Raw genomic sequence first — 57,087 nt, 5'->3', positions numbered from 1 at the left:
ACCTCGACTGCCTTATCGACGCCTACCTGCGGCTGCCGTCGAAAGCTAAAGCCCGCGCAGTGCAGGACACCATCCGGGGTATGCGCATCCGCAATCTGCAGCAGTTCACCGCCAATCGCTACTACGATGACCGGGCCTGGCTGCAGCTCGCACTGTGCCGCGCTGACCGTGAGCTTGGCCGAGGCAGCCCCCGTCGGCGGGCCACCGCACTGTTGAGCTCACTCAGTGACGGTATTGACCCGGATATGGGCGTGCTGCCCTGGCGCGTCGGAGACCTGTTCTTCAACGTCCCAGCGAACGGCCCGGCGGCGATCGCTTTTGCCCGGCATGGTCGTATCGACGAAGCCCGCAGCCTGGTGGACTGGGTTTTCGACAATCTCATTAATGAAAATGGCCTGGTGATGGACGGGGTGCGCCTCGTCGTTGGCGACCAGGACATTCAGCGCAATGTCTATACCTACAACCAGGGCGTCATGATCGGCGCGTGCCTGGAGATCGCGAAAGGACTGCGCGAACGCGGGGACCGGGACCGCGCTACCCGCTACCTCACGCGGGTGTACAACCTGGTGCACGCTGTGGTGATGCACCAGGCCACCGCGAATAACGTCATCAAGGGCGGCGGTGGCGGCGACGGCGGGCTATTCAACGGCATCCTGATCCGCTATCTTGCGCAGGCCGCGATAGAACTTCCCGACGATGACCGCATGTCGCGGGCAACCCGACGGATCTGCCGCCGCATAGTGCTCTCAACCGCCGAGTCGGCATGGCAGCGCCGGTTGGAAGTCGATGGGCTGCCGCTATTCCCAGCAGACTGGACCGATGACGCGACCTTCCCGCAAAGCGGCGGGCTGGTGTCGGCCAATGTTGGTGGCACCACGCGCGGATCGTCGGTACGCGAACGCGATCTGTCAGTGCAACTATCAGGCTGGATGTTGATGGAGGCAGCCGCGGCTGTCGCTGCTCATCAGGTCGAAGACGACACTGTTTAACCGCTGTTGCCGGGCCTGGGTCGAACCCGGCACCGGGCCGTCGGATGGGGGTAGCGGGAAGCGGCGTCGGCATGCTTAACGCACATGGCTGCCAATACTGGAAAACGCAGGCATAATCGACACCAGAAGGGGCGCCACCGCGCCCGCGCCACATGATTACGGAGGTTTGTCCATGCCCATCGCCACTCCCGAGGTCTATAACGAGATGCTGGACAAGGCCAAGAAGGGCGGCTTCGCCTACCCGGCCATTAACTGCACCTCGTCGGAAACCATCAACGCTGCGCTGAAGGGCTTCGCTGAGGCCGAGTCCGACGGCATCATCCAGTTCTCCACGGGCGGCTCCACCTTCGGTTCCGGCCTGGGGGTGAAGAATATGGTCGCAGGTGCCTCCGCACTGGCCGCATTCGCACATGAGGCCGCCAAGCACTACGGCATCAACGTTGCGCTGCACACCGACCACTGCCAGAAGGAAGTTCTCGACGAGTACGTCCGCCCCCTGATTGCTATCTCCCAGGAGCGCGTCGACCGCGGCGAGCTGCCGCTGTTCCAGTCCCACATGTGGGACGGCTCGGCCATCCAGATCGACGAGAACCTTGAGATCGCCCAGGAACTGCTGGCTAAGGCTAAGGCCGCCAACATCATCCTCGAGGTCGAAATCGGCGTCGTCGGTGGCGAAGAAGACGGGGTTGAGGCCAAGGCCGGGGCGAACCTGTACACCACCGCTGAGGACTTCGAGAAGACCGTCGACGCCCTCGGTGTGGGCGAAAACGGCCGTTACCTGCTGGCCGCTACCTTCGGCAATGTCCACGGTGTCTACAAGCCCGGCAACGTGAAGCTGCGCCCGGAGGTCCTCGATATGGGCCAGAAGACCGCCACGGAAAAGCTGGGCCTCAGCGACGGCTCCCAGCCCTTCGACTTCGTCTTCCACGGTGGTTCCGGCTCCGAGAAGGAGAAGATCGAGGAGGCCCTGCGCTACGGCGTCATCAAGATGAACGTTGACACCGACACCCAGTACGCCTTCACCCGCCCGATCGTGTCCCACATGTTCGAGAACTACAACGGCGTGCTGAAGGTCGACGGCGAGGTCGGCAACAAGAAGGTCTACGACCCCCGCTCCTACCTGAAGAAGGCCGAGCAGGGCATGTCCGAGCGCGTTGTCGAAGCCTGCCGTGACCTGCACTCCATCGGCACCAGCGTCTCCAAGTAGTAACGACCACAGCGCTGCATAGCGCACCAGGTCAGAACACAGCGACCCCATCTGCCTTCCCGGCAGGTGGGGTCGCTGCATAATGGGGCCATGGAAATGAAGGACATGTTGGCTCCGAAGCCGGTGCACCTACCCGCGCTTGAGGTCTCCGGCACCACTCCCGCCGAGCGCATCCGCTCCAACCCGCTGCACTCGGAATCCTGGGCGGACCTTTCCGAGGCCGCACTCGATGCCGGCCGGCCGATTGAGGCTTATGCCTACGCCCGCACCGGCTACCACCGTGGCCTAGACCAGTTACGTGCGAATGGCTGGAAGGGCTTCGGCCCGGTGCCGTGGTCGCATGGGCCCAACCGTGGTGTTCTGCGCTCTATCGCCCTGCTGGGGCGCGCCGCCCGCGAAATCGGCGAGACCGCCGAATACGACCGGTGCCTGGCACTGCTGCAGGACTGTGACCAGTCCGCCGTAGGCGAAACCGGAATTTAGTAGCTGCCTCGCCCATGCCTGAACATCACCGCCCCGCCACGGACTACGCCAGCAGCCTGACGCACCCCGCGTCCCGGGCCTCTGCGGCGCTGCGTCGCCGCGCCCGGCCCCGCACCCGGTTTCTGCATGGCATCCAGGAAGTCCGGTCCCGGTGGCTGCTTATTGTGCAGGCCTCGCTCGCCGCCGGCCTGGCCTATTTCGTCGCCAAGGACGTCCTGGGCCATCTCAACCCATTCTTCGCGCCTATGGCGGCGTTCATCAGCATGAACGTCATGATGTACGGGCCGCGAATCCGGTTCTCCGTGGAGCTGGTCATCGGCGCCACGCTTGGTGTGGGCATCGGCGATTTCATCATTGGTTGGCTCGGCCCCGGCACCTGGCAGCTCACCGTCGGTGTGCTGGTGGCGATGACCGTGGGAGTGTTCGTCAACCGTGGCCCACTGGTGGTTAACCAGGCAGCCAGTTCTGCTGTGCTGATTGCCACAATTATCCCGCCTGGGTCGGCGACGTCCTATCAACGAATGATTGACGCCCTGGTCGGCGGCCTGGTCGGTATTGCGGTGATGTCGATCATCCCCCGAAACCCGGTTGCAGAATCGAAACGCTCCATCGCTCGGGTCATCGACCTGATGGGCGCAATTTTGTACGACGTTGCGCGTGGCCTGGAAAATGACGACGCGGACCGCATTCGCACCGCACTGCAGGTCGCGCGTGCCTCCCAGGGCACGATTACGCACATGTCGCAGGTGGTGGCCGACGGCAATGAGCTGGCGAAAGTCTCACCGGTGTGGTGGGGCAGACGAGCGGCGCTGCGGAGCCTGCGACGTGTGGTCAATCCGGTCGATAACGGAATCCGCAATACTCGTGTGCTGGCGCGCCGGGCGATCACTGTCACCGAGGACCGTGTGCACGTGCGCCCGGAGATTATCGAGATGCTTGCCGGCGCCGCTGAGTGCGCCTATATGGTGCGCCATATCGTCGACGATGTGGCGGAGTTACCCGCCGCGCCCGCCTATGGCGCGCCGGAGCCGGTCGACTCCCTCCAGATGCTCGACAGCGTTACCCCGGAGGAAACGATCCGACGGCTGAAGATGCTTGCCGCCACGATGGGGATGGAAAATATCTCCGGAGCGACTCTCTCAGAGATCATGATCTTCGGTCAGTGCCGGTCGATCGTGGTCGACTTATTGCAGGTGTGTGGAATGTCGCGGCTGTCGGCTGTGGCAATGCTGCCGCCGACGGTGGAACAGCCCGCTATGCCCCCAGAGGTCTGGGGGAGTCCTATCAATCGCAAGAAAAAGCCCTAACGGTTGCTGCGGCGGGTTTTACTCAGTGGGCGAGTACGAGAAAAGCTGGTCTACCCAACGATGGTTGACGAAAACATAGCTGCGGCCCGTTTTGAGTCGGGTGATAAGGCCGATATCTGCGATTTCGTTGAGCCACTTCGACGCCGTCTGTCGTGTAGCGATCTGGGCATCGACCACGTTCTCGATTCGCAAGTAAGGCTGAGTTGATAAGAGTTTAGCGATTTCCGCAGCTTTAATTCGTCGGTTGCTCTGCTGGATATCGGCTTCTAGGGTCCGCTGAGCTTCCTCACTGGCTTCGACGAGCGCAATCGTGCGCTCGGCTGTGTCAGTGACAGCATTAAGAATGAAGATGATCCACTCCTCCCACTGTTGCGACTCAGTAACTGCGGCTAGTCGGCGGTAGTACTCATCCTTGTGGCGCAGAATGTACCCGGATAGATACAGGATTGGCTCTTTAAGAAGCCCAGCTTGTTTAAGGATGAGCATGTTCAAGATGCGGCCCGTACGCCCGTTTCCATCGAAAAACGGGTGGATGGCCTCGAACTGATAATGCGCCAGCGCCATCGCAACTAAGGGATCGCATTCTTGCTGCGTGTTGACCCAGGTTTCCCACTTCTGGAGGTGGTCCTGAATAACTTCAAGGCCTTCTGGTGGGGTGTAAACCTTTTCTTGGCTCGCGGGTTTGCCGATGTACGTGCCCGGGTGGTTACGAATGAGCGCAGTTCTACCTAAGATCGTTGTGCACACGCTCTGTGCGGTGCGGGCAGTGATTGGGCGACGGCTCATCTCATCCCAGCCAACCTTTAACGCCGTGCGGTAACGGAGCGCCTCTTTCACCTGAGGAGACTGGTATTCCTCAATGCTGTGCGCTGCTCGGAAGAGTTCGTCGTTGGTGGTAACAATATTTTCGATTTCACTAGACGACTTCGCTTCGAGCAGGGGGATGAGGTTGGTCAAAACCGTCGCATCAGGAAGTCTGCCGCAGGCGCCGTCGAGAAAAGCGAGTGCGCGGGTAGCAGCAATGGTTGCTTTGAATACACCTGCGGTTTCGTAGCAGCCTGCCGGCGGGAGGGGAGGTAGAGATTGGTACGGGGAATTAGGTCCGGGCCACATGGTGAAACTTTAACAAGCCACAGGGGACATGTTAAAAAACGTGTCACTTTTTAACATGTCAGCCGGGACGTGTTAACGACTTAACATGTCCGAACGCACCGGCGCCGCCTCCCCGGAGAAGGGGGAGACGGCGCCGTTATGCAGGAGAAACGTCAGGCAGCAGGCCTACTTTTCTGCTTCGATGTCCTTCAGGATGCGGTTGTGGGCGTCCCAGATGGCCTGCGGCAGGTTGTCGAAGTGAGACAGGTGTTCACGGCGGGATTCCATCTCGGCCAGCCACTGGTCATGGTCGATATCGAGGATGGTGTTGAGGTCATCCATATCGCCGGTGAAGCCGTCGAGGTTGAGTTCATCGACCTTCGGGATGGCGCCGACCGGGGTTTGCGTACCGGTGACCTTGCCGTCCTTGAAGTCGAGCATCCACAGCAGGGCGCGCAGGTTATCGCGGTAGCCGGGCCACAGGTAGCGCTTGTCCTCGCCACGCTGGAACCAGTTGACGTGCGCGAAGACCGGCATAGCCTCCTCGCCGCCCTTTTCCTTGACCTCGTCGAGGATCTTCAGCCAGTGCTCGGCGTAGCGGCCCTCGGGGTAGGACATGAACGGGCGCATGGACATCGGGTCGTAGCGCAGCTGGCCGGCAACACCTTCTGCCGCGGCAGTTGCCTCAGCGCCCAGAGTCAGGCCGTCGTAGACGCCCTCAGCGGAGTCGCGGAAGGCACGAATCAGCGGCTCACGGTCGCGGACGCGGCCACCGAAGATGATGGCGTCGATGGGCACACCGGCAGGGGCCTCGTAGTCGTCGGCCACGTTGGGGACATTGGCCAGGGTGGTGGTGAAGCGTGAGTTCGGGTGGGCCCACTCATCGCCCTTTTCCTCGGACTTCTGACGCTCAGCCGGGCGGTCAGCGATCTTCTCGCCCTTCCAGTCCAGCCAGCCGTCAACATCCTCGGGGAAGTCCGGGGTCAGGCCTTCCCACCACACGTCGTGGGTCTTCTCGTTGTACGCAACGTTGGTGAACAGGGTGCCGGTGCCGGTATCGATGGAATCAATAGCGGTCGGGTTGGTGTTCTTGTTGGTGTTCGGGGCGACGCCGAAGGCGCCGTACTCCGGGTTCATGCCGTAGAGCTTGCCGTCTTCGCCAACCCGCAGCCACACGATGTCATCGCCGTAGAAGAAGACCTCGTAGTCGTCGCCGAGACCATTCGGCGGCAGCATCATGGCGAGGTTGGTCTTACCGGAAGCCGAGGGGAAACCACCGCAGACGTAGCGGCGCTCACCGGTCTTCTTGTTCTTGATGCCGATCAGCATGAACTGCTCAGCAAGGAACTCGCCGGAAGCCCAGCCGTCGTAGGCCGCCTGGCGCAGGCCGTGGGCAATCTTGCCCAGCAGCGCATTGCCGCCGTAGGAGGAGCCGTAGTGCAAGATGGCGCGGTCATCAGCGACGGTGGCGAAGAGGCGCTCGTCGTTCGGGGTGCCCTGGCCCAGGTTCGGCAGGTCGCCGGTGACGTGCACGGCATGCACGAAGTGCGCCGGGTCGTCGAGGTCAGACAGGTACTCAATGCCAACGCGGGCCATGCGGATCATGTGCAGGCACACGGTGCGGTTATCGGTGAGCTCCACACCGGCGGCCCACTTGGCGAAGGGGGAGTCCTTCGGGGACATCAGGTAGGGCACCACGTACATGGTCTTGCCCTGGTAGGCGCCGGCCATGCGTTCACGCTGGGTCTTGGTGACCTCGTCGGCATCGCGCCAGTTGTTGTACACGCCCTTATCGGCCGGGTCATGAGTGGCGACGACGGTGCGTTCCTCAGTGCGGGCGGTGTCCTTGAAGTAGCTGCGCGAGTAGTAGCGGCCTTCACCGGCAGGCAGGATTTCTCCATCAGCCAGGCAGGCGTCGATGATGCGCTGGTCATCTGCGGCGCTGATCACTTCGATAGCCGACGGCTGCAGCACCTCGGCCCAGTCGGTGACAAACTCCACGATATGCGGATTGTCGACGCCGGCAGCAGACAAAGTGCTGGCGACGTCATTACTGGTGACAGGGTTTTCTGACATTCAAGGCCTCCGATGTTCGGTGCAACGTAATACACAAATAGGCTAGCAGAACTTCATGTTCCGCCGCCCTGTTAGCACCGCAATAAGGTGACCGAGAACAAGCGCCTACCGAACCAACTGCAGATCCCGCAGATGGCGATACAACGTGACCTTGTCACGAGGCTTGCGCGTCTCAATGCCATCCCGGACATAACGGAAGCCCGGCCCTCCGGCCTGCACCGCCCGACCCGTCATGGGGGCATGCATCGCCCGACGCCGGCCATGCACGTCGGTAAGCCCCAGATTCGGATCTGAACCGCGCCCACGCAGCCGCGCCCACCAACCAGAATCGGAAGGAACATCATCCGGGGGTGGGACCTCCGCCGCCACCAGCCCCGGCGCACTAGGAGTAGGCCGCACCTGCACCCCATGTGACGTGCCCGAGAACAACATGTGCTCATCAACCCACACCTCACCGCTAAAACCACCACGCGAGGACGTGCCAGCAATGCCGGGCTCAGTTAATAAAGCGAAGCCGACGATGGCGGCGCCAGTGTCATCGCGAATCAGCGGCACCGGGCGCACCGGCAAGCTCACCGCGGCAGCCATATCGAGCCCCTCACCCAGATCCCAATTACGAGTGGCAGGAGTCGCCTGACCAGGGCAATACGCAAGCTCCACCCAACCAAGATTCTTGCGCATCAGGTGGGTCGCCACCGCGGCGAGACCAGCGTCGGCACCGCACACAATAAGACGCAATGGCTCCTCGGGTTGCTGCGGCGCCAACTGGGGCGCACCGAGCGGGTCGACCTTATTGGACTTGCCGATATCAGCCGGAGTAGGCGCTGTATCGCGAGGCAAGACCTCCGCAGCGACATCTGCAATAAAGCCCAGTTCACCACGCCCGGGCCGCGCTGAAACCTCGTGCAGATGCGCTCCCCGAGGAATCTCGGCGACCTTGGCATCCCCACACCGCACCACATGTATCCGCATGGGTCTAAACTTTAACGCGGCATCCCGGCAGAAAAGCCATGTCGGGGCATACCGCAACACCCAGGAGGGCGGACCGTATGGCCGCAATTATCATTGTCGGTGCCCAGTGGGGCGACGAAGGAAAAGGCAAAGCCACCGATATTCTCGGCGGCCGCGTGGATTACGTCGTCAAGCCAAACGGCGGTAATAACGCCGGTCACACTGTGGTCGTCGGCGGCGAAAAGTATGAACTGAAGCTACTGCCAGCAGGCGTGCTATCCGAAAACGCCACCCCGGTGCTGGGCAATGGCGTGGTGATTAACCTCGAGGCCCTGTTCCAGGAGATCGACGGCCTTGAAGCCCGTGGCGCTGATGCTTCCCGCCTGCGCGTCTCAGCTAATGCCCACCTTGTTGCGCCGTACCACCAGACCCTGGACCGTGTCGCCGAACGCTTCCTCGGCAAGCGCGCCATCGGCACTACCGGCCGCGGTATTGGCCCCACCTACGCCGATAAAGTCTCCCGCGTCGGTATTCGTGCCCAGGACCTGCTCGATGAGTCCATCCTGCGGCAGAAGATTGAAGGCGCGCTGAACCAGAAGAACCAGATTCTGGTGAAGCTATATAACCGTCGAGCCATCGACCCGGAACAGGTCTTCGATTACTTCATGAGCTTCCGGGATCGCCTGGAACCGATGATTATCGACTCCGCCACGGTGCTTAATCAAGCGCTTGACGACGGCAAACACGTCCTCATGGAGGGCGGCCAGGCCACGATGCTCGATGTGGACCACGGCACCTACCCTTTCGTCACCTCGTCGAACCCGACCACCGGCGGCGCCTGCGTGGGCTCGGGTATCGGCCCCACCCGGATTACCTCCTCGCTGGGCATTGTGAAGGCCTACACCACCCGCGTCGGTGCTGGCCCGTTCCCGACTGAGTTGCACGATAAGTGGGGCGAGTACCTGCAGACCACCGGCGGTGAGGTCGGTGTGAATACCGGACGTAAGCGTCGTTGTGGCTGGTATGACTCGGTGCTGGCCCGCTACGCCAGCCGGGTGAACGGTTTTACTGACCTGTTCATCACCAAGCTGGATGTGCTCACCGGTATCGGTGAGATTCCGATCTGTGTCGCCTATGACGTCGATGGTGTGCGCCATGATGAGATGCCGCTGACGCAGTCCGAGTTCCACCACGCGGTGCCGATTTACGAAACCATGCCGGCCTGGGAAGAGGACATCACCGGGTGCCGCACCTTCGATGAGCTGCCCGAAAAGGCGCAGGATTACCTCAATCGTCTTGAGGAGCTGTCTGCGTGCCGCATTTCGTATGTGGGTGTGGGCCCGGGGCGTGACCAGACGATCGTCATTAACGACGTGTGCGCCTAATACTGTGACGTCGGGTGCGTGCGTGACGGGCAGTGTTGTGCGATAACCCCAGTAATCCATTACTTGCGTAACTGTAAAAATAGGGTGGATACTGGGGTCTCCGCTATCCGCACTACTCAAAGGTTCGCCGATGCTCGACGCCCTCGCGCACCCGATATACCGACGCCTCTACCTGGCCCAGGTAGTCGCGCTACTCGGCTCCGGCCTGGCCACAGTCGCCCTGGGGCTTATGGCCTATAACCTGGCCGGCGACCGCGCCGCCCAGGTCCTAGGCACTGCATTAGCGGTCAAGATGGTCGCCTACGTCACCATCGCACCAGTCATGGAAGCGCTTGTGCACCGCATTCCACGCAAAAAGGTGCTGATCGCCGCCGACCTCACCCGCATGGTGATCGCGGCCTGTCTGCCGCTTGTCACCGAAACGTGGCAGATCTACCCGCTCATATTCTTGCTGCAGGCCTCATCTGCAACATTCACACCACTATTCCAATCCGTCGTCCCCGATGTGCTTACCGACGAGGACGCCTACACCGGCGCATTATCGCTATCCCGGCTGGCCCACGACGTCGAATCCATCGCCTCACCAATGGTCGCGGCACTTCTGCTGCTATTCATCCCAGCAACCGCCCTTTTCGACGGCACCGCAATGGGTTTTGCCGGCTCGGCCCTCCTGGTGTTTTCATGCGCAATCCCACAGCGCAATCCCACCAACCAGGAAACCGACACCGACCAGCTGAGCTTCCCCCGCCGAGTGCGTGCCGGCACGACCATGATGCTCACCCACCCCAAGCTGCGGCCAATCCTGGCGCTGAATATGGCCCCGGCCGCCGGCGGCGCATTCGTCATTGTGCAGACCGTGGTCATTGCCCAGTCACGGCTGGGACTGGGGGAGGAAGCGGTCGCCTGGCTGCTCGCCGCTGCCGGTCTTGGCTCTATCGCTGCTGCTTTCGCACTGCCGCCATTGCTGCGGAAGGTGCCAGATATGCCCGTGATGTTATGTGGTGCAGCCTGCGTCACCGTGGCAGTAGCCGCTATCGTGCCGACGCTTCTGGTGTCCTCCGTGGCTATTGCGGTCACCATGATCGCGGTGTTGTGGGCCCTTGTCGGATTGGGCTGGGCGGCTGCGGAAACCCCGGTGGGCCGCATTTTGCGCAGGCATGTGCCCAGTGCTGACCTGCCTGCGGTCTTCGCCGCCCAGTTCTCGTTATCGCACGCATGCTGGTTAGTCACGTACCCGCTTGTTGGTTGGTTGGGTACGTATTCGATGAGCCTCGCCGCTGTTGTCATGGCAGTTCTGGCGGGCGTCGGCGGTATTGTTGCGGCTATTTTGTGGCGCAGTGCGCTACCGGCTGGCGGGCAATAAGGTCGGCTTTTCGCAACATTAGTTTTTAAGTGTGTAGTGAGGTATTCGGGTTGGTGTGTTGGGCCTTGTTATGGGCGGGGGTAAGTCGAAGGGTTAAGGGAAACTCCTGTTAAACGGCCGCGGCGGATAAGAAGTCTTGGAAATATCACACTAAACGTCGTTTAATGGCAATAATGACCAATATGAACCAACCGGCCGATATCACGAGTGCTAGCCCTACGGACTTGCCCACTCCGCCTCCTGAATCGGACCTTGACTACGCGGTGGGTGTATTGCGCCTGCTCGCTGACCGCACTCGGCTATCTATCCTTGCGATGCTTACTGACCGGGAAATGTCCGTCGGGAGTATCGCATCTGTGCTTGACCGCCCGGTAGCTACTGTTTCTCAGCACCTAGCGAAGCTGCGTGCCGGCAATCTTGTTGTTACCCGCCGCCAGGGCACCACCATTTACTATTCGCAGCCAGATGCGCATATCGCAGCGCTGGTCACGAATATTTTGCACAATGCGGAACACGCCCTCTACGACCATCCGCCGCATCACCGATGAAGCGCATTCTCGCTGATGTAGATACCGGCATTGATGACGCATTGGCGTTGGTCTACCTAGCCGCATTGCACCACGCCGGGGATATTGAACTCGCTGGGGTGACTACGAGTGCCGGCAACACCACCGCCGCCCAGGCCGCAACTAATTCGCGTTATCTGTTGGATCTGTGCGGGCAAAGCGCCATCCCTGTTGCCGTCGGAAAGCCGGGGCCTGCGGATATAGCGCTCACCACGACCCCGGAGACACATGGTCCACAGGGCCTCGGGTACGCCCGGGTGCCAACTGCCGCCGCTGACCCAGACCCAGACCCAGCCGCTGCTGATTTGTGGCGCACAGTGCTTGCCGACGGGCATTGCGATCTGCTGGTCACCGGCCCGTTAACGAATGTCGCCGCCTACCCAGACCTAGCCGACGCCTTCGACACCACCACGATCATGGGTGGTGCGGTCGATTACCCCGGCAACACCACCGCGCATGCGGAATGGAATTTCTGGGTCGATCCTGGTGCTATTGCCGCCGGCCTACGGTTAACGCCGACGCTGTGTAGCCTCGCCGTGACCGAACAGGTCACCATCACCCCAGCCGATATCGATTCGTGGGAATTGCCACCCGCAGTGGCGACGACGCTTGCCGACGCCCTGCGTTTCTACTTCGAATTCCACCGCAGCCAGGGGCTGGGCTATCTCGCCCAAGTTCACGACGTTCTCGCCGCCATGATCGCCGCGGGGAGGGTCGACGCCCCCACCAGGCGGGTCCAGCTGAGCCCCGACCCGGAAAACCGGGGTGGTGTCATCAGTGGGGCCTTCGACGTCGACCTTGTCACAGCAGTACACCCGGACGCTGTGCGCGAAGAGTTCGCGCGAGCAGTCCGGGTGTTGTAGCTGGTGCGTGCTTAGTTGGTGACGGCAATCAGGCGAGCACCGTCGTCGCCTACCGCAATGGTGACGCCGCCAGCCGGCTCGTCGTCATCGCCATCGATATTGATGATGTAGATATCGTCGTCTTCATCGATGCCGGTCTCGTTGAAGTAGGTGAGCAGGCCCGGGAAGGTACCGGCTTCGTGGCCGTCCACGCGCATCGGCATGACCAGGCCAACCTCCGGGTCATCGACGCCGAAGTAGGCATCGACACCGGCAAACCTGTTGTTCAGGCTCAAGTCGTTCTGGATGTCTTCCCGGATCGAGGCCGGCACATTGTCCTGGACCCACTCCTGGGTGTCATCGGTATCGCGGAGCTCAGTGAACTCCTCGGCCAGATCCACAGCCTTTTCTTCGGTATCGCCCAGGTTGCTTAGCAGCGAGAACAGGCCCACGACCAGCAGGGTGGCGAGCACGGAGACAACTGCGGTGATGATGATCGGCTTGCGGTCGGTCTTCTTGAACACCTCCTGGGTCTGCTTGGCCTGTTCGCTGGCGAATTCCTTAGCGGAGGCGGCCATGGCAGTGGCCTTTTCCTTGCCCTGCTCGAACTTCTCCTTGCCCTGTTCAGCGGCGTTATTGGAGTTATCAGCGGACGAGTTCAGGTTGGCGAGGTCGAAGACGTCCTTTTCGGTCAGGTCGCTGGCATTGGGGTCATCGAGCACAGCGTCGTACTTGGAGCGGCGGTCGGAGTCGCCGAGGACGTTGCGGGCTGCAGTGAGGTTGCGTGCCTGCTCGGAGTTGGGGTCGCCGGCGTTGTGGATCCACTCGTCGAGTGTCTGACGCAGCTCATCCGAGGACTTGTTCCGGTCTAGATTGAGCACTTCGTACAGGTTGAAATGGGCCATAGCTAAATACGTTCCTTCAGCATCGTCGATTGATAAGTTGCGGATATTTTAGAAAATTTTTTCGTAAAAATCTACCCATCGGATAGAGAGAAGCCCTGAGACTGTGGACCGAGTTTCCGCAGTAGAAACCGGCGACACCCGGAGCCCTCGTGCTGCTGGAAAGGGCTGGACGGGATTGTCGCCGGTGCCTGCGGGAGGTGGAAGGCCGTTCCAGAAAGTATTTAGGAAGGGTCAAACTGCCGTATCTAGGAGTTCTGCTCCGTTATCTCCAACGGCGATCAGGAGGATGCCGGCAAAGTTATTATTCTCATCCTCGATAGAAACGGCGTATAGGTCATCAGAGCTCTCCCAGAATTGCTCCGCGAAGATTGCCTGAGTCCCACTCAAGGAACTGTAATCTTCGTCCCCGAAGGGGAAAAGCGAGTGCTCGCCCTTTTTCCACGTGCTGACTACTCCGATTTGCGGTTCGTCAGTACCGAGGAAGGCATCCACACCGGCGAAACTATCGCCAATACCGAGAGCGTTAATGACGTCCTGGCGGGTGGCTGCAGGAGTGTTTTCCTTGAGCCAATCCTTAGTCTCGTCCTCGTCCTTCAGCTTAACGAACTCTTTAGCCAGGTCCCGGGCCTCATCTGCGGAATCGCCCATGCTCGTCAGGGCTGAAAACACGCCGACGAGAAGTAATGTGACAACCGCGGTGGCAACAGCGGTAATCGCAATCGCTTTTTTATCGCTCTTCTGGAATCGCTGCTGAGCGTCCTTAGCCTGAGTGGTGGTGAACATCTTCGCTGTGGAAGCCATCTCAGTCAGTTTTTCCTTGCCGGCTTCCATCCCGTTGTCATGCTTCGGGGCTCCACCCTGCGCCGAACCGGCGGTGGAAGCAGCGCTGGACGTCGGCAGCGCCGCGAGGTCGTGCACGTCCTTTGGCGTCAAGTCTGCAGCGGTCGGGTCATCTAAGACGGAGTCGTACTTCGCCCGGCGCTCGGGGTCGCCCAGCACGTCGCGGGCGGCAGCAAGATTCTGCGTGCGCTCCGAGGTGGGATCGTCGGATTGCTCAATCCACTCGTCGAGGGCGTTGCGCAATGCTTCGGGGGTGTACTCGCGATCTAGGCCGAGTGCTTCATACAGATTGAAATGAGCCAACGCTGGTTCCTTCCGCAGTATTACTGAAATGCCCCGGTTATTATACCGTTTACCTCGACCTATTGCTTGACAGGGATGAGCGATTACTCGTCTGCGAACGGCGTGTGCGCATGGAATTTCAAGCGGTGCCTATCGGAAATAGTCGACAGGGCGGGGCCTTGCGGCTGCCCCCGCGGCCTCCCGCGACCTCCCGCGGCCTCCCACGGCCAAACCCGTACCAATTGCGCAGATCCGTACGGAATTTCGCACGGATCTGCGCAATTGGTACGGATCTGCCAGAAGAAGCCAGCGAAGAGCCCAACCCACTCCCAACCCAGCCCCAACCCAGCCCCAGCGCGAAGGCCGATCCCGCCCGAGCACCCGCCCGCCTGGCCGCCAAATGCGGTTTTCCCCCGTTTCCTGCCTTTATGATGGTTTCCAAGCCACCAATGAGGAGAATGTGATGTTCATGCCCACCGCCACCGGCACTCCCGGGACCCCCGGCGCGACCCGTGTTCTACTGCTGGGGTCCGGTGAGCTCGGTAAAGAGGTAGCGATCTCCTTCCAGCGCCTGGGCGTGGAGGTCCATGCCGCCGACCGTTACGCCAATGCCCCGGCGCACCAGGTCGCCCACGCCGCGCACACTCTCGATATGACCGATCCCGCCGCGGTGCGCGAACTCATTGAGCAGGTAAAACCCCAGTTCGTCGTGCCGGAGATTGAGGCGCTCGCGACCGACGCGCTTGCCGACGTCGAAAGCGCCGGCCTGGCTGATATCGTCCCGGCCGCGAAGGCGGTGCAGCTGACCATGAACCGGGAAGGTATCCGGCGCCTGGCTGCAGAGGAGCTGGGCTTGCCGACGTCGCCTTATATGTTTGCCGAGACGCACGAGGAGTTCGTGGCCGCGGTGCATGAGGTCGGCATGCCGTGTGTGGTGAAACCGGTGATGAGCTCTTCCGGCAAGGGGCAGTCGGTGATTCGGGAAGACGTCGATATCGACCAGGCCTGGGAGTACGCCGTCTCTGGTGGTCGGGTCGCCGCGACGAAGGTCATCGTCGAGGGCTTTATCGACTTTGATTACGAGATCACCATGCTCACCGTGCGTTCGATGGACGCTGCTACTGGCGAGCCAGCCACCTGGTTCTGTGAGCCCATCGGGCACCGCCAGCAAGATGGCGATTATGTGGAGTCGTGGCAGCCGATGCCGATGAGCCAGGTCGCCCTGGACACCGCGCGCTCAGTGGCTGCCCGGATTACTCGCGCATTGGGCGGGCGGGGCATTTTTGGCGTGGAGTTGTTCGTCCGCGGTGATGATGTGTGGTTCAGCGAGGTCAGCCCCCGCCCGCACGACACGGGTTTGGTTACCTTGGCGACCCAGCGGTGCTCGGAATTTGATCTGCATGCCCGCGCGATCCTGGGGCTGCCGGTTGATGTGACCCTGACGTCCCCGGGCGCCTCCGCAGTGATTTACGGAGGGTGCGAAAGTAGCGCCCCGCAGTACCGGGGCCTGACCGAAGCGATGGCGCTACCGGAGACCGACGTGCGTATTTTCGGTAAGCCCGAGGCCCATGAGAAGCGCCGCATGGGCGTGGCCGTGGCCACGGCTGAAGATGTGGATACGGCCCGGGAGCGAGCCCGGGCCGCAGCTGCCGCGATTACTGTTTCGTAACCGGCGGTTCGTCAGACCACGGGAAAACAATCCACTCGTCGGTGCGTTTCCACACATAGTCCGGCTCCACCACGGAGGCTGATTTGCCGTAGAGCACCGCCGAGCGCACCTCGGCGCCGTGCTTGGCCAGCAGGTCGAGCACCAGCTTCAAGGTGCGGCCGGAGTCGGCAACATCGTCGACAACGAGCAGTTTGCGACTGTCGAGGGAATCGGTGTCGAGCAGCGGCTCCAGCAGGACCGGGTCGGGCAGGGTTTCGTGAACGTCGGTGTAGAACTCGACGTTGATGGCGTCGGAAAGCTTCACACCCATCGAGTAGGACAAAGCACCAGCAGGGATGAGACCGCCGCGGGCAACCGCAATGATGATCTCCGGCTCGTAGCCATCGTCAACAATTTTCTGCGCCAGTTCGCGCTGCGCTGTGCCGAAATCCTCCCAAGTGAGGACTTCTTTCTCGACTAGGTCCTGGGAATCCGCGTGGTAAGCCATGGTCGAATTCTACTCACCGAGGGAGCGGGCGACCATTTCATCCCACTCCACAACCTTCTTGCGTTCGCGCTCTTCAGCCTCACCCAAGGCCCGCTCATGAGCGTCCAAGGTGTACCAATCATTCCAGGTCAGGTAGCGGACCCCGCGCTCATCAAGGGTGGCCAGGATGTCATCCTCGCCAGGGGCGTCGGGCTGGTTGGCGAAGTCGGCGTCGACGTCGGCAAGCAAACAATCAACGGTCTCGTTCGCATCGCCCTTGGTATTGCCGATCAAACCGACGGGGCCGCGCTTAATCCAGCCTGTGGTGTAGAGACCCTTAATGTGCTCACCATCGTCGAGAACGCGGCCAGCCTCATTCGGGATGACGTGCTCCTCAGTGTCAAAAGGCACCTCCGGCAATGAATCCGAACGGTAACCCACAGCGCGATAAACGGCGCCGCACTCCCAATCAGTGAACTCGCCGGTGCCTTCGATGCCACCATTACCGTCCAGCCGCATGCGCTCCGTGCGCAGGGCCCTAACCCGGCCATCCTCACCGAGCACCTCCACCGGGGACTCCAGGAAATGGATGAACAGCTTATGCGGGCGGTCCTCAACCTCGCGGATGGCGTACTTCTCCAGGATGGAACACACCTGCTCGGTCATCTTCGACTCGCGGCGCAGCAGCGTGGAGCCCTCGTCGTAGTCAATGTCATTGGGATTGACCACAACCTGGATAGTCGGGGAGTGGTCCAGTTCTTTGAGCTCCAGCGGGGTGAACTTCGCCTGGGCAGGGCCGCGGCGGCCGAAAATGTGCACCTCAGTGGCCTTATTGTCCTTCAGGGTTTCGTACACATTATCCGGGATCTCGGTGACCTTGAGCTCATCGGCGGTCTTCGCCAGCACCCGGGCGATATCCAGCCCCACATTGCCCACACCGACGACGGCGACCTTCTCCGCGGAGACATCCCACGTGCGGGGGAACAGCGGATTGCCGTCGTAGAAGCCGACGAATTCGCCGGCGCCGAAATTGCCCTCCAAATCGGAGCCGGGCACCTTCAAGTCCCGGTCGCCCACCGCGCCAGTGGCGATAATTGCGGCGTCATAATGCTTGCGCAGATCGTCGAGAGTCAGGTCCGCGCCGAACTCCACATTGGACAGCAAACGCACCTCGGGCTTGTCGAGCACGCGGTGCAGGCTCTTAATGATGCCCTTGATGCGGGGGTGATCCGGGGCGACGCCATAGCGAATCAGTCCGAAGGGGGCGGGCATCTTCTCGAAGAGGTCAACACTGACCTCGCGCCCGGATTTCATCAGGGCGTCGGAGGCGTACACACCGGCGGGGCCGGAGCCGATAACGGCAACGCGTAGGGGACGGGGCATAGTCCGTGTGACCTGCTTTCCTGGGTCGCTTATAGAGGTATTCGTGCCCACTGTAACGGTGCGCGGGACAACGTAAAGATTTAGGGAGGCAAACCTAACCCCTATGGAGTGGTTGAAGATTTACATTGCGAAACTGTCCTTACCTAGCGGAGAATCTGGTTAACACTCATTTACGCTGCCAGAGCGGGAAGGACTCAAACAGTGAACGAGACTCCGAATCGGCCCCTAACTGTGTTGGTCTCCGATGTCGACAACGCCGGTGACTACAACGAAGCCGTCGGCGCCGTCGACAAAGCCCTCGGTGGTGCGCGCCTCATCCACCTCGTCGGCGTGCCCGGCGAAGTATCTGTCGACACCGTCGTGGACAACCCCGAAGTCGCACTATCGCGGATTGTGGCCTCCGTCGAAGAGTCCATTGCCGCCGACCCATCCCCGGCCATCCTCATCGCCACGGGCAACCTCGAGTTCGACTCCCGCGCCGCTGCCGCCACCGGCTCCGGGCTGGTGCTGTCCGCCGACGCTTCCGGCTGTACCGACGCCGCAGCGCTGACCCGAATCCGCATGGCCATCGCCGAAGCCCGCAAACACCGCGCCACCCCGCTGGCCCTGCTGCTGCTCGGCGAGGCGCCTGAGTCCACCGACGATGAGCTCGACCTCAAGGGCATCGACGTGCCCGTCGCGACCATGGGGTCGGACAAACTCAGTGAACTACTGCGCCCCTGCCAGCCGACGGTGAGCCCGCACCGCTTCCAGTGGTGGCTCACCCAGCAGGCCAAGGTGAATCGTCGCCGGATCGTGCTGCCCGAGGGCGGCGATGACCGCATCATCACCGCAGCAGCACGCATTCAAGCCGCCGACTTCTGCGACCTGACCATTCTCGGCGACCCGGACGCAATGCAGACCCGCGCCCAAGAGCTGGGCCTAGATATCTCCAAGGCAGAGATACTGAACCCGGAGACCTCCGACCTGCGGGAAAAGTTCGCCGAACAGTTCGCCGAACTCCGCAAGGACAAGGGCGTCACCGTCGATGATGCGCGCGAAACGATGCGCGATATTTCGTACTTCGCCACAATGATGATCCATAACGACATGGCCGACGGCATGGTCTCCGGCGCGGCGAATACCACCGCGCACACCATCAAGCCCTCATTCCAGATCATCAAGACCAAGCCGGGAGTCAACACCGTCTCCTCGCTGTTCTTCATGGTGATGGATGGCTTGCTGTGGGGCTTTGCCGACTGCGCGGTGCTGCCTAATCCCACGCCTGAGCAGCTCGGTGAGATCGCGGTGAATTCCGCCGAGACCGCCAGCAACTTCGGTCTGGAACCGAAGGTGGCGATGCTGTCCTACTCGACCGGAACCTCCGGTACTGGTGAGGACGTCGACCGTGTTGTTGAGGCCCTCAAGCACGCCCGCAAGCTCGACCCGAATCTGTCCGTCGACGGCCCGCTGCAGTTTGATGCCGCGATGAACCCGTCCACGGCGCAGAAGAAGATGCCTGATTCAGAAGTTGCCGGCAAAGCTAACGTTTTCGTTTTTCCGGACCTCGATGCGGGTAATATCGGTTACAAAATCGCCCAGCGCTGTGGTGGAGCACTCGCGATCGGCCCAATCCTGCAAGGATTGAACAAACCGGTCAACGATCTCTCACGCGGCGCTACGGTGCCCGATATCGTCAACACGGTCGCTATTACCGCCATCCAGGCTGGAGGACAATAAACCATGTCTCGTCTCGCGCTTGTTCTGAACTCCGGTTCTTCGTCCATCAAGTTTCAGCTAGTAGACCCAACGAAAGATGCCACCCATCCGCCATATGTGTCGGGTCTCGTGGAGCGCATCGGCGAGGTTGACGGCTCCATCGTTTTGAAAACGCGTGGAGAAAAATTCGAAATCACCGAGCCCATCGACAGCCACGCCGATGGCCTAGACCGGGCCTTCGACCTGATGGATGAACACGAATGTGGCCCCAGCACGGTCGATATCGCCGCAGTGGGACACCGCGTGGTGCATGGCGGCAAGCTGTTCTCCGGTCCGGAGCTTGTCGACGATCAGATCGTGGAGATGATCCGCGACTTGATTCCGCTGGCCCCGCTGCACAACCCCGCCCACGTGGTCGGTATTGAGGAAGCCCGCAAATTGCTTCCCGACGTCCCGCATGTGGTGGTCTTCGATACCGGTTTCTTCCACTCCATGCCGCCGGCGGCCGCGCTGTACCCGCTGAAGGCCGATGTTGCCGCCGAGTACGACGTGCGTCGTTATGGCTTCCACGGCACCTCCCACGAGTACGTCTCGCAGCAGGTGGCGCAATTCCTCGGCGAGGATTTGTCGAAGCTGAAGCAGATTACCCTGCACTTGGGTAATGGCGCCTCCGCGGCGGCTATTTCCGGTGGTCGCGCGATGGATACCTCAATGGGTATGACGCCGCTGGCAGGCCTGATGATGGGAACCAGGACCGGCGATATCGACCCGGGCGCAATCTTCCATCTGTACCGGCAGGGATTGTCCATCGACGAGATCGACAACCTGTGCAACCGTGAGTCCGGCCTCAAGGGCGTGTCTGGGGTCAATGACTTCCGAGTGCTGCAGGAGCGCATGGATGAAAACGACTCCGATGCGTGGGCCGCGTACCAGATGTACGTGCACCAGCTTCGCCGCTATATCGGCGCCTACATGCTGATTCTGGGGCGCGTCGACGCTATTACCTTCACCGCTGGTGTGGGTGAGAACCACGTCGGCGTGCGCCGGGACACCATGGCCAACCTGGAAAACTTCGGCATTGAGATTGACGAGAAGCTCAACGATCAGCCCACCGATGGTCCCCGGGTGATCTCCACCAAGGAATCCAAGGTGAAGGTCTTGGTCGTGCCGACCAATGAAGAGTTGGCTATCGCGCGCTACGCCATGGAATACGCCAAGTAACGAAGGCGAATACGCGCACACGCAGTCGCTTCCACTCAGGGCCAGTCTCGCTCAGGCGGGGCTGGCCCTGTCGTATGCGCGGGGCTGTGCGGCGGGGTGCGGCGGCTGCGGCGGGGCTGTGCGGCGGCTCCGCAACGCAAACCCGTACCAATTGCGCAGATCCGTGCGAATTTTCGCACGGATCTGCGCAATTGGTACGGATCTGGCTGGGAGGGCACTGCGGCGGCGCCACGCGCGCCAGCAAAAGCGCAGCGAAGGCACCAGCGAAGGCGCGCGAAAGCACACGAAAGAGCGGGAAGCAGCCGTCACCGGCGCTATCCCGCTCACGTGGGTACTAGCAGGTGCCTAGTAGATGTAGACCTCGTCGCCGACCTGCAGGAAGTCGAAGTACTTCTGGGCGTCGGCGGAGCGTAGCCGCACGCAGCCAGCCGACTGGCCGTCCAGGTTGCCCTGGTGGAAGGCGTGGCCGTTATTGGTGAAGTACACCGCGTAGGGCATCGGAGCGTTATTGAACTCGCGGGAGACCTCGTCGCGCACCTTGCGCAGCACGCGGAAGGAACCCTTCGGGGTTTCCTGGCCCTGCTTGCCGGTGGTGGTCGGCACCGGGCCGTAGGCAAGGTTGCCGTTTTCCTGCAGCCAGGTGCGGCCGCTGGCGATATCGACGCACACGCGGGCGGTCTTCGGGCACGGGGAACCGGCAATCGGGTTGTCACTCGGTGCCGGCCGCGGGGCCGGTGCGGGGGCTGGCGCGGGCGCCGGGGCCTCCGGGAATGGCTTCACGATAGCGTCTCGAATTTCCTTCGGGACCGGTACGCCTGCTCGGTCGATGGTGTCATTGACCTCGTCTTGGTTCGGCAGGACACTGCTGGGATCCGGGATAGAAGAGCCAGGTAGCTGTGGCACCGAAGGCATGCTGGAGCCAGGGAGTTCCGGGATGGCGGGGGCAGCGCCAGCGGTGGGAGCGGTGGCGACGCCGAGAGCCATGGCGGCCGGAACGGCGGCGCGCATGCTGCGGCGAAGGCGGGAGGGGCGACGGTGTCGAGCAGTCATAGTGAAGATAGTAAACCTGTTTTACTGAAAACCGAGAATTATATATAGAGTTCTGGCGTGGCGGAGCCCCGATAGCCTTCCCGCACGGGGGCAGAATTACAGCACTGTTGGCGGGCGGATGGCATTGGCCATGTCCACAAGCCGGTACCGGTGCCGCGGGAACGGAGCATTGCGCGCCAACATGCGCAGGCCCGTTTCCAGGCCGGTCCGCAAGCCCGTCACCGTGAACGGGACATCAAAAAGCTCATTGGGTGAGGCCGCTTCTTTCAGGTCATTGGCCCGCAACCATTGCAATGCTGCCGTGAGTACTGCGATGCGTAGTTGCTCACGGCGTGGCTCATTTGTCGGCAACTCGGTGAGGCGCCGCGCCGCGCGTCGAATCCGGGATTCAGTGAGCTGTTCTGCGCCGCCGGAAACCAACAACAAAATCGTGCTCAACCGGGCTAGGCGCTGGTGCCGCGAGGAGGCCGGCACTCGGTCCAACATGGCTATCGCCATCTCGTATTGTCCTTCGGCGGTAAGCTGCCGGGCCAGGCCGAATGCAGAAGACACAGTGCTGCGGTTGGTTGCCCACACCATTGCGTATAGGCGGGTGCAGTGGAAACGCATCGACCACGGGGTGCCGGTATCCGAGGTCCACGTATTATCCAGTTCCTCAAGGATGGTCGAGGGCAGCTCGTCAAGGCCGCGGTCCAGATGCGCGACTGCACGAATAACACCGGTATCGAGTACCTGGCGGTCATTAGTGCCCACCTGCTGCATCATCAGTTCCAGGGTGCCGGCCAGCGCCAACTTGGGGGCGGGTTCACCTGGCAACATCGCCAGTACCCGGTTGAAGGACTGCAGCGCGGAGTTGTAGTCATCCAGCAGCAGCTCAGTAACACCCATGTACCACTTGTAGCGCCAGTCCTGGGTCAGTCTTTCCGACGCGGCTTGCAGCTGCTCCTGGGCATCTTCGGTGGCGCCGAGGTCGAGCTGGGCGCGCACAATTGCCAACGGAATTTCCACTGAACCGGCGTAATCAGGGTTATCCAGAGCAGTCGTTAAGTTATCGATGAGCTCACCGGGCTCGGAATACGACGCCGCCGACAGCAGCCGGGAGCCCGGGTCGTCGGACTGCACCAGCGGCACCGGTAGGGCAGCGCTGATCTCCTGGGGGGTGATGGTGACATCGCGGGTAATGCCGTCGACAAGCTGATCGGTGCGGAATACGCGGTGCTTAGTGCCGTATGTGGATCGCTGCGGGGAGAACAGGGAACGCAGATGCGGGTGCTGCACCCCATCGCGCACCGCCAGGATCTCGCGCAGCACCCCGGTGAGCTGCACCGCCATTTCTTCGGCGGAGTGGAACCGCTCCTGTGGGTCCTCCGCGCAGGCACGGAGCAATAACCGGTATAGCGAAAGGTTGCGGCGGAATAGTGGCTCTTCATGAGGGGTGGGCAGCCCCGGGTCATACACACCATTGGTGCTGGGCAAGTCGACGATGAGGCTGGCAAGCGTGCGGCCGACGGTATAAATATCTGACGCTACGGTTGGGCCAGTACGGCTGACCTCCGGGGCTTGGAAACCCTGGGTGCCATAAATATGGCCATAAGCGCCGATGCCGGTGACCGCGCCAACGTCGATAAGTTTCACCTGGTCCTCGGTGAGCAGCACATTATCCGGCTTCAGGTCGTTGTAGACCACGCCCCTGGCGTGCAGATAGTCCAGGGCGGGCAGGATTTCCAGGATGTAGCCGATCGCAGTATCGACCGGCATATGCCCGCCGGGCTGGACCCGGTTGTGCTGACGCAGCGACGGGCCGCCGACGTACTCCATGACGATGAACCCGGTATCCGGGCCCTCGGCGTCGATGAAGTTGATGATCTTCACAATCCCGGGATGGGTGATCTCCGCCAGGAACTCGCGTTCTGCCTGCACAATCACACTGTCGGCGCTGTCGGCAGAACTCATCATGCCTTTGAGCACCACCCACCGGTCGGACACATTGTGGTCCATCGCCAAATAAATCCAGCCCAGCCCGCCGTGGGCAATAGGCCCGGCAATCTCGTACTGGCCAGCTACCAGGTCACCCGTTTTCAGCTTCGGTTCGGGTTTGCCGGAAGCGCGGACCTCCTCCGGGGTCTGCACCGCATCCCGCGGGTTTTTGGGCGGGATGAACGGCAATTTCACCATCCCGCCGGCGACGACGCGCCCTGGGCGGGAGCGGGTGCGTCGTTCCCGGAAGGTGGTCAGGGCCCGGCGGTGCGACTCTGCCGACGGGTCAGCCGGCGTTTTCGACGTCAGCAGCGCCGAAATGTCCACCTCGTCTTCGTCGTCATCGTCGGCGAAAGGGTCGAATGCCACCGCGGCTGTACCCGGGTCGGCAGGATCGGAGTTATAGGACATCGCCGAGGTGGAGACGTCCTCAGGATCGTCGGTGGGGGAGTGCCGGTCGGTACTCACTGCTCGGCCTCCTCACGGGCGACATAATTCGGGGTGGGCTGCACCCCATCTTTGAGATACGGGCCAAGCCACTGGTTGTACAGGGCTTGCCAGGTGCCATCGGCGCGGATGCGTTCCAAAGTGGCATTGACCTGGCGTTGCAGACCGAAGTCTTTCAGCCCGGTCGCCACCGCATAGGACTCCGCGGTCAGATCGCGTTGCACAATCACGGTGCCCGGATCTTGGGCTTTAATGCCGGCCAGGATGAAGTCGTCGCCAAGTATGGCCTCGGCCTGATGCTGTTGCAGCGCCACAAGGCAGTCACCCCAGTTATTCACCAGCAGCAGAGTCGAATCTGGGGCGGTCGCTCGAGCTACGTCCTCGGAGGTGGACCTAAAGGCAACACATACGCGCCGGCCACCGAGATCTGCGGTCGAACTGATCGACGCCTCCTGGGTGGTGAGCAGGCCGGCGGAGGGCTCCAAGTACGGGGCTGAGAAACCCACCTGCTGCGAACGGTCTGAGGTCACCGTCATGGTGCGGATAACCGCATCAACACGGCCTTCCTCGAGGGCGGAGATGCGTTCGGTGGAGTTGACGTAGCGGAAGTCCACTGCGTCGGGGTCGCCAAAAATATCGCGGGCGATTTCGCGGGCCAGCCCCACCTCGAAGCCGGTGAGCTGACCATTCGGATCACGGAAAGCCAGCAGGTTGAGTGAAGGGTCCACACCAATAATGATCCGGCCACGTTCGACGATATTGGGCACCCGGTCTGCCGCGGTGCCTGGGCCGGGCGGGAGCGTGCCAGGCACGAACTCATCCTGCGATTGCAGCGGGCGAGAATTGGCGGGTTCGTATTTCGCATCCGGGGGCAGTGGCACGTCGCCCTGAACCTTGGCGATATTGCCCGAGAAGGGATCGTTGGCGGGACCGGAGCTGGGGGCGCAGCCAGTCAGCAGTACCCCGGCGGCCACCACCATGGTGCATAGTCGGCGGGTCATCACAGGTACTCCAACAGGGGGTTTCTAAAGCCCAAAGCGACACAGATAGCGGCTAAGACAGAGACGAATACCACCAGCGACGACAAAATAGCGGTGGCGGTGCGGGCTTCTTCGATTTGCGTGCGCAGGTCCTGGCGGGATTCCGCGATAGCTTCGCGCAGGGCGGTATCTAAGGTGCGGAATGACTCCACCGAACTGACTCCGTCGATGCCTTCGCCGGTAGCGATGGTCATTGCCGTGGAGTAGTCGCCGACATCCATCAGTGCCGACATTTGGTCATGGGAGGCCTCCCACTGGGCCAGTGCGCCGGCGGCTGCCAGTATTGTCTGGTCGCGGCCGTCATTTTTGCCACGTTCGGCTTCGATGGCGATGTCAGACAGCAGCCCGTTGATCTTGGCTGCCGAGCTGTCGAAGTCCGAGTCGCTGCCGGCGCGACGATTCACCAGATCCAGCGTTTCCGACGCACGGGCCTGCTGGGCTGTAATGCGGGCCTCTGTGAGCAGTTCGACGGGCTCGGTATAGCCGTCGGTGCCGGGCCCGCGCCAGGAGAACGCGGCGGTGCCGGCGAGACCAAGCAGCGTGAAGGCCAGCAGGATGGTTGCCACGGCCAAGCCCGGATTAATTAATCGCCGGGTACGTCGAGTGATCCACCACTGCGTCAGGACTAATGCCAGCAATGTGATGAATAGGCCGAATAGGGGCTGGACGGGGATGCCTGCCGTGGTCGGGCGATCCCTGGCGACGGACTGGGTGGTGCTGCGGTACAGCGTGGCTGCGGCGGGCAGGATCTGTTCCTGCATCAGTCCGGAGGCCTCAGCTAGGTAGGACACGCCTACCGGGTTTCCCTGCCGGGTATTGGTCCGTGCGGTTTCTACGAGCCCGGTGTAGACGGGCAGAAGCCGCTGCACCGTGGAGATGTCCTGCATCGCGGGGCTATCGACGTCGGTAATGCCGGTGGCTGCCTGGGTGCCGGCGAGCGCAGCTTGGGCGATGGCGTCGTCATAATCGCGGCGCAGGCCCACGACTGAGCTGTTCACCCCGCGCGAGAATGCGGTATTTGCTGAGGCGTCGGCCACTGATAGTGCCGAGTACAGGTTCTGTGCGGCATGTGACAGCGGCTCGGACTGGCTTGCCATGCGGGTCAGGTTCTCTTGGCGGTGGTTGATATCAGAGGTGATGGAAAAACCAGTAGCCAGGATGGAAATGATGAGAAGCACCGCGGTGAGGGTGAGCCGACCGGGTGAGGTGAACAGGAAAGTCAGTGCCTCACGAGGGCGCTGCAACGCATTGTTGAGGCGGGTGCCCAGCAGACCGGTGCCGGTGGTGGTGTGGCGCAGGTCGAGATCGTCGAGACGCTCGTCGGCATCGCGGAAGTCTGGGGCGGGCCGGCTGTGATGATGGGTGCGGCCGCGTCGGTGATGGTGCCTGCCGTGTTTGACCTCGTGGAGGCGGTCGCCGTCGGCAGTGCTGCGCCCAGAGAACCGCGACCGGCGCGGTGCGCGCTGCGCGGGGGAACTCTCGGTCATAACCTCACCTCCGGCCAGGTCTGAGGAGCTTGTGCCGAGCCTGCCCTATGCAAAGCAATAGTAGCGTTCAGTCTATGTGAGTGAAACCACAAGCGGGTTTTTGGATCGGCCTCGAGTAAGGTGGGGCCATGCTTCAAGACGGCAACGGTTGGTCGGCAGGGCCCAATGGCACACGGTGCTGGGGCCGGTTTGGCGCAGCTGGTCTGCTGTTATTCACCCCGGATGCGCGCGTGTTGATGCAGCACCGCGCGGATTGGACGTCCTGTCCGTTGACCTGGGGTGTCCCCGGTGGTGCGCGTGATTCGCACGAAAGTGCGGAGCAGGCTGCGTTGCGCGAGTCCGAAGAGGAAACCGGGGTGCGGGCCGACCAGGTGCAGGTGCTGCATGCGGAGGTCACCGCGGGGCCATATCCGGCGGACCCGCAGCGCCCGGACCTTGCCGGCGGGTGGACCTATACGACGGTTTTCGCCATGGCTGATACCCCGGTGCGTACCGACGCTAATGCCGAATCGTTGGCGTTGGAATGGGTGCCTGCCGACGAGATCCCCGAGCTGGACTTATTACCGGCCTTCCGCGACAGCTGGCCGCGGCTGCGCCAGGTGATTTTTGACCTCATTGCGCAGCGCGGCTAGCCCGCGGCTGACTCTGCTTTAGGAGCGGTCGGAGAGCGCGGCGGCGCCAGCGGCTACTGAGGTGACGGTGAGCACTGCAGGCCAGGGCCCGATTTTCTTCGCCAGCGGGTGCGAGAGGCCGAATGCGGCGATATAGGTGCCCAGCAGGCCTGCTGCGGTAGCGCCGCCGTGTCGGGCGGCCCAGCTGCGGGTGGCGTAACCGCCGGCTGCGGCGAGAACAGCACCCCCGATGGGGCGGATTTCGGTTTCGCGGGCGATGAGCCAGCCGCCGATGAGACCAGTGCCGACCAGGGCGGCAGTATTGACGTCGGTGGCTTTTTTGAGCTGCGTTTTCATAATGTTCAACCTATTCCAATTAAGGCTGACCTGCCGCTGGTGGCTAAACCCTGGCACACTATGCACCATGATTGAAGTCCGAGGACTCACCAAGAAATTTGGCGGGAAGACAGCCGTTGATGATGTCTCTTTTACGGTACGCCCTGGAGTGGTTACTGGCTTCCTAGGCCCAAACGGTGCCGGCAAGACCACCACCATGCGCATGATGGTGGGGCTGGATCGTCCCACCGCAGGTGAGGCGCTTATCGACGGGGTTCCTTATCGACAGTTGGAGCGGCCCGGCAGGCAGGTCGGCACGCTGCTGGAAGCCCGCGATGTCGCACCCCGACGCAGTGCCCGTAATCATTTGCGGTGGATTGCTGCGGCCAATGGCCTGAACCTGAAGCGGGTCGACGAGGTGCTCGAGCTTGTCGGGTTGACGGATGTGGCCGATAAGGCCGCCGATGGGTTTAGCCTCGGTATGTCGCAGCGCCTGGGTCTGGCGTCGGCCCTGCTTGGGGACCCGGAGCATCTCATTCTCGATGAGCCGGTCAATGGCCTGGACCCGGAAGGCATCGCGTGGGTGCGGTGGTTATTGCGGACTCTGGCCGGTGAGGGGCGCACTGTCCTCGTTTCCTCGCATCTGCTCACGGAGATGGCGCAGACCGCCGAGGACCTCATTGTCATTGGCCGTGGTCGGCTTATTGCACAGACCACCGTCGATGAGATTGGTGGCGACGCGACTCAGGCGCGTTCCCTGGTGCGCACTGAGTACCAGAAGCTATTGGAAGAAACCTTGCAGGCCAAGGGGATGACCTTCACTCAGGATGTGGACCCGCATGGGCGCAGCGTGCTCTATGTCGATGCCGCTACTGATGTGGTGGGTTTGGCCGCCTATGAGAGCAGCATCCCGTTGCAGGAGTTGACTTCTGCCGGGGTGTCCTTGGAAGAGGCCTTTATGGAGTTGACCGGTTCGGAGACTGAATACCGCGGAGGTAACCAATGATCGACACAATTCGTGCGGAATGGGTCAAATTGCGCACCTCCCGCTCCACCTGGTTGGTACCGGTGTTGCTGTTCATACTGGTCGGTATTGGTGCTGCGCAGCAGGTGTCTATCTTGCAGGACCCGTTTTATACCGACCGCGCGCCGACGGAGGTCGCGCTGGCGCAATTCGTCAGCCAGGTTCGGGGGATTGCCCCGGCGATGCTTCTGCTGCTGGGGGTGTTCGCTGTTACCGGTGAGTATTCCTCGGGGCTGATTCGTACCACTGCGCTTGCCGAGCCGTCTCGGTGGAAGATTGTGGCGTCGAAAATCCTGGTCGCCGGCCTGTTTGCCGTCGTCATGACGGGTATTGCCATGCTGGTGGGTGTCGTCGTTGGTTGGTTGCTGCTGCCCGATACGGTGACGTCGACTCCGTTGACCAACGACGATTATGGCCTGCGGCTGTTAGTGCTGACCCCCGTGGATACCTTTTTGATGGTGGCCGTGGCGGTGGGCTTGGCCTTTGTGCTGAAACGCGCAGCTGGGGTGATTGTGCTGTTGGTGCTGTGGCTACTGCTGGCAGAGTCGATCATCCCGACCTTGCCGAAGGTAGGCGAGACCCTCGCCCCGTGGCGTCCGGCCACTGTTTTTGATGCCTATGTGCGGCAGAACGCTGGGTTCGATGTATTCGGCGGTATTGCGGACTGGGCCTTCGGGTGGGCAGGTTTGGCCTACCCCATGCTCTGGGTTGTTGCGATCGTCGCGCTTGGCATTTTTGTGTTCAGCCGTCGCGATGTGCGCCCCTAGGTTTTAGAGGTTCTGCTGGCGTCGCTGGTGCTCCTCGACGAATACCTCGGAGTGCTCGGTGAGTTTGAGCAGCGACGGCACAGCCTTGACCAGTACCCGCACGTCATTGATGTCCATGGTGGACACGATGCGGGAGATGATCTCACCCCAGTGCTCGCTGACGCGGGTGAGCATCTCCTTGCCGTTGTCGGAGATGTAGAGGTCCTGGGCGCGCCGGTCATGGGCGTTGTTTTCGCGGAGCAGCAGCTCATTATCGAGCAGGCGACGTACCGTGGCTGAGACGTTGGAGGGGCGCAGGAAGCGCAGTCGGGCGATATCGGATACGCCGCAGCCGGGGTGGCGGGAAACGAAGTGCAGGATCTCCATTTCGGACTGGGAGATCTCTAGTCGCTGGTTGGGGCGTTCGCCGAGCCGTCGAGTAGCGGCCAGGAAGTCGTAAATACCGGAGGCGACTCGTTGGACGTCGGCGCGGGTTGCCGGGTCGAGGCTGATGTCGCCGCCTTCGGCGCATACGACGCGGTCCATGTCTTTGCTGAGCACAGTGTTGGTATTGGAGGCCATAGCTACACCTTTCTAATTCAAAAATAAATTGTCGTGATATCTGTTCATCGTAAAAAACTTTTCGGGTTATTGGGGAAAAATCATAATGTTTTCTCGCCAAACCTTGTGTGGCACCGGCCCTGCGAGGGTGTTAGGAGCGGTAATCCACAATCACCGGGGCGTGGTCGGAAGCGCCTTTGCCCTTGCGTTCCTCGCGGTCGATGAAGCCGTCGGTAGCGCACGCGGCCAAAGCGGGGGAAGCTAGCTGGAAATCAATGCGCATGCCCTCACCCTTGGGGAAACGCAGCTGCTGATAGTCCCAGTATGTCCACTCGCCTTCCGTGAATTGGCGGGTGACGTCGGTAAAACCAGCGTCGGCAAGTGCGTTGTAGGCATCACGTTCTGGCTGGGTGACGTGGGTTTTGCCGTCGAAGAAGTCGATATCCCACACATCACTATCGCGTGGGGCGATATTGAAATCGCCCACAATGACCTCGCGCGCCTCCTGGTCGTCGGCGAGGCTGCTTGCTGCGGCTGCGCGTAGTTCGGCGAGGAAATTCAATTTGTATTGATAATGCGGATCGTCAATTGCGCGACCATTGGGCACATACACACTATGAATCCGAATATCGCCACAGGCCGCGGCGATATGACGCGGCTCCACAACGGCCTCCTTGGCCGGGTCCTTGCTAAAGCCAGGCTGCTGAGCAAAACCCCGCTCAATATCGGCCAGCCCCACCCGGGAGATAATGGCCACACCATTCCACTGGTTCAGCCCGTGGTGCGCGACCTCATAACCAGCATCGATAAAAGGCTGGAAGGGGAATTGGTCATCCCGGCATTTGGTTTCTTGGATGGCCATAACGTCAATATCGTGGCGCTGAAGCACCCCAATAATGCGCTCAACACGGGTGCGGGCAGAGTTGACGTTCCAAGTACACAGTCGCATATTGGCGAGGCTACACTCGCCGCCGCCACCACCCAGGCCTGTGGTGCTTAGCCAACCAATTCGGCGTACCGATGCCGGTGATGCTCACCGAAACCAAGCCGACGATAGAGCGCCACACCAGCCTCATTCGTCGAGACAACCTGCAGGTACACCGCATCCGCGCCATGCTCAGCGCCCCAATGCATCATGTGCAGGCCCAACATGGTGCCAAGGCCTTGCCGACGCAGGCGCGGGTTGACCTCCACAGCGGAAAACCCCAACCAGCGACGGCCATCCTCAGATTCGGTCAGCGTGCCGCGCGTAATCGCCACTGTTTCCCCGTCGCGCAGGAGCCGACCAAAACTCATCTTGCCGTCAATATCGTCCATCAGCAGCTGCAAAGCACGTCGGGGAAGCGCCTGGCCACGGAAGTGATACAGCGATAACCACTCCTCATCCGGGCGGTCCAGCACCTCCGCATGAACACCCGGCAACTGCTGCGGCGTCGGCAGATCCTCAGCGGAACGGGTCATCACCACAATCTCCGGGCCCCGCCGCCATTGCGGGCCCTGGGTGAGAAGCTCCGCCGGCCGGCAAATCCGATCCGGTACGGCCACGCGCACCGGCAGGTTATGGCGCCGATAGAACTCGACGATATCGGCCATCGGCACCTCAGCTGAGGCCGCACGTGAACCAATGGGCAATGCCGAATTGGAACGCTCGGTGATGCCATCACCTGCACGCAATAGCCACCCACCAGACCAGGTGTGTTCAATGCCGGGGAAGGCCTTCGCGGTGGCGGTCTCCACTGCCCGAATATCCGAATTGCGCACCGGGGTATCCGGCAGCGTCTTCACCACCAGCACATCGTGCTCGCTGAAATCCACCGGGTCGAGGTCACTGCGCGCCCCGCCGCGCAATTGCGGCCGCACAATGAGCGGGTCGACGCTTTCCACATGCCCAATAAGATCAGTGACTTTCGCGTCGCTGGTGGCGCGTTCGGCGTCGGTAAGCGCGCGCCGCACAATCACACGTCGGCCCACGGCAACGGGACCCGAGCCGAACCGCGACTCGGCTGGCAAGGGCTGATGTGACATCGGACTAGAGATCGTCGTGCCCGAACGGGTCACGGTCAGCGCCCGGCATCCAGGTATTACCCGGAACACCCCAGCCGGCGCGTTTCATTGCCTTTTTGGCTTTGCGCTTCCACCGGCCAATCAGCACGTCGGTGTACACATAGCCGTCGAGGTGACCAACCTCATGCTGCAAGCAACGCGCCAGCAGACCCGTGCCCACCACGGTGACTTCGGCACCGTTTTCATCCGTGCCGGTGACTGTGGCGTGCTCGGCGCGGCCGGTGGGGAACATCAGCCCAGGCACAGATAGGCAGCCTTCATCGTCGGAACCGTCGTCGGCAGGCATAGTCTCTGGGATCTCGGAGGTTTCCAGCACCGGGTTGATCACGCAGCCACGCTGGCGGGCCCCGGTCTCATCAGGGCAGTCGTAGACGAAAAGGCGCTTGCCGACGCCGACCTGGTTCGCGGCAAGACCGACGCCGTGGGCGGCATCCATGGTCTCGTACATATCCGCGATGAGCTGCGCGAGTTCCTCCGGGGACTCGGTCACCGGGGCGGTCGGGGTGTGCAATACCGGGTCACCAGTGATGACGATGGGGAGAATGGCCATGGGCATAGAGGATACTCTCGAGTGCGCGCAGGAATGATTAAGTGGGGTATATGGAGCAGCGTATCGACGGTGATACCGGGGGAGTAGACCCCGAACTGGCCTGGCGGATGCTGCGCTTTGAGCGCACCCGGGTTAGCTCCCAGCGAACCCCGGCGCTGGGGCCCGCCGCCCGCGCTGAGGCGGTGCGCGCGGAGTTCAATATGGACCCTTTGCGCTACTACCAACTGCTCAACCGGCTGATTTCCACGCCGGGGGCGGAGGCCGCCGACCCGGTGACGGTGCATCGCTTGCAGCGAATCCGCGATGGCGCGGAGCCTGAAGACTCATAGGGCAGCTATAAAAACGGTTACGATAGGCCGCGTGTCCGATAATGATCTGAACGTCAATGAGCCCCGCGGTCGGCACCGCCTGGACGATGCGGCAGTGCCTGACCCCGCCCAGGAACCCAGTAGCCGTGCCGCCTACGCAGGTGAGGCCGATACCAGCGGAGCCCCGCTGCGGGGCCTGGCCATGGTGCTGATTTTCATCGGAGTTATCCTCGCCGCCTGGGGTATCTATGTGCTCACCAGCGGCGATGACGAAGAGCCGATTGCGGCGCAGACTTCCACCAGCGCTTCTGCCACCAATGCCCCGCCCGCCCCGCCTGCCCCGGCCCAGCCGGAACAGCCCAATGGCGAACGCCCCGACGCTGACGTCGGCCCCGACGCAGCTGCGGCCGGCGCTGACGCTGCGGCCTTCAGTCCGGCGACTATGCACGTTCAGGTGCTCAATAATGGTTTGGTGCCCAACCGTGCCGAAGAGGTCGCCACGGATCTGGGTGACCGGGGTTGGGTGAAAACCGATCATGGCAACCTGCCTGGTGAGCAGTACCGCGCGCAGTCCAATAGCGTTTTCTACACTCCGGGTAATGCCGCAGAGCAGGCCGCTGCGGAGAAGGCCGCCGCGGATCTCGGCCCGGACTGGGTCGTTGCCGAGCGCCCTGCAGAACTGACTGACCAGCCCGCCGGCATCGTTGTGGTGATCATCTAATAATGCGTCGTTGCCTTAGTGCCGTATTCCTCGCCGCCGCTGTTGGCCTGACTGGCTGCGCCTCCGGTGGGGATGAGTCGGCTGAATCCGTGACCAGTTCCACCTCGGCCCGCCCGGATGCCCCGGAGCTTGACCAGATGGGCAGCTACTACAACTTCATCTCGCAGAGCGATGATGGGTTGACCATGGTGCTCGCCGGGGTGCGCACCGCCTATACCGACGATTGGGTGGGGCTTGTCGACGATCCGGTCGCACCGACCGTTCTAGATCCGGGTGAGTACCGGGTGGTTGCCACCTCCACACAAACCTGCCCTGGGGCTGGTGAGGAGATCTCCACAACCACTCCGTCGGATAGTGATGAGGTCAATGACGATGGTTCGATGGGGGTTGTGGGAACTATCACGGTGAAGGACAAAGGTGCAGCTGCAGTGCAGTCCAACCCGGTGAAACGGGACCCGGATAGTCTGGCTGGCCTGGTGCTTGCCGACGATGAGGGCACCGTCGTTGCCTGCAGTAAACGAGTGAATTGGACCCCGCCTGTCGATACTGAAGCTGACTCTGAGTAAGTCGATGCGGGACGGGGTGTTCGCATAGACCACCCGGTATGGTGAAATAGGCCAATGACCGAAAACTTTGTCGGGTCACCGAAGCCCACCCTCGGCTGCGAGTGGGAACTGGCCTTTGTAGACCGCACCACCCGGGACACTGTCCCGTGCGCAGACGATGTGCTGGCCACCATCGCCGAAGACAATCCGGAACACGGCATTCACCGGGAATTCCTCGCCAATACTGTCGAGCTTGTCACCGATGTGTGCACCGACGTTCCGGAAATCGTTGCTGACCTGCAAAGCCGCCTTGAGCTGGTTCAGGCCGCCTGCGATAAGCACAAAGTGGACCTGTGGACTTCTGGGTCCCACCCCTTCGCCCGCGGCACCGACCAGCGCGTCAATGATAAGTCCACCTACCAGGAGATTTTGGACCGCACCCAGTGGTGGGGCCGCCAGATGGTGATCTGGGGTGTGCATGTCCATGTGGGTGTGCGCTCCGCCGACCGAGTCTGGCCCATCATTAACGCACTGCAGGTGCAGTTGCCGCATATGCTTGCCCTGTCCGGCAGCTCCCCGGCGTGGAATGGCGAAGACATGGGCTACGCCTCCAACCGCACCCTGTTATTCCAACAACTGCCGACAGCGGACCTGCCCCCAGATCTGCACACCTGGGCCGAATACGAGCAGTACATGGCGGACCAGGCTAAGTCCGGCGTGATTAACCACACCGGCTCGATGCACCTGGATATCCGCCCGGCGGAGAAATTCGGCACCATCGAGGTGCGCGTGGCCGACTCCACGTCGAATATTCAGGAACTCTCGGCGCTGGTGGCCCTGACCCACAGCCTGGTGGTGCACTACGACCGAATGCTGGACCGCGGCGAACAGCTGCCCAGTTTGCCGCCGTGGCATAACCGGGAAAATAAGTGGCGTGCCGCGCGCTATGGCATGGACGCACTCATCATCACCGACCGCGACACCACCGAGCGTTGGGTAACTGAGGACCTGCACGACCTGCTCGACACCCTGCGCCCAGTCGCCAAAGACCTCAACTGTGCTTCCGAACTGGAGCAGGTCACCACCATTATGGAACTCGGTGCCGGCTACCAGCGGCAGCGCCGCGTCGCCCACGCCGCCGGTGCATTGCCCGCACTAGCCCCGGAGCAAAAGGTCCGGGACGTGGAAAATCAGCGTGGCGGTTCCCCATGGGCTGCGGCCGTGGACTTGGTTGTGCGTGAGCTCGCCGCCGGGCACCCACTAAAGGATTAGTTCTCGTCGTCGCGGGTGAGATGCTCCCGGTCGACTAAGTGCTCGCGCCGGGCGATACCCGCCAGCTGGGTCCCCACAACCGGTGCGGTACCCAGGCCGAATACGGCGATGAGCAGCAGCATGCCCATATCGCCGCGCACGCTGGCATTAGCGTCGGCATGCACCTGAATGTGCACCAGAACCCCGGCGATAGTGAGGATCAGCCCCAGTGTTTGCGGCTTCGCCGAGGCGTGCATACGTGAAACAGTATCGCGGAACCGCACCAGGCCCAGCGCCGCAGACAGTGACAGCAGCGCCCCGCCGGTGATGAATAGCAGCGATAGGCAATCAAAAAATAGGTTCATCAGGTCCCCTTCTTATCTGGGACGCGGAAGCGGGCCACCGCCACTGAACTAATAAAGCCCAGCAGTGCCACCACCAGCATCGGGTAGGCCCATGAGGTATTCAGTGAGCCGGCGATAAGCAAAGCCAGCAGGCCCTGCACCATGGCGATCAGTGATTCCAGGCTGATCAGCCGGTCCAGCGAATTCGGCCCCGCCAGGAGGCGAACCAAGGTGAGCATCGCGGCGATGCCATAAATCGTCCCCGCACCTGTGAGTACGGCGTGGTAGACAGCCTCGCTCATGGGGTGTCCTCTCGGTGAACTTGGGCGTGGTCGTGGCCGAATCGGCTAGAAGTGGCGTTGACATCACGGTTTTCAAAGGCACGCACTACCCGGCGCTCCATTGCCGCGAGCTTGCCGACGGCCCTGTCGACCCGGCCGGTCGTCGAAGCATCCAGGATATGGATAGTCAGCAGATGGTGTTGCCGGTCGACTTTCATCACCAGCCCACCTGGCTGCAAACTAATCAGCGCAACAGCCGAGGCCAAGGTGAGGTCATCGCGAGTACGCATTGGCACCTGCACCACCGCACCACATGGTTGGGCGGAGCGCCTCATCGCTAACCAGGCCACGGCACAGGATGCGGTGATGAACTCCACGGTGAAGCTCACCAGCAATGTGGCCATCGCCGGCCAGTTCACATCCAGGCCACCAGTAGGTACCCGCGGCATGGGCAGCACTAGGGCCACCACCGCCGCAATGCCCACCCCGGCGACAATATTGCCGACTGTGACTTCGCCGACCAGCAATAGCCACAGCAGCACCAGCCAGGTGAACATGACAATTGGTGGTTTATTGCGGCGCAGTGTGTCCCGCATTAGTGCGCACCCCCAATTTCCTGGTGTTCGCCGGGGCCCAGCGTCCGGCCCGGGCGCGGCAGTTCTAGCTGCTCACCGGGATCATCCACACCCAGTACCGCCGCCCGGTAGCCGCGGACATCCTCGACGGTATGCGCCGCCCGATTGGTCACCGCAGTCAATGGCCCCGCCCACAGCGACACTGCAAGAGAAGCGGCGACAAGAACAGCGGTGGGAATGACCATGCCCAAAGGCATGCGGCCAACGTCGGCACGCTCAGATAACTGGATGGTGCGGGTGTTTTCCCGCAGGGTCATCGGACGGGCCAGCGCCACATCACCTTCCGGGGCGTCGGAACGGTCCCGCCAGAAGGCTTTCGACCACACCAAAACCATCGTGTACAGCGTCAACAGCGAGGTCACAATAGAACCAGCGATGAGCACCCACGCCGTCGGGGAGCCATTGAGCGCCCCGGCCTCAATGAGCACCACCTTGCCGATAAAACCAGAAAAAGGCGGGATGCCACCCAGGTTCAGCGCAGGGATGATGTACAACACCGCAAGAACCGGGGACGCCTTCGCCAATCCACCTAAGCGGCGCAGTGACGACGAACCGGCCTGGCGTTCAATCAGGCCAACGACCAAGAACAGCGCAGTTTGCACGAGAATATGGTGCACCACGTAGAAAATGGCGCCGGACATGCCCAAAGGATTGCCGATGGCAATACCGAAAATCATATAGCCGATATGGCTGACCAGGGTGAATGACAAAAGTCGTTTAATGTCGTTCTGCGCCATCGCGCCGAGGATGCCAAGCAGCATCGTCGCCAAGCCCGCCCACAACAACACCGCGTCGAGGGTGTCATACGGAAACAGCACCGTGCGGGCGCGGATGATGGCATACACGCCGACCTTGGTGAGCAAACCAGCAAAAACCGCCGTCACCGTCGACGGGGCGGTGGGGTAGGAATCCGGTAACCACGACGACATCGGGAAGACCGCGGCTTTGACCGCGAAAGCCACCAAAAGCACCGCGCCGATAGCAGTGCGGGTGCCGTCGGGAAGCTCCTCCATGCGGATAGACACATGGGCGAAATTCACCGTACCCACCGCCGCGTACACCATGCCGATGGCCAGCAAAAACACCATCGACGACAGCATATTGACCATCACATAGGACACCCCGGCACGGATACGCTGCGCCGACGCGCCCAGGGTGAGCAGCACATAGGAGGCGACCAAGAGCACCTCAAAACCGACGTACATATTGAACAAATCGCCGGCGAGAAAAGCCATGGACACACCCATATTGAGCAATAAATAGGTGGGAACATAGACGGAAATGGGGTCATCATCATCACCGTCGCGAATGCCCTGGCCAATGCCGAAAAGAAAGACCGCGAACAGCACCAGCTGGGAGATGAACACCATCAAAGTGGACAACCCATCGGCCACCAAGGTGATCCCCACTGGCGGGTCCCAACCACCGACCTGAACAGTATGAATACCGTAGGCGCGCACCGAATACACCAGTGCCCCCGCTACCAGCAGCAGCACTCCCAGAGCACTAATGCCAACCAACTGCTGCACCCGGGGTCGCCGCGACAGCAGCAAGGCCAGCGCCGCCGCAGCCGCCGGAAGCAATACCGGCAGGGGGATAAGAATGGCGATCAGGGACTCAGTCGTCATCATCATCGGCCCCCTTCGCCAGTGGCTTCTCGAAGCTCTCCGGGCCGAACTGGTCCCCCGCGCCGGTCGGTTTACCCGTGGTGGGGTCATCGGAACGGTCGTGGTCCGGGGCCAGTGACGGGTCGTCGGCGCGCCGGGCGGCAAGAGCCCGGTCTTCCCGGTCGTCTTGAATGTGATCCCCAGCCCGGTAGCGGTGCTGCCGGTAGGCCAAAGCCAGAATGAATGCGGACAACCCCAGCATGATCACAATGGCGGTGAGGATCAGCGCCTGCGGTAGCGGGTCGGCCACCTCGGCGCTGGGGTTAGGGCCATGACCACGAATCGGGGGTTTCCCGGGAGGCCCGGAGGTCGCCAGGATGAACACGTTGATGCCATTGCCCATCAATAACAACCCCATCAGCATCCGGGTGATAGCGCGGTCAAGCAATAAGTAGGTGCCCGCGGCAAGCAGCACGCCGGCAGTGGCCAGCAGCGTGAAGTTAATAATCATCGCGCCGCCTTTCTGCTGTGAGTGCGTGCGGAGCGATGCCGACGAGTGCGCCCCAACTTGGTCAGACTAATCCGACGCGAGCGCGCGCGGATAGCTCGCCGGTCAGCTTCGACATCCAGACGCCCGCCCAAGGAACGCAGCATATAAGTCACCGTGCCCACCACAATCAGGTACACCCCGGCGTCGAACAGCAGGGGTGAGACAACCGCCACCTCCCCGATAAGAGGCACCTCAAATTCGGTAATCGCCGAGGTCAACGGCGGCCAGCCGACTAATATCGGGGCGGCTACCGACGTTGCCGAGCACACCAGGCCGGAACCGAGGAGGGCGTCGGCAGGCACCGGAACAGCCTCATCGAGCTCCCACCGGCCGCCGGCGATATACCGCAGCGTGATAGCCAAAGCCGCCACCAGACCACCCGCGAACCCACCACCAGGCGAATTATGGCCGGCGAAAAATAGGTACAGCGACAGCACCATCATCGATGGGAATAACAGTCGAGTCGCGATCAGCAGCAATAACGGCTGATTGCCGCGCTCGGACTGGGCATCAGTGGTGGCCAACCACCGCGCGTCGGTACGCCGAGCCTTGCGGGAGCGCCGCACCGGGCGGGGCAACGAGTCCACCGTATGGGTGCGGAAAACCAGCGAAGCAATACCGATCGCAGCGATGACCAGCACCGCTGTCTCGCCGAAGGTATCCCAGGCGCGGATATCGACCAGCAGCACGTTGACGGCATTAGCACCGTGTCCGATGTCGTAGGCCAGGTCGGGAATATCGTCAGAGATCGGCTCACTGCGCCGACTTGCCATTGCATAAGCACCGACGGTCACTGCAGCCATGCCGACGCCCACAGCCAACCAGGCGCGGGCACGCACCCATTCGCCGTCATGATCCCGAGTACGTGCCGGCAACGTGCGCAGCACCAGCACAAAAATGACGACGGTGATGGTTTCCGCCAGTAGCTGAGTAAGAGCCAGGTCAGGGGCGCCCTGCAGGGTGAACATGAGGGCCAACCCATAACCGGTGACACCAACCATGATGAGCCCAGATAACCGGTTGCGCACCCGGGTGGCGGCTAAGGCAGTGACGGCCATGATGAATGCCGCAGCGCCTTGCATAGGAGAGTCCCACAGAGTCATCACCAAGTCATCGCGTGACCCCAGCAGCAGCGTTGACATCGGCAAAGCGATGAGCACCAGCATCACGATCGCTTCGGTCAGCGGCAGCGACCCCCGCTGGGTGGTGGCGGTGACACGTGTGGACAGGGTACGGGCGCGGGAGAGGATGGTGTCGTAGAACTCATTGGCATCACCAAGTGCGGGTTTATCGAAGTGCAAAAGCGCGACGAGGTGGCGCAGCCGGAACATGAGGTACCCGGCAGTGAGGATGACTGCGGTCAGTAACAGTGGGGTGCTGAAACCGTGCCACAGCGCCAAGTGCGTATGGCCGGGTTCGTTCGGGAACGCTGCGTGTAGATACGTCGTTAAGCCCGCATCAATGACATGGGGCGCAAGACCAGCGATAAGGCCGATAACCGCGGGGATACCGGCGGGAATGACCATCCACGCCGAGGGCCGGGACATGGTGGCGACAGCCTCGGAAGGACGGCCATCTTTGGTGGCGAATGCACCCCAGAGGGCGAACAGTGTGTAGGCGGCGGTGAACGTGGAGCCGATCACCACGCCGACGGCCGTGAAGATGCCCGGCATGCCCGCCAGCGGCGCTGCGTGCAGCACCGATTCCAGGGCTGCTTCCTTAGCGACGAAACCGAACAGCGGGGGCACCCCAGCCATGGAGGCACCGGCGAGGCAGGCGATGACCACCAACTGTGGGGTGCGTCGGCCCAGGCCGGAGAGTGTGCGGATATCGCGGGTTCCGGTGCAGTGGTCGATAGCGCCGACCACCATGAATAAGGGGGCCTTGAATAAAGCGTGGCCGAGAGTCAGCGCCAGCCCGGCTAGTAATGCGGCCCGGGTGCCGATAGCGGTAATCGCCATGATGAAACCCAGCTGGGAGACGGTGCCATAAGCCAGGATGAGTTTCAGGTCCTTCTGGCGTAGGGCCATCCAGCCGGCCATGACCAGGGTCAGGATGCCGAGCGGGATGATGGCGAGATGCCAGTAGGCGGTGGTGGCGAATATCGGGGAGAGCTTGGCGACGAGGAATACGCCGGCTTTGACCATTGCCGCTGAGTGCAGAAAAGCTGAGACAGGCGTGGGGGCGGCCATGGCGCTGGGTAGCCAGAAATGCAGTGGGGCGATCGCTGATTTCGATAGTGCGCCGATGATGAGCAGCACTACCGCAATGGCGACGCGGGGCTCACTGAGCGTGTCCGCGGGGATGGTTGCTAGCTCAGAGAACTTCCACATGCTGGTGGTCTGGCCCAGCAGGATGAGGCCGACGAGCATGATGAGCCCGCCCAGGGTGGTCACCATGAGGGCTTGGGTTGCGGCGCGGCGGGAGGAAGAACGTTCGGCGTAGTAGCCGACCAGGAGGAAAGACAGTACTGAGGTGGCCTCCCAAAAGACGTACATCAGCAGCATATTGTCGCTGATGACGAGGCCAAACATGGCTGCGGCGAAGCCGACGAGTTGGCCGGAGAAATAGCCGAGCCGACGGCGTTGGCCGCGGGGTGGATTGTGGAAGTAGCCGGTGCAGTAGATCAGGATGATGGTGCCGATTCCGAGCACCAAGGTGGCGAATAGCGCCTCGAGGGGGCCGAGACGAAAGTCAATATTGAGATTAAGGAGGGGGATCCAGGGGTAGTGCAGGCTGCGAGGTTGGCCGCCGAGATAAAGACGTACTACCTCGTTGAATGACCATATGGTGCCCACGAAAAGGGGTGTGGCGAGCAGGGGGAATGCATAGGTCCCCATGCGGCGAATCGCCTGGTGTGCCACAATCGCCGTTAGGGCGAGCACGCAAATAAGGATAGTCATAGCTTCCATTATGCGGGGTCGCCGGAGTTAGCTACGACGGGTTGGTACGCATAGCTGAAGCAATTATTGCGTGAGCGTGCTTGTACACTAGGCGTCCTTGCTGTTTGAATAGCTGATGGAAATAATTTGTACACCCACAATGAAGGTCCACATTGACGCTGCATAACAGCTCCCCTCAGAGCTCTGGCTTCGGGATGGGTAACCACGAAATATTGGAAGAAGTGCAGGACTGGGACCACCTCAGTGGGTATTCACCAGTCAATGGGGCAGATCGACGTCATCGGGCCCGGCGTCGGGTAGCTGACTCTATCTTGATGTTTGATGTTGCCGGGTTATTGCTCAGCGTTGCAGTGGTAGTACTCCTTCGCTTCCTGGCGCCGGAGCATTACGCGGTTGCACCAAGTAACGATATCTCCTTATTGAGCTCATTAGTGCTGGCGACCGCGTTTGTTGTGTTGTGGTTGCTGGTGCTGCGTACCCGCGAGATTTTCGATGATGATGTGTACCGCGACCGGCAAATGCTCAGTCGCCGCATCTTTGAGGCCACCCTGATCACTCTGTGTGTGCCCTCGGTTTTGGCCGTAGCGTTGCAATGGGACTTCCTGCGGCCGTTTATTTTGGTCTCAGTGCCCATTGGGTTCGTGCTCCTTATTTTCAATCACTTATTCCTGCAGCCTATGGTGCTCAAACGCATCATGGGCACCTCCATTGGCCGCCAAGTGCTGGTGTGTACCAGAGACCAGATCCGCGAATTTTGCTCACCGGAATGGCGCAATATTCGTGAGGAGATGAATGTTGTCGCCTACCTCGTCATCGAAGACCGTGACGGGGACAGTGTGACGCTAGAAAATCCCGATGGAAGTGTTATTGTCCCTGGCCGCGCTGCACTGACTGCAGATACTTTTATTGAATTGGGCGTTGACCATGTTTTTGTCATGTGCCCGGGCAGAATCGGTCAGACCTGGCTGCGTCGGATGAGCTGGACTTTTGCGCCGCTGGGTATTTCGGTATTCCTGTACCCGAACCTGGTTGCCGCGAATCCGCAGCGTGTCCGTGCCGCGCGGGTCGGCACGATGGCGCTGATGAAAATCATTCGGCCGGGGAATATCGGCGCCAATGGCTTCTTCAAGCGCATTTTCGACATCGTCGTCGCAGTGCTGCTAGTGATTCTGCTGTCCCCGCTGCTGATTATTACCGCGCTCGCCGTGAAGCTAGGCGATGGTGGGCCTGTGTTTTATCGGGCGCCACGGCTAGGCAAACATGGCGAACTGTTCCGCATGTGGAAATTCCGGTCCATGTGTGTCGATGCTGACCAAAAAGCCGATGCCCTCATTAAGAAGCACGGTGATGGCAGCGTATTGCTGTTCAAAATGGAAAACGATCCCCGCGTCACTCGGGTGGGCAAGTTCATCCGCCGCTACAGCATTGATGAGTTGCCGCAGCTGTTCAACGTGATCGGCGGCACCATGTCCCTCGTCGGGCCGCGCCCGCCGCTGGAGCGCGAAATTATTGAGTATGACCGCGATGCCTGGATGCGGTTGACGGTGCTGCCGGGTATCACTGGGCTTTGGCAGGTCTCGGGGCGTTCTCGCCTCAGCGCTGCGGAGGCTATCTCTTTAGACCTTCTCTATATCGACAACTGGACAATCGGCTTGGATCTGTCGATCCTTGCTCGCACTTTCAAAGCGGTACTGAGTTCGGACGGAGCGTATTAAATGACCCAGCCAACTGTTCTGCATATCTCCGAGTGCTACGCCGGTGGTGTGCAGTCAATGCTGGAGCGCTACACGGCTCTTGTCCCCGAGGCGCGGCATGTGCTGTTGGCGAATGCGCGCCGCGCTGATGGTGAATACAGCCCGGACCCGGAAACTTTCGATGAAATTCTGCATTTGCCGATAGGTCACGGCCGCGCGATCGCGGAGGTAACTAAACAGGTTCGTCGATTACAGCCCGACGTTATTCATGCGCATTCGAGTTTCGCTGGTTGTTATGCGCGTCTTGGTGCGGGCTGGTTGCCTGGGGTGCGGCGAAAGATTGTGTACACCCCGCATGGCATAGCACTCAATGATCCCGCCAGCCCTGCTCTGAATCGTTTTTTCTACCGCACCGTCGAAACCATAGTGTCCCCACTGACTGGGACTTTTGCGGCCTGCTCGTCATTTGAGGACCGCACTTTATCGACGGTCAACCCCTTTATTCGCCGCCGTATTGTGCGTAATGCAGTGCTTGCCGACGAACTGTGCGGGGCACGCTGGAATCCCAGCGCACCTCCGGTAGTGGGGATGGCTGGACGTATTTCTATCCAGCGCAACCCGCACCTTTTTGCAGCGGTGGCCCGGTCGCTGAAACAGATCCGCCCTGATATTCAGATGCGGTGGATCGGTGATGGTGATGCGGGTCTGCGGGCGTGCCTAGAGGACGCGGGCGTGAGCGTGTCCGGTTGGATGTCGCATGAGCAGGTTATTGAGGAAGTATCGAAATTCTCGGTGTACCTACACTCCGCTAGCCATGATGGTTTCCCGGCGGCGGTATTAGAAGCGTTGGCACTTGGCATTCCGACGGTGGTGCCAAATATTGCCCCACTGTTTGAATGTCCCGCCCAGGTCCGTTACGACGACCGGGACCAAGCCGTTTCCGCTGTACTGACAGCCCTGGATAACCCGGACTCGGTTATTGCCAGTTGGGCTGAGGTGCGCGAACTCTATAGTGAATCCGCGTTGCGGAAGAGTTTGGTGAGCCTTTACGGCGTCGCAGGTGCTGAGTTGGCCGCATGAGTTCAATCCCGCCATCGCAACGTTTAGCTACCCGGCAGGTAGCTCAACCACGGCAGTCTTTACGGCAGTTGCCGTCGGGAGTGTTCGCGCTGCTTTTGGTCGCAGTGGTGCTGCCGGTGCCACTGATTTTGCTGCGTAGTTTTATTTTGCCGCGTCGTTTCGATTTGGATGCGATTGGTATCGGCTACCTGCTTGATTACCCCTTCATCCTCAGTTTGGAGGATTACGGGTCGTATGCGGTCATTGCCAATGTGTACCGAACATTGGGATTTTCCGGTGCGGATACAGTTGCTGCCGGGTTGTTGAGTTACTCCATTCTCGCTGCGGCCGTCTTTGTGGCACTGTGGCGGGCTGGGCGTGTGCCGCGGGGCATTTATGCGCTTGGTTTTATCGCGGCCACACTGGTGCTGGCAGCGATCTTCATGGGCACCTTCACCAAGGAACTCATGGTCGCCGCGACGGTGCTGTTGGTATTGCTGTTGCCGCGGGGATTACGCGGAGAGATCGCCGCAGTCGCCGTGATGTTCGCATTCGGTTACTGGTTCCGCAGTTACTGGATGATCGTCGCCGCCGTTTACGCGGTTTTTCGCATACTGATCCTCATCCGTGGTTTTTCCAAGTGGATGTGGGCTGTGGTTGTTGCCACAACAGCGCTGACTGGTTTTGCCATCTGGGTTGGTACCGGCAACCCGGCGGACTTTGCTCGTTTGACGGTTAATGAATACCGCAGTGTTGAGGTCAACACGCTGATTGAGCGCTTTGTGGATTGGCCTGAGCCACTCGGTGGTGTGGTCAACGTTGTTTTGACTCTTTTTGCGCTGGTCATTCCGGTCCCGCTGTTTATGCTCGGTACCCCGTATCACGTTGTGTCTGCACTATTCATTGTGATGGTGTGGGCGCTTTTTGCGCAGGCGCTGTGGCAGTACCGCGATAGTCGACCGACTGGGTATGTGGCGCGCGCGCTGATGCTGACTTTGGCTTTCTTGTCGGTGCAGGCGCTATTTGAGCCAGATTTTGGTTCGTTTTTGCGCCATATGACGCCGATTTTCCCCCTGGTAATTCTGGCGATTGCGGCGCGTGCGCCGGACGCTTCAGATGCCGCTGTTTTTGAAATGCATAATAATTCTGAAGTAACGACGATGGGAGCGACGATGTCGGACAATGTTTCCGAAAGCGGAGACCGGATGTGGAATCGGGTTCTGTCCGCACTAGGCCGACTGTGGTGGGGCATTGTGCTCTCTGCAGTGATTTTCGCCGCTATTGGCTTCGGTATCTCCATGCTGATGCCGAAGAAATACACAGCGACCACGGATATCTTTGTGACCGCGGCGCCGTCGAAGACCGGTGACTCGCAGCTCTTCGCGCAGTCGGAGTTCTTCCAGCAGCGTTTGGCTTCCTACGCGGAGCTCGTCAAAGGCGATGTGCTGATCGGTCGTGTGATCGATGAACTCAACCTCGATTACACCAAGAGTGAAATGCAGGAGATGCTGGAGGGAGAGCCAACTCCCCAGACGGTGATTTTCCAGCTTTCTGCCACCGCGGAGGACCCTGAGCAGGCCCGTCAGATCTCTGATGTTGCTGCTAAGCAGCTCAAGGCGATGGTCAGTGAGCTCGATGTGTACGCCGTCCAGGACACCCAGCAGTGGATTGACCCGGTGACCGGCGCTCCGATGCAAAACACCAACGTCAGCACCGAGCCGTTTACCTCGATGACGATCACTGATACCGCTGAGGTGCCTTCGGAACCGTCGTCGCCGAAGTACGTCCTCAACACTGTGCTGGGGGGTATTTTCGGTCTGCTCGCAGCTGTGATTGCTATCGCTGTGACCACCTTGCTCGACCGCACTGTGTCCTCGCGTAGTGATGTCGAAGATATCGCCGGGGTGCCGGTGCTTGGTGAGGTTCCCGTTAACCCGCAGCTCGGTACTGGTCGGTTGCCGGATTACCGCACCGATATCACCCCGGCGGTCGAAGGTATCCGTGCATTGCGCACCAACCTGCGCTTCGTCGACGTTGATAAGCCGCCGAAGATTATCGCCATCACCAGTTCTGTCCAGGGTGAGGGCAAGACCACTGTCGCACTGAACCTGGCATCATCACTTGCCGCTGAGGGCCACTCGGTGCTGCTTATCGACGGTGACCTGCGCCGCCCCCGGGTGGCCCGGTCGATTGGGCCTGCGATCGAGGGCTCGGTGGGCCTGTCCACCATCCTCGCCGGCGATATCAGCATCAATGATGCGATCCAGAATTACTCGGAGCGTTCCTTCGACATCATCGCGAGTGGCATGATCCCGCCGAACCCGGCGGAGTTGCTTGCCTCGAATGCTTGTCGCGCGTTGCTTGATGAACTGGCTGGCCGTTATGACTACGTCATTGTGGACAGCCCGCCGCTGCTGCCGGTCACCGATGGTTCGTTGCTGGCGGCCTCTGCGCAGGCAGCGATTCTGGTGGTGCGGCATGGTGAGACAACCTACGAACAAATCCGTGATTCCAAGAACATCCTCGATACCGTCAACGCGCACCTGGTGGGTACTGCACTCAACCGGGTGCCGGAGGGCAGCCGCCACGGCTACCACTACTCGGCTTATTCGAAGGACACCAGCAGCTCGGGTCGCCGGGCAGTCCGGGCTAAGCGCTGATGTCCGCAGCTACCCCACGAATCCTGTTTGTCTGCACCGGCAATATTTGCAGGTCCGCGGCAGCTGAGGTGATCTCGGCGCAGTGGGCCCGCGAGCATAACGCCCCACTCGAGTTCGCCAGTGCCGGAGTCTATGGGCTCAGCGGAGAACCAGTAGAGGCGACGATCGCCGATATTCTGCAGCAACGTGGTGTGCCTACCGACGGTTTCTGCGCCAGTCGACTCACTGGCGCGGATGTCCGCAAAGCCGATCTGGTGCTGTGTATGGAAGAACATCATCGTGATGCGGTGGTGCGTATCCAGCCGGCGATGTTCCGGCGGGTGTTTTTGCTTCGCCGCGCCGCGGCCTTGGCCGAGCATGGCTACGTCAATAGTCTCGCCGATTTCAGCACTGTGGCCCGTGGGGTGCTTTCCGATCAGGATTGGGGGATTGCGGACCCTTATGGCAAAGACCGGGACGTGTGCCAGCGCAGTGTCGATATCATCTCGGCTGCCTTAGCTGAGGTACTGCCAGTAGTTGTTCGGGAGTCTTAGATGCTTGTTCTGGGCAGAAGGGTGAACTTCGCCAATTTTGCTGGCGTCGGCACCGGCATTATCTCCCAGGTCGCTACCTTCGGCGCGATGCTTATCCCGATGGCTCTGGGCCGGATGGATCAGGTCGGCTTCGTTGTTGTTGTCTCGGCGATTGCCTCTATTAGCGCCCGCATCTGTGGGCTGGCATTCCCTGGTATTTACCCGGTGCTTTCCGACGCTGACGCCCCCGGTGCGGTCACCGCGACGGTTCGGACAACACTGTGTGCCGCAGCTATTGCGACCGTTGGTGCCGGTGTTCTCATTGTCCGGGACTCGGCCTTCGTCGATATCGTCGTGTGGAGCATCGCCATGTCTGTGGCCATGGTCTTTTACGAGATCGTGAACTCCATGTTCGTGCGTCGTGCCCAGTACAAGCTGTACGCGCGGGTGCGGCTGATTTATGGCTTGACAAGCCTGGTGTCAGTGGCGGCCATTTCGATGGTCACTGATTGGAAAGAAGCGCTGGCCGCCACCGGTGTGCTGTCGTATGTGGTGGGCTGGCTCGTCGGTGTTTCCGTGATGCGCGCGCGGGTGTTGCGCTCGTGGAATGAGACCCCGGTGGTGGAGACTTTCAGCTATATCCGCACTCATAAGACAGCCATTGTGAGCTCGGCGATCGATATCTTTGGCTCGCAGGTCTCGTCGCTATCTGTCTCGACGGTCGGTGTCACCAGTGGGGCGGGCATTGTGTGGTCCGGTCTGCAGCGCATTGCTGGTGGTGTGATGACCACCTTCGGCATGCTCGTTGCACCAGGACTTGATATGAACCTTGCGCGGGCGGTGCGCAGTGGTACCCGCGAAGACGTGAGCCGCACGGTCCGTACCTCAGTGGCGCTATCTGGTGGGTTGGCTGCGGTGGCTGCGATTGTGACTGTGCCGGCCACGATCATTGTGTTGTCCATCAGCAAGGATTTCTCGGTGGAGTGGAGCTTCATCCTGGCGATGGTGTGCCACTGTTTCGCGATATTTTCGCTTGCCGCCATTTACAAGTTTTTGCTGCTGATGGGGGCGGTGCAGTACATGGCCTACTGGTGTGTGTTGCGCGCTGCGACAGCCGCCATTGTGCTTTTGGTGATCACCAACCAGCTGGCCATTATTTATATCGCGATCCACTCCGTGGTGATGGCGGCATTGCTCCTGGGCTTGGTCATGTTGGCTTTGCGGGGGCACGTCAATTTGCGCACCTCTGATCCCTTGCCGGATTGGTTGGAACGGAAGGAGCCAGTTGCTCAGTGAGTTCCCCTAATCGGCAGGTGTGGTCTTTAGCAGCTGCCGGTTCCTGCTATACCCTTTACTTAAATCGTGTTCATAGTTAAAACGATGCGTTAATGATGATTACCTATATAGGGGTGTGACACCATGCAGCTCGGCCTGCGCCGGTTAGTGCTGGACCGTCGGTGGGACGGTGTGATTAGTGTGTCCATGCTGCACTGCCCGGAAGGACACGAGTTACCTGGGTTTGGTGGGGTAAGCCAAGGGCTGATTACCTCATGTATCCGGTCGTCGATCCCCGGTATCGAGGTTCATTTCGCCGAGCTGCCCGACCGCACCGATCCGGCGGACTGCCTCGCGGAGATGCACCGCTACCTCCACGAACGAGGTGGCCTATCCATCGATGAGCTGCTGCTAGCCCGGTGTGGCCGCTTCATTATGAGCGCCAACTCGCATAAGCGTGGTGATAGCCCGACCGTGCTCGACACCCTGAAGCCGTACTGTATGTACGGGCTGGGCGAACCCTTCGACCCCAGTGATGACAGTGGGCTGTCTAAGACTCCATTCACTCTCACTGCGGTCATTCGGGCCGCGTTAACCGCAGCGATTGCACAGCCAAAGACCGCATGGAAGTCCTGCCGCGCCATCGTCCGGGAGGAACGCTCCAAACAACCAGTCGAGGACTACGCTCTGGCGCCAGGCCGCGCCCACTATCTCGTTTCCAACTACATCTGGCCACATGAAGACCGCCGTCAGCCTGGAGTTATTAGGCGCGGCATCTCCTGGCGGCTGGCGTTGAAAAACGCGCTACCCGAAGGCACATTGCATCCGCTGGACTCGTGGATTCTGGTCAGTTTGCGCCCGATGCACCCAATGCTGCACCGCCGCACCGGCAATGCTCCCACAAGGATGCGGATGTCCACCGACGATGATCTCGATGCCGCAGTCGCAAAGACTCAGTCCCGCGCCCGGTCCGCATTCCCGCTCATTCGGGCAGGTATCAGCTCCATTCCGCAGCTGGTGCGCCAATTATGGGGAGCTTTTCGCACTCACGAGGAAATGCGTATTGGTACTGAGCCGCTGTCCGGGCCTGCCCCGACGCGGAACCTCGAGACGAACTGGACACATACGCGTTTCCCGGAAGGGACCCCGAGCGTATTGGCGGGGCACCCCGCTATTCCGGGGCTTATTGCCGCCAACCTCTATGAGACCGGTTCACGCTGCCAGTTCGTGTTATCGGCCTTTGTGCCCGACGACATGATGGACACCATGGTTGCCGCGACACATCAGATGATGATCGACCTGGGCTACCAGGAGGTTTCTGAATAGCCGCGGGTTAATGTGTAGCTCATCGTTGGTGGCGGAATATGCCCTCGCATCCTGCAGGCGCTTGGGCCAGTAGGTATCGTTATCTGCAGAAATGACATATTCCCGCCCTCGTACAGAGCATCCGCCAGCTGTGCTGAATATGAACCCGGGAGGCATCGCAATGACGCCCCGAAATCTCGTGTACGTATAGAAGGACCACACTGTGACAACTCCGCCGATGAGAGTTCTTCACCTCAACCCAACTGCCGATTTCGGTGGTGTCGAGGTCATGATCCTGTCATTTTTAGACAGGTCACGAAAGCGTGGTGATAGCACGGCAGTGGCCATGTCTCCTGGCAAGTGGACCCCAAAATTCCAGGACCGGGCCGATTACTGGTTTGATCTGCCGCAAGTCGGACGCGATATCAAACGCCTGCCCAAACTCGTCGCAGAGATCCGCCGCATTATCCGCAGTTTTCAGCCGGATGTGATCCACGCGCATAACCCGACCATGATGCTGGCCGCATTGATGGCACTTGGCCTGCGCGCACCGGGTCTTATTGGAACATTGCACGGCAATGAAGAAGGCGACTACCGGCGTGAAGCTTTTATCGGCCACGCTTTTAAGCTCCGAGGCAAAGTAACGGTGTGCAGCCCGTGTATCGGAGCGGAATTGAGCCGCTTTGGTCTCAATGAGCACACCGTGATCACGAACGGAATATCGCCGGCCCCAGCGGCGATCTCCCGCGCGGAATGTGCCCAAAAATTCGACGTCGATCCGGATTCTCCGATCATTGTTGGCGTCGGCAGGCTCGTCACCATGAAACGCTGGCAATTAGCCATCGCGGCGATGCCGAAGGTGCCTGAGGCGTCGTTGGTGATTTTCGGTGAGGGGGACCAGCGCGCAATCCTAGAGCAACAAATCGCTGAACTTGGTGTATCGGATCGTGTGAAACTGCCGGGTGCGGTATCCAATGTGCGGTCGTACACCGCAGCAGCTGATGCCGCGATTGTCACTTCTCGGGGAGAGGGGTTCTCACTGGCGGTTCTGGAACATCTCGATGTTGGTCTGCCAGTGGTCGCTTCGGATGTGCCCGGTATCACTGACGTCGTCAATGATGATTCTGCGTGGATTATCGACGCCGAAAACCCAGACTCAATCGCTGCTGCCCTCAAAGAAATTATGGCGGGCGGCCCGAACGTTGAGGAACGTATTGCCGCAGGCCGCGATATTGCTCACAACAGCACTGAAGAGGCCATGATCGATAAATATTTCGCTCTTTATGAACAGGTGCGGGCCCGGAAATAAGCCCCCGGCACCAACACCTGCCTGTGTGAACAGCGTTTCTGTGGTGTCATGACATCAGTACACACAATCTATCGAGGGAGCAGAGATGGCTAAGTCGCGGTCTGGAGTAGCTTCGGCGCTGCGTCTAGCGCTCATCGTCATTATTTCGGTCATCATTCTGTGTGGCGTGGCCTCCTGCGGCCTCGTACTGTGGCTCGCTTTTGATGATGGGCCCGCGAATGCCTCCGGCGACAGTGCAGGAAACGGTGGCGATAGCCACGCACCCGTGTACTTGATGATGGTGCGCGATACCCGCCACGACCAAAGCTCCGATGTGGGCCGCACCGACTCAATGGCACTCGTGCGCGTCCTGGACCGGAAATCTATCGATATCGTGCAGCTCCCGCGCGACCTCCTGGTCGATATTCCCGCCTGCAAACTTCCCAGCGGTAAAACCACCGAACCGGAGAAAACGAAACTCAACGCGGCATACGCCTACGGCGCCTCAGAAGAAGCAGTCGATATCCCGTCCCTTTTCGGCCTGCGCTGCTCTAAGGAAACAATCGAAAAGCACACCGGCGTCGATATCGCAGGGTCAGTTGTGATGGACCTGGAAACCATCGGCGAAGTCGTTGATGGACTCGGCGATGTTGAACTATGCGTCACCGCTGACCAAGCCGCCGGTTTTGCTGGGGTGCAGGAAGGCTGCCAGATCATCTCCGGGGACACCGCCGTTGCGTTCTCTCAAACTCGCGTGGGCGTCCAAGACAACTCCGATCTGTCCCGCCTGGAGCGGCAGCGCGCCGTGGTGCAGGCCATAGCCAAGCGGCTGGGGAGTTTCTCCGTCGGCGATATCCCATCTTTGATGAAGTTGGTCAGCGACCTTGGGCCCCGCATGGTCACCGACCAGCGGCTTTTCACCGGCGGTAATGCCCGTCGGATTGTGGGCACACTGAAAAGCGGTGAACTCAACAGTCAGGTCATGCCGGTCAACCCGGCCGGTGACGGCGCCAACCTGGTGCCTGCCCCCGGTGCCGATGCGCTGTGGGAGGCGCTGAAGACGGATAAACCGCTGCCGAACTAGTCGTGCAGGCGGTTGGCCGCGCAGACCATAGCGGTCATCGTGGCCATCTCCGGGGTCTGCCCGAAGCCCATCGTCCACACCCGGGAATTATTGTGCTCGGCGTAGATGAACGTCGCCGTGGCCTCAAAAATCTCGAACTGGTGGAACTCGGCGATCTCCACGCGGTACCCCACGTCGGCAAGCAGATTCGTCACCGCCGACACCGGCCCCATCGCCGTAATTTCGGAATGCACCGTGCGCTCTTGGTCAGTGCCAAGGCCATCGACGATGGTGGCAGAGAAAGTACACCGGCCGGCCACACCGCGCGCGGCGGTGAACTCCTTGATGGTCAGGGGGCCTTCGGTGGGGGAGTAGGTGGACATGAACGTCCGCCAGTCCATGCCGCGGGCCTCTTGGCGCAAACCGCGCGGCAAGCGATGGCCGAAACGGGCGCGGAAAGGGTCCTCGGCGAATGTACGGGCACCATCATTCATCGTCGGTTTCGGTTCGTAACTACGGAATGTAGTGGTCGTAGAGGTGCTCTTATGAGTGCGGGCTGAAATCATCGGAAAGTTCCGGTCCTTCGCGGATAGCGGCAGCAAAGCAGTGCTGTACCAGGGGCGTCAGTGAATGGGGCGGACCGACGCAGGCTTCTCGAGGCAGATACGGCCAGAGACCCAGGCGGAGGGGTCAGTCCAGGCCCCCGCCCGGGTTCGTAGCCTCTGCTACTCGCCGTCGGAAATTCAGCTGCATGGGTTGCACCGTAGAGCAATGACGCCCGCCGTGCAAGACGCCACTGCTGCTATTCACTGCTCATAGTCGCCAGGAATAGGGCCTCAGCAACCGCAATATCCCGGATTTCATTGGGGTCCACCGACTCATCCGCCGAGTGGATCCGGCACTGCGGTTCCTCAATGCCAAAGAGCGCCAGATCCGCGTCCGGCATCGCCTCCAGCAACGTTGCACACAGCGGAATGGAACCACCCTGGCCGAAATACACCGTCGGTTGGCCATAGCTTGCCGACAAGCACGCCTCCAACTGTTGGATTGCCGGGCCAGAAGTGTCCGACGCAAACGGGGCCGCCACCGCACCCGGCTCCACCGTCAACACTCCCGTTGCTGGCATGTGCTTCTCCAAGTGCGCAATCAACGCGTCCTGCGCCTGCTGCGGGTCCATGCCAGCTGGCACGCGGAGATTCAGGTGGGCGCTTACATTCGCCGGGATGGCATTGACCGCATTCGTCGCCGGCGGGCAATCAATGCCGGTCACGGTCACCGCCGGCCGTGCCCAGAGCAAATCGGCGATCGTTGCCTCGGAACGCTCCGAGAGCAGACAAGCCCCATCCTGGACGCCTGCGTCGGTGCGGAAGGCCTGCGGGTCATAGGCCTGGCCAGCCCAGGTGCCAGCGCACTGCAGACCGTCAATGGTGGTGACGCCGTGCTCGTCGTATAGCGAATCCAGCAGCCGGATCAGAGTGGCCAAAGCGTCCGGGGCGGCGCCGCCGAAAGCACCCGAATGCACCGGCGAGGCCAGCGATTGCACCGCGATATCCACATCGGCAGTGCCGCGCAGCGCGGTGACCAAGGTCGGCTGGCCGACGGCCACATTGCCCACATCGGCAATGAGAATGGTGTCCGCAGCGAAAAGCTCCGGGCGCTGTGCAACCAGATCGTGCAGACCAGCTGAGCCGCGCTCCTCAGAGCCCTCGATGACAACTCGGATTCCCGGCCACGGCTTGCCTGCTGCCGACAAGGCCCGCAGTGCAGCCAGGTGCATCGTGATATTGCCCTTGCAGTCAGCCGTGCCACGCCCGTACCAGCGGTTATGGCGTTCGGTGAGTTCCCAGGGGCTGCTGGTCCACTCCTGTTCATCGCCGGCGGGCTGCACGTCGTAGTGCGCGTAGAGCAATACCGTCGGCATGCCTTCGGGGGCGGGGTGGTGGCCGGTGAGGGCGAGGGAACCATCGGAGGTTTCATGCGCCTCTAGTTCAAGACCGATCTCGGCGAACATGGCAATGACATCGTCGGCGGCTGCGCGGCAGGCAGCCATATCAGCCCCGTGCACGGAAGGGTGTGCGATCAGGGTGGTGAGCTGCTGACGTACCTGGTCGAGATCGCCGGCGATATGCCCGCGCAGGGTCTCGGTGAGCTGGGCGTCGGGAGCGCTTGGATTCGTCATGGGGCCAGTCTAGGTTGGCGCCGCGTTGTCTTGCACTCAGCAGGGTGGAGTGCTAGAAACGAGCATTAGCACTCTCGATCATTAAGTGCCAGCAGTGGCGCTGGTCGAGCGTGAATAAATGTACTCAGCCGGTTAGGTGAGGTTCCGGATGGCGCAACGCCGGAACCGTGCCGTCGCGGGCGCCCGACCGGCACCGTAAGGCGCCAGCCAATCAATGGAGGAACTTAGCCTCATGGCCAAGACCATCGCATTCGACGAAGAGGCCCGCCGCGGTCTCGAGCGCGGCCTGAACACTCTGGCCGACGCCGTTAAGGTGACCCTCGGCCCCAAGGGCCGCAACGTCGTGCTGGAGCGCAAGTGGGGTGCCCCGCTGATCACCAACGACGGTGTGTCCATTGCGCGCGAAATCGATCTCGAAGAGCCCTACGAAAAGATCGGTGCCGAGCTCGTCAAGGAGGTCGCCAAGAAGACTGACGACGTCGCTGGCGACGGCACCACCACCGCAACCGTGCTCGCCCAGGCACTCGTGTCTGAGGGCCTGCGCAACGTTGCTGCTGGTTCCAACCCGATGGGCATCAAGCGCGGCATCGAGAAGGCCGTCAAGGCCGTCACCGACGAGCTGCTGTCCACCGCTAAGGACATCGAGACCAAGGAGCAGATCGCTGCTACCGCTGGTATCTCCGCCGCTGACCCGCATATCGGTGAGCTCATCGCCACCGCCATGGACAAGGTCGGCAAGGAAGGCGTCATCACCGTCGAGGAGGCCAACACCTTCGGCCTCGACCTCGAACTGACCGAGGGTATGCGCTTCGATAAGGGCTACATCTCGGCCTACTTCGCCACCGATATGGAGCGCCAGGAAGCCGTCCTGGAAGACCCGTACATCCTGCTGGTCTCCTCCAAGATCGGCAATATCAAGGACCTGCTGCCGCTGCTGGAGAAGGTCATGCAGTCCGGCAAGCCGCTGCTGATCATCGCCGAGGACGTCGAGGGCGAAGCCCTGTCCACCCTCGTGGTGAACAAGATCCGCGGCACCTTCAAGTCCGTCGCCGTCAAGGCCCCGGGCTTCGGCGACCGCCGCAAGGCAATGCTGCAGGACATGGCCATCCTCACCAACGGCCAGGTCATCTCCGAAGAGGTCGGTCTCTCCCTCGAGACCGCTGACCTGCCGCTGCTGGGCCGCGCCCGCAAGGTTGTGGTCACCAAGGACGAGACCACCATCGTCGAAGGCGCCGGCGAACAGTCCGCCATCGAAGGTCGCGTCAACCAGATCCGCGCCGAGATTGAGAACAGCGACTCCGACTACGACCGCGAGAAGCTGCAGGAGCGCCTGGCCAAGCTGGCCGGTGGCGTTGCCGTCATCAAGGCCGGCGCCGCCACCGAGGTCGAGCTCAAGGAGCGCAAGCACCGCATCGAGGACGCGGTGCGCAACGCCAAGGCTGCTGTCGAAGAGGGCATCGTGGCCGGCGGCGGTTCCGCACTGCTGCAGACCTCGCATGTGCTTGACGACGAGCTGGGCCTGGAAGGCGACGAAGCCACCGGTGTGCGCATCGTCCGCGCCGCTCTGGCCGCCCCGCTGCGCCAGATCGCCCTCAATGCTGGTCTTGAGGCCGGCGTTGTGGTCGAGAAGGTTGCTGGCCTGAATAAGGGTGAGGGCCTCAACGTTTCCACCGGCGAGTACGTCGACCTGATGGATGCTGGCATTAACGACCCGGTGAAGGTGACCCGTTCGGCGCTGCAGAACGCTGCTTCTATCGCCGCGCTGTTCCTCACCACCGAGGCTGTTGTTGCTGATAAGCCCGAGCCCGCCGCCCCGGCTATGCCCGGCGGCGACGAAATGGGCGGCATGGGCATGATGTAAGCCCTGTTGCTTGCTTTACGCATAAGCGCCTCTCGGATGACATGGGTCAGCCGGGAGGCGCTTGTCGTGTGGCGGGCGGGTGGCTCGCTTGTGTGGCGGCGGGCCAATCGACTCTCGTTGTATCAATGTATTGATACAGTGGTACAAAACCGTGCAGTTTAAGGGAAGGTCACACGCATGTCGCTACTACAACGCCACGCCAGGTTTGTACGCATTGGTCTTGCCGTGGCCAGCATCATCGCGTTGTTGGCTGCAGTCTTCATCTCAGGGCTTGGTAGCGTCCTTGTCCTGGCCCCGGGACTGTTCGGGATCTGTGTTCTCATCGCCACCATCGTCGCTGCGCTCACCATCACCGGTCAGCGTGGCACTGTGCGCACCGCAACACTCGCCGCGCGCAGCATCGTGGGTGATATCGGGCTGGTGCCTAT

General features: G+C 61.2%; 52 protein-coding genes (2 of these 52 only partly in view). 28 read left to right on the top strand and 24 right to left on the bottom strand.

Going from position 1 to position 57,087, the window contains the following annotated elements; all coding sequences use genetic code 11:
- The 4 genes from KRX51_RS08735 to KRX51_RS08720 form a co-directional block, all read left to right on the top strand.
- Nucleotides 1-989, top strand: the 3' portion of a protein-coding gene (locus KRX51_RS08735) for a glycoside hydrolase family 76 protein (protein WP_218362751.1). 199 nt of this gene lie to the left of the window's left edge; the window shows 989 of its 1,188 coding nt (coding positions 200-1,188); the start codon falls outside the window, past its left edge; it ends in the stop codon at nt 987-989.
- A 172-nt stretch (nt 990-1,161) separates the two neighbouring features.
- Nucleotides 1,162-2,196 carry a class II fructose-bisphosphate aldolase gene (gene fbaA, locus KRX51_RS08730; RefSeq protein ID WP_218362750.1) on the top strand — a complete coding sequence of 345 codons (1,035 nt, stop codon included), beginning with the start codon at nt 1,162-1,164 and terminating at the stop codon, nt 2,194-2,196.
- A 96-nt stretch (nt 2,197-2,292) separates the two neighbouring features.
- The gene (locus KRX51_RS08725) at nt 2,293-2,679 is read left to right on the top strand and encodes a DUF3151 domain-containing protein (protein ID WP_370625089.1); all 387 of its coding nucleotides are present in this window, start codon (nt 2,293-2,295) and stop codon (nt 2,677-2,679) included.
- Between the two features lie 14 nt (nt 2,680-2,693).
- A complete protein-coding gene (locus KRX51_RS08720) occupies nt 2,694-3,986 on the top strand; it encodes an aromatic acid exporter family protein (protein WP_218362748.1) in 1,293 nt (430 codons plus the stop codon).
- An 18-nt stretch (nt 3,987-4,004) separates the two neighbouring features.
- On the opposite strand, the gene KRX51_RS08715 is transcribed toward KRX51_RS08720, so the two are convergent.
- The 3 genes from KRX51_RS08715 to KRX51_RS08705 all read right to left on the bottom strand — a co-directional run bounded on the left by KRX51_RS08715 (nt 4,005) and on the right by KRX51_RS08705 (nt 8,126).
- Nucleotides 4,005-5,099, bottom strand: a complete 1,095-nt coding sequence (locus tag KRX51_RS08715; protein ID WP_218362747.1) for a Fic family protein — start codon at nt 5,097-5,099, stop codon at nt 4,005-4,007.
- A gap of 165 nt (nt 5,100-5,264) precedes the next feature.
- Nucleotides 5,265-7,154: a phosphoenolpyruvate carboxykinase (GTP) gene (locus KRX51_RS08710; RefSeq protein ID WP_218362746.1), complete on the bottom strand. Its 1,890-nt coding sequence runs from the start codon at nt 7,152-7,154 to the stop codon at nt 5,265-5,267.
- 105 nt (nt 7,155-7,259) lie between these two features.
- On the bottom strand, nt 7,260-8,126 hold the full coding sequence (locus KRX51_RS08705) for a hypothetical protein (RefSeq protein WP_255549583.1): 867 nt from the start codon (nt 8,124-8,126) through the stop codon (nt 7,260-7,262).
- Between the two features lie 77 nt (nt 8,127-8,203).
- On the opposite strand from KRX51_RS08705, the gene KRX51_RS08700 reads away from it, so the two are divergent.
- The 4 genes from KRX51_RS08700 (at nt 8,204) to KRX51_RS08685 (ending at nt 12,282) form a co-directional block, all read left to right on the top strand.
- Complete coding sequence (locus tag KRX51_RS08700; RefSeq protein ID WP_218362745.1) at nt 8,204-9,490, top strand: adenylosuccinate synthase; 1,287 nt, start codon at nt 8,204-8,206, stop codon at nt 9,488-9,490.
- 130 nt (nt 9,491-9,620) lie between these two features.
- Nucleotides 9,621-10,853, top strand: coding sequence for an MFS transporter (locus tag KRX51_RS08695; RefSeq protein WP_218362744.1), 1,233 nt, complete (start codon nt 9,621-9,623; stop codon nt 10,851-10,853).
- 173 nt (nt 10,854-11,026) lie between these two features.
- Nucleotides 11,027-11,401, top strand: coding sequence for a metalloregulator ArsR/SmtB family transcription factor (locus KRX51_RS08690; RefSeq protein ID WP_255549582.1), 375 nt, complete (start codon nt 11,027-11,029; stop codon nt 11,399-11,401).
- Entirely contained in the window at nt 11,398-12,282 is an 885-nt protein-coding gene (locus tag KRX51_RS08685) for a nucleoside hydrolase (protein ID WP_218362743.1), read from the top strand. Before KRX51_RS08690 ends, KRX51_RS08685 begins: the two co-directional genes overlap by 4 nt.
- Before the next feature lie 11 nt (nt 12,283-12,293).
- Here the strand turns inward: KRX51_RS08685 and KRX51_RS08680 are convergent, their stop codons facing one another.
- Both KRX51_RS08680 and KRX51_RS08675 read right to left on the bottom strand, forming a co-directional pair.
- Nucleotides 12,294-13,166 carry a hypothetical protein gene (locus KRX51_RS08680; protein WP_218362742.1) on the bottom strand — a complete coding sequence of 291 codons (873 nt, stop codon included), beginning with the start codon at nt 13,164-13,166 and terminating at the stop codon, nt 12,294-12,296.
- Nucleotides 13,167-13,397: 231 nt separating this feature from the next.
- Nucleotides 13,398-14,309, bottom strand: a complete 912-nt coding sequence (locus tag KRX51_RS08675) for a hypothetical protein (RefSeq protein WP_218362741.1) — start codon at nt 14,307-14,309, stop codon at nt 13,398-13,400.
- Nucleotides 14,310-14,751: 442 nt separating this feature from the next.
- On the opposite strand from KRX51_RS08675, the gene purT reads away from it, so the two are divergent.
- Entirely contained in the window at nt 14,752-15,957 is a 1,206-nt protein-coding gene (gene purT, locus KRX51_RS08670; protein WP_218362740.1) for a formate-dependent phosphoribosylglycinamide formyltransferase, read from the top strand.
- Here purT and KRX51_RS08665 read toward each other — a convergent pair.
- Together KRX51_RS08665 and KRX51_RS08660 are read right to left on the bottom strand one after the other, a co-directional pair.
- Complete coding sequence (locus KRX51_RS08665; protein ID WP_218362739.1) at nt 15,944-16,444, bottom strand: phosphoribosyltransferase; 501 nt, start codon at nt 16,442-16,444, stop codon at nt 15,944-15,946. The two genes, purT and KRX51_RS08665, sit on opposite strands and share 14 nt — an antisense overlap.
- A gap of 9 nt (nt 16,445-16,453) precedes the next feature.
- The gene (locus KRX51_RS08660) at nt 16,454-17,806 is read right to left on the bottom strand and encodes an FAD-dependent oxidoreductase (protein WP_218362738.1); all 1,353 of its coding nucleotides are present in this window, start codon (nt 17,804-17,806) and stop codon (nt 16,454-16,456) included.
- Nucleotides 17,807-18,136: 330 nt separating this feature from the next.
- Here KRX51_RS08660 and pta point away from each other — a divergent pair, with 330 nt between their 5' ends.
- Both pta and KRX51_RS08650 read left to right on the top strand, forming a co-directional pair.
- Nucleotides 18,137-19,525, top strand: coding sequence for a phosphate acetyltransferase (gene pta, locus KRX51_RS08655; protein WP_370625088.1), 1,389 nt, complete (start codon nt 18,137-18,139; stop codon nt 19,523-19,525).
- Nucleotides 19,526-19,528: 3 nt separating this feature from the next.
- Nucleotides 19,529-20,725, top strand: coding sequence for an acetate kinase (locus tag KRX51_RS08650; RefSeq protein ID WP_218362737.1), 1,197 nt, complete (start codon nt 19,529-19,531; stop codon nt 20,723-20,725).
- Between the two features lie 345 nt (nt 20,726-21,070).
- Here the strand turns inward: KRX51_RS08650 and KRX51_RS08645 are convergent, their stop codons facing one another.
- The 4 genes from KRX51_RS08645 to KRX51_RS08630 form a co-directional block, all read right to left on the bottom strand.
- The gene (locus KRX51_RS08645) at nt 21,071-21,775 is read right to left on the bottom strand and encodes a L,D-transpeptidase (protein ID WP_218362736.1); all 705 of its coding nucleotides are present in this window, start codon (nt 21,773-21,775) and stop codon (nt 21,071-21,073) included.
- Nucleotides 21,776-21,871: 96 nt separating this feature from the next.
- The gene (locus tag KRX51_RS08640) at nt 21,872-24,220 is read right to left on the bottom strand and encodes a tetratricopeptide repeat protein (protein ID WP_370625079.1); all 2,349 of its coding nucleotides are present in this window, start codon (nt 24,218-24,220) and stop codon (nt 21,872-21,874) included.
- Nucleotides 24,217-25,200 (bottom strand): glutamate ABC transporter substrate-binding protein, encoded by a 984-nt coding sequence (locus tag KRX51_RS08635; protein ID WP_255549580.1) that lies wholly within the window; start codon nt 25,198-25,200, stop codon nt 24,217-24,219. Before KRX51_RS08635 ends, KRX51_RS08640 begins: the two co-directional genes overlap by 4 nt.
- Entirely contained in the window at nt 25,200-26,726 is a 1,527-nt protein-coding gene (locus tag KRX51_RS08630; protein ID WP_218362735.1) for a hypothetical protein, read from the bottom strand. The genes KRX51_RS08635 and KRX51_RS08630 overlap by 1 nt, the downstream gene beginning before the upstream one ends.
- Nucleotides 26,727-26,854: 128 nt before the next feature.
- On the opposite strand from KRX51_RS08630, the gene KRX51_RS08625 reads away from it, so the two are divergent.
- Nucleotides 26,855-27,358: an NUDIX hydrolase gene (locus KRX51_RS08625; RefSeq protein WP_218362734.1), complete on the top strand. Its 504-nt coding sequence runs from the start codon at nt 26,855-26,857 to the stop codon at nt 27,356-27,358.
- An 18-nt stretch (nt 27,359-27,376) separates the two neighbouring features.
- Here KRX51_RS08625 and KRX51_RS08620 read toward each other — a convergent pair whose 3' ends face one another.
- Nucleotides 27,377-27,694 (bottom strand): hypothetical protein, encoded by a 318-nt coding sequence (locus tag KRX51_RS08620; RefSeq protein ID WP_218362733.1) that lies wholly within the window; start codon nt 27,692-27,694, stop codon nt 27,377-27,379.
- Between the two features lie 67 nt (nt 27,695-27,761).
- Here KRX51_RS08620 and KRX51_RS08615 point away from each other — a divergent pair, with 67 nt between their 5' ends.
- The gene (locus KRX51_RS08615; RefSeq protein WP_218362732.1) at nt 27,762-28,679 is read left to right on the top strand and encodes an ABC transporter ATP-binding protein; all 918 of its coding nucleotides are present in this window, start codon (nt 27,762-27,764) and stop codon (nt 28,677-28,679) included.
- Entirely contained in the window at nt 28,676-29,464 is a 789-nt protein-coding gene (locus tag KRX51_RS08610) for an ABC transporter permease subunit (RefSeq protein ID WP_218362731.1), read from the top strand. Before KRX51_RS08615 ends, KRX51_RS08610 begins: the two co-directional genes overlap by 4 nt.
- Nucleotides 29,465-29,467: 3 nt before the next feature.
- Here KRX51_RS08610 and KRX51_RS08605 read toward each other — a convergent pair whose 3' ends face one another.
- From KRX51_RS08605 to KRX51_RS08590, 4 genes are all read right to left on the bottom strand, one after another.
- A complete protein-coding gene (locus KRX51_RS08605; RefSeq protein ID WP_218362730.1) occupies nt 29,468-30,025 on the bottom strand; it encodes a MarR family winged helix-turn-helix transcriptional regulator in 558 nt (185 codons plus the stop codon).
- A gap of 130 nt (nt 30,026-30,155) precedes the next feature.
- Nucleotides 30,156-30,953, bottom strand: coding sequence for an exodeoxyribonuclease III (locus KRX51_RS08600; protein ID WP_218362729.1), 798 nt, complete (start codon nt 30,951-30,953; stop codon nt 30,156-30,158).
- 47 nt (nt 30,954-31,000) lie between these two features.
- A complete protein-coding gene (locus KRX51_RS08595) occupies nt 31,001-32,029 on the bottom strand; it encodes a GNAT family N-acetyltransferase (protein ID WP_218362728.1) in 1,029 nt (342 codons plus the stop codon).
- 4 nt (nt 32,030-32,033) lie between these two features.
- Nucleotides 32,034-32,618 carry a peptide deformylase gene (locus KRX51_RS08590; protein ID WP_218362727.1) on the bottom strand — a complete coding sequence of 195 codons (585 nt, stop codon included), beginning with the start codon at nt 32,616-32,618 and terminating at the stop codon, nt 32,034-32,036.
- A gap of 50 nt (nt 32,619-32,668) precedes the next feature.
- Here KRX51_RS08590 and KRX51_RS08585 point away from each other — a divergent pair, with 50 nt between their 5' ends.
- From KRX51_RS08585 to KRX51_RS08570, 4 genes are read left to right on the top strand one after another with little or no spacing between them, the layout of a single operon-like run.
- Complete coding sequence (locus KRX51_RS08585) at nt 32,669-32,947, top strand: DUF3263 domain-containing protein (protein ID WP_255549579.1); 279 nt, start codon at nt 32,669-32,671, stop codon at nt 32,945-32,947.
- 31 nt (nt 32,948-32,978) lie between these two features.
- Nucleotides 32,979-33,647 (top strand): LytR C-terminal domain-containing protein, encoded by a 669-nt coding sequence (locus KRX51_RS10370; protein WP_218362726.1) that lies wholly within the window; start codon nt 32,979-32,981, stop codon nt 33,645-33,647.
- A gap of 2 nt (nt 33,648-33,649) precedes the next feature.
- Complete coding sequence (locus KRX51_RS08575; RefSeq protein ID WP_218362725.1) at nt 33,650-34,213, top strand: hypothetical protein; 564 nt, start codon at nt 33,650-33,652, stop codon at nt 34,211-34,213.
- A gap of 54 nt (nt 34,214-34,267) precedes the next feature.
- Complete coding sequence (locus tag KRX51_RS08570) at nt 34,268-35,464, top strand: glutamate--cysteine ligase (protein ID WP_218362724.1); 1,197 nt, start codon at nt 34,268-34,270, stop codon at nt 35,462-35,464.
- On the opposite strand, the gene KRX51_RS08565 is transcribed toward KRX51_RS08570, so the two are convergent.
- From KRX51_RS08565 to KRX51_RS08540, 6 genes are read right to left on the bottom strand one after another with little or no spacing between them, the layout of a single operon-like run.
- Nucleotides 35,461-35,808 carry a monovalent cation/H(+) antiporter subunit G gene (locus KRX51_RS08565; protein ID WP_218362723.1) on the bottom strand — a complete coding sequence of 116 codons (348 nt, stop codon included), beginning with the start codon at nt 35,806-35,808 and terminating at the stop codon, nt 35,461-35,463. The two genes, KRX51_RS08570 and KRX51_RS08565, sit on opposite strands and share 4 nt — an antisense overlap.
- Complete coding sequence (locus tag KRX51_RS08560; protein ID WP_218362722.1) at nt 35,808-36,089, bottom strand: monovalent cation/H+ antiporter complex subunit F; 282 nt, start codon at nt 36,087-36,089, stop codon at nt 35,808-35,810. Before KRX51_RS08560 ends, KRX51_RS08565 begins: the two co-directional genes overlap by 1 nt.
- A complete protein-coding gene (locus KRX51_RS08555; protein ID WP_218362721.1) occupies nt 36,086-36,664 on the bottom strand; it encodes a Na+/H+ antiporter subunit E in 579 nt (192 codons plus the stop codon). Before KRX51_RS08555 ends, KRX51_RS08560 begins: the two co-directional genes overlap by 4 nt.
- Nucleotides 36,664-38,334: a Na+/H+ antiporter subunit D gene (locus tag KRX51_RS08550; protein ID WP_218362869.1), complete on the bottom strand. Its 1,671-nt coding sequence runs from the start codon at nt 38,332-38,334 to the stop codon at nt 36,664-36,666. The genes KRX51_RS08555 and KRX51_RS08550 overlap by 1 nt, the downstream gene beginning before the upstream one ends.
- Nucleotides 38,321-38,821, bottom strand: coding sequence for a Na(+)/H(+) antiporter subunit C (locus tag KRX51_RS08545; RefSeq protein ID WP_218362720.1), 501 nt, complete (start codon nt 38,819-38,821; stop codon nt 38,321-38,323). The genes KRX51_RS08550 and KRX51_RS08545 overlap by 14 nt, the downstream gene beginning before the upstream one ends.
- Nucleotides 38,818-41,763, bottom strand: a complete 2,946-nt coding sequence (locus tag KRX51_RS08540; protein ID WP_218362719.1) for a Na+/H+ antiporter subunit A — start codon at nt 41,761-41,763, stop codon at nt 38,818-38,820. Before KRX51_RS08540 ends, KRX51_RS08545 begins: the two co-directional genes overlap by 4 nt.
- Nucleotides 41,764-41,984: 221 nt before the next feature.
- Here KRX51_RS08540 and KRX51_RS08535 point away from each other — a divergent pair, with 221 nt between their 5' ends.
- The 8 genes from KRX51_RS08535 to KRX51_RS08500 all read left to right on the top strand — a co-directional run bounded on the left by KRX51_RS08535 (nt 41,985) and on the right by KRX51_RS08500 (nt 52,640).
- Nucleotides 41,985-43,478, top strand: coding sequence for an exopolysaccharide biosynthesis polyprenyl glycosylphosphotransferase (locus KRX51_RS08535; RefSeq protein ID WP_218362718.1), 1,494 nt, complete (start codon nt 41,985-41,987; stop codon nt 43,476-43,478).
- A complete protein-coding gene (locus KRX51_RS08530; RefSeq protein ID WP_218362717.1) occupies nt 43,479-44,537 on the top strand; it encodes a glycosyltransferase in 1,059 nt (352 codons plus the stop codon). It abuts the gene before it with no gap.
- A complete protein-coding gene (locus KRX51_RS08525; protein ID WP_218362716.1) occupies nt 44,534-47,176 on the top strand; it encodes a polysaccharide biosynthesis tyrosine autokinase in 2,643 nt (880 codons plus the stop codon). Before KRX51_RS08530 ends, KRX51_RS08525 begins: the two co-directional genes overlap by 4 nt.
- Nucleotides 47,176-47,709, top strand: coding sequence for a low molecular weight phosphatase family protein (locus KRX51_RS08520; RefSeq protein ID WP_218362715.1), 534 nt, complete (start codon nt 47,176-47,178; stop codon nt 47,707-47,709). The genes KRX51_RS08525 and KRX51_RS08520 overlap by 1 nt, the downstream gene beginning before the upstream one ends.
- A 21-nt stretch (nt 47,710-47,730) precedes the next feature.
- A complete protein-coding gene (locus tag KRX51_RS08515) occupies nt 47,731-48,984 on the top strand; it encodes a hypothetical protein (RefSeq protein WP_218362714.1) in 1,254 nt (417 codons plus the stop codon).
- A 123-nt stretch (nt 48,985-49,107) separates the two neighbouring features.
- Nucleotides 49,108-50,289: a hypothetical protein gene (locus KRX51_RS08510; protein ID WP_218362713.1), complete on the top strand. Its 1,182-nt coding sequence runs from the start codon at nt 49,108-49,110 to the stop codon at nt 50,287-50,289.
- 217 nt (nt 50,290-50,506) lie between these two features.
- Entirely contained in the window at nt 50,507-51,577 is a 1,071-nt protein-coding gene (locus KRX51_RS08505; RefSeq protein ID WP_255549597.1) for a glycosyltransferase, read from the top strand.
- Nucleotides 51,578-51,662: 85 nt separating this feature from the next.
- Nucleotides 51,663-52,640: an LCP family protein gene (locus KRX51_RS08500; protein WP_218362711.1), complete on the top strand. Its 978-nt coding sequence runs from the start codon at nt 51,663-51,665 to the stop codon at nt 52,638-52,640.
- On the opposite strand, the gene KRX51_RS08495 is transcribed toward KRX51_RS08500, so the two are convergent.
- Entirely contained in the window at nt 52,637-53,185 is a 549-nt protein-coding gene (locus tag KRX51_RS08495; protein WP_218362710.1) for an acetyl-CoA acetyltransferase, read from the bottom strand. The two genes, KRX51_RS08500 and KRX51_RS08495, sit on opposite strands and share 4 nt — an antisense overlap.
- 236 nt (nt 53,186-53,421) lie before the next feature.
- Nucleotides 53,422-54,798, bottom strand: a complete 1,377-nt coding sequence (locus tag KRX51_RS08490; protein ID WP_218362709.1) for a dipeptidase — start codon at nt 54,796-54,798, stop codon at nt 53,422-53,424.
- A gap of 232 nt (nt 54,799-55,030) precedes the next feature.
- Here KRX51_RS08490 and groL point away from each other — a divergent pair, with 232 nt between their 5' ends.
- The gene (gene groL, locus KRX51_RS08485) at nt 55,031-56,659 is read left to right on the top strand and encodes a chaperonin GroEL (RefSeq protein ID WP_218362868.1); all 1,629 of its coding nucleotides are present in this window, start codon (nt 55,031-55,033) and stop codon (nt 56,657-56,659) included.
- A gap of 177 nt (nt 56,660-56,836) precedes the next feature.
- Nucleotides 56,837-57,087 carry the 5' portion of a hypothetical protein gene (locus KRX51_RS08480; protein WP_218362708.1) on the top strand. The gene runs 499 nt beyond the window's last position, so 251 of the gene's 750 nt are visible here — the first part of the coding sequence; it begins with the start codon at nt 56,837-56,839; its stop codon lies beyond the right edge, outside the window.

It is taken from the genome of Corynebacterium sp. TAE3-ERU12 (assembly GCF_019209905.1).
GTDB lineage: Bacteria > Actinomycetota > Actinomycetes > Mycobacteriales > Mycobacteriaceae > Corynebacterium.
The sequence above is the reverse complement of the archived record's forward strand: the minus strand, read 5'-3'. Positions and strand labels throughout refer to the sequence as shown.

Coding starts and splice junctions, on each gene's coding strand:
- KRX51_RS08700 (WP_218362745.1), top strand. CDS start 8,204: ATGGCCGCAATTATCATTGTCGGTGCCCAGTGGGGCGACGAAGGAAAA.
- KRX51_RS08560 (WP_218362722.1), bottom strand. CDS start 36,089: ATGAGCGAGGCTGTCTACCACGCCGTACTCACAGGTGCGGGGACGATT.
- KRX51_RS08585 (WP_255549579.1), top strand. CDS start 32,669: ATGGAGCAGCGTATCGACGGTGATACCGGGGGAGTAGACCCCGAACTG.
- KRX51_RS08540 (WP_218362719.1), bottom strand. CDS start 41,763: ATGACTATCCTTATTTGCGTGCTCGCCCTAACGGCGATTGTGGCACAC.
- KRX51_RS08685 (WP_218362743.1), top strand. CDS start 11,398: ATGAAGCGCATTCTCGCTGATGTAGATACCGGCATTGATGACGCATTG.
- KRX51_RS08650 (WP_218362737.1), top strand. CDS start 19,529: ATGTCTCGTCTCGCGCTTGTTCTGAACTCCGGTTCTTCGTCCATCAAG.
- KRX51_RS08725 (WP_370625089.1), top strand. CDS start 2,293: ATGAAGGACATGTTGGCTCCGAAGCCGGTGCACCTACCCGCGCTTGAG.
- KRX51_RS08605 (WP_218362730.1), bottom strand. CDS start 30,025: ATGGCCTCCAATACCAACACTGTGCTCAGCAAAGACATGGACCGCGTC.
- KRX51_RS08695 (WP_218362744.1), top strand. CDS start 9,621: ATGCTCGACGCCCTCGCGCACCCGATATACCGACGCCTCTACCTGGCC.
- KRX51_RS08635 (WP_255549580.1), bottom strand. CDS start 25,200: ATGACCCGCCGACTATGCACCATGGTGGTGGCCGCCGGGGTACTGCTG.
- KRX51_RS08680 (WP_218362742.1), bottom strand. CDS start 13,166: ATGGCCCATTTCAACCTGTACGAAGTGCTCAATCTAGACCGGAACAAG.
- KRX51_RS08520 (WP_218362715.1), top strand. CDS start 47,176: ATGTCCGCAGCTACCCCACGAATCCTGTTTGTCTGCACCGGCAATATT.
- KRX51_RS08720 (WP_218362748.1), top strand. CDS start 2,694: ATGCCTGAACATCACCGCCCCGCCACGGACTACGCCAGCAGCCTGACG.
- KRX51_RS08490 (WP_218362709.1), bottom strand. CDS start 54,798: ATGACGAATCCAAGCGCTCCCGACGCCCAGCTCACCGAGACCCTGCGC.
- KRX51_RS08660 (WP_218362738.1), bottom strand. CDS start 17,806: ATGCCCCGTCCCCTACGCGTTGCCGTTATCGGCTCCGGCCCCGCCGGT.
- KRX51_RS08555 (WP_218362721.1), bottom strand. CDS start 36,664: ATGCGGGACACACTGCGCCGCAATAAACCACCAATTGTCATGTTCACC.
- KRX51_RS08645 (WP_218362736.1), bottom strand. CDS start 21,775: ATGACTGCTCGACACCGTCGCCCCTCCCGCCTTCGCCGCAGCATGCGC.
- KRX51_RS08595 (WP_218362728.1), bottom strand. CDS start 32,029: ATGTCACATCAGCCCTTGCCAGCCGAGTCGCGGTTCGGCTCGGGTCCC.
- KRX51_RS08500 (WP_218362711.1), top strand. CDS start 51,663: ATGGCTAAGTCGCGGTCTGGAGTAGCTTCGGCGCTGCGTCTAGCGCTC.
- KRX51_RS08625 (WP_218362734.1), top strand. CDS start 26,855: ATGCTTCAAGACGGCAACGGTTGGTCGGCAGGGCCCAATGGCACACGG.
- KRX51_RS08600 (WP_218362729.1), bottom strand. CDS start 30,953: ATGCGACTGTGTACTTGGAACGTCAACTCTGCCCGCACCCGTGTTGAG.
- KRX51_RS08620 (WP_218362733.1), bottom strand. CDS start 27,694: ATGAAAACGCAGCTCAAAAAAGCCACCGACGTCAATACTGCCGCCCTG.
- KRX51_RS08715 (WP_218362747.1), bottom strand. CDS start 5,099: ATGTGGCCCGGACCTAATTCCCCGTACCAATCTCTACCTCCCCTCCCG.
- KRX51_RS08510 (WP_218362713.1), top strand. CDS start 49,108: ATGCAGCTCGGCCTGCGCCGGTTAGTGCTGGACCGTCGGTGGGACGGT.
- KRX51_RS08665 (WP_218362739.1), bottom strand. CDS start 16,444: ATGGCTTACCACGCGGATTCCCAGGACCTAGTCGAGAAAGAAGTCCTC.
- KRX51_RS08705 (WP_255549583.1), bottom strand. CDS start 8,126: ATGCGGATACATGTGGTGCGGTGTGGGGATGCCAAGGTCGCCGAGATT.
- purT (WP_218362740.1), top strand. CDS start 14,752: ATGTTCATGCCCACCGCCACCGGCACTCCCGGGACCCCCGGCGCGACC.
- KRX51_RS08690 (WP_255549582.1), top strand. CDS start 11,027: ATGACCAATATGAACCAACCGGCCGATATCACGAGTGCTAGCCCTACG.
- KRX51_RS08530 (WP_218362717.1), top strand. CDS start 43,479: ATGACCCAGCCAACTGTTCTGCATATCTCCGAGTGCTACGCCGGTGGT.
- fbaA (WP_218362750.1), top strand. CDS start 1,162: ATGCCCATCGCCACTCCCGAGGTCTATAACGAGATGCTGGACAAGGCC.
- groL (WP_218362868.1), top strand. CDS start 55,031: ATGGCCAAGACCATCGCATTCGACGAAGAGGCCCGCCGCGGTCTCGAG.
- KRX51_RS08630 (WP_218362735.1), bottom strand. CDS start 26,726: ATGACCGAGAGTTCCCCCGCGCAGCGCGCACCGCGCCGGTCGCGGTTC.
- KRX51_RS08495 (WP_218362710.1), bottom strand. CDS start 53,185: ATGATTTCAGCCCGCACTCATAAGAGCACCTCTACGACCACTACATTC.
- KRX51_RS08525 (WP_218362716.1), top strand. CDS start 44,534: ATGAGTTCAATCCCGCCATCGCAACGTTTAGCTACCCGGCAGGTAGCT.
- KRX51_RS08590 (WP_218362727.1), bottom strand. CDS start 32,618: ATGGCCATTCTCCCCATCGTCATCACTGGTGACCCGGTATTGCACACC.
- KRX51_RS08505 (WP_255549597.1), top strand. CDS start 50,507: ATGAGAGTTCTTCACCTCAACCCAACTGCCGATTTCGGTGGTGTCGAG.
- KRX51_RS08610 (WP_218362731.1), top strand. CDS start 28,676: ATGATCGACACAATTCGTGCGGAATGGGTCAAATTGCGCACCTCCCGC.
- KRX51_RS08615 (WP_218362732.1), top strand. CDS start 27,762: ATGATTGAAGTCCGAGGACTCACCAAGAAATTTGGCGGGAAGACAGCC.
- KRX51_RS08575 (WP_218362725.1), top strand. CDS start 33,650: ATGCGTCGTTGCCTTAGTGCCGTATTCCTCGCCGCCGCTGTTGGCCTG.
- KRX51_RS08570 (WP_218362724.1), top strand. CDS start 34,268: ATGACCGAAAACTTTGTCGGGTCACCGAAGCCCACCCTCGGCTGCGAG.
- KRX51_RS08545 (WP_218362720.1), bottom strand. CDS start 38,821: ATGATTATTAACTTCACGCTGCTGGCCACTGCCGGCGTGCTGCTTGCC.
- KRX51_RS08565 (WP_218362723.1), bottom strand. CDS start 35,808: ATGAACCTATTTTTTGATTGCCTATCGCTGCTATTCATCACCGGCGGG.
- KRX51_RS08550 (WP_218362869.1), bottom strand. CDS start 38,334: ATGATGACGACTGAGTCCCTGATCGCCATTCTTATCCCCCTGCCGGTA.
- KRX51_RS08710 (WP_218362746.1), bottom strand. CDS start 7,154: ATGTCAGAAAACCCTGTCACCAGTAATGACGTCGCCAGCACTTTGTCT.